Raw genomic sequence first — 57,671 nt, 5'->3', positions numbered from 1 at the left:
ATAATTTTCAGGTGAAGCAATAATAACTACTGGGATTCCTCTCTCTAAGCCATTTAACATTTCAATTTGTGTCCAACGTCCAGCAGGTTCAATTACTACCATCGAAGTACACATGCTCGCTAAATATGGAGAGTCTTGTCCCCAGTCTACATTTTCAACAATGAATTGAGTGCGAGAGCCATGACACTCTTCCGTTTTGACCGGATCGCTATCGTTGAGAAGGAAATGTTTAGTCCGGGAATGCATGGTGACTGCGTCGGTACTTCCTCCCTCCGGCATCACGGTGATGGGAGGGAAAAATCCACCGCCAGAATGGGTATCATGATCATGGATTAATCCATATAAATGTCCCATATAAGTCATGCCAACTTCTCTTGGTGTTTGCTTTTGCCCAGACCAACCTCCATTTACTGTAGTAAAGGCTAATTTTTTGTTTTCAAGCTCTTCGATAACACCGTCAATAGCTCGAGCGGCATAAGAGGCGCGTTGTTGATACATCAACTTGGTTTTTCTTTCTTCAGGTCCTTTTTGTGTTACTTCTTTTTCTTCCAAATGATCGGGGAAATTTCGTGCAAATCCTAATAAACCAACGCGCTGGATATGCATTTCATTCAGTGATTTTATAGTGGATCCAAGAGTAATATTTTTTTGTTTGACAAGAGTATTCTCCTTGTCACCATAAAATGCATAAACGCTCTCTAGATCGGGATTCAACACAACACAAGGGTCAGCAATTTTAAGTTGAGGCTCACCCTTGGGGTCATATGAAAAAAATATTCTCGTACAATCTGGTGGAGCAGAACAAAATTGATATGAGAAATTAGTTTCTCCCTTTAGGGAGTTGGGAGGAGTGACAGTAACATTCCACATTTCAAAACGAGATATGGACTTCAATTGGGCCATCTCTTTAACGAAAATGTTGAATTTCATTAAATCGAGGGCTTCTTTTGACTCTGGCGAATATCCTTTCTCTTCACATATCTTTTTATTTTTATCAAGCAGCTCCAAAACTTCATAAAAGGATGGCTTGTCAAATCCCTTTAAGCGTTGTTCTTTCCTTAAATTTTCTTTAAAAATTTCAGAAAAACCCATTATTTTGTCTCCGCGTACAACAATATTTGTTTTTGATTAGATCGTGATTTAAATAAGTAAAATTAATAAAAATCGACATGGGCAGTAATCAATATTGTTTGTTTTAATTAACTACTGTCTTTTTATTTTACATATCAATTATTAAGGCATTGTTAATTTCGATATAATTTTGAACAGATTTAAGATGATTTAGTTAAGGATCTGCAAGCAGTCCTATTTCTTCGCTATTTAATTGTCATGTTGTACGGTACGATAATTAATCAAAACTAAACCATATTGATGAGTTTTAGATCTGCATCGCTTTTCAATAGAATGCCAGTGTGTTATTATAAGAGTTTAAATTTTATTCAGTGAGGATAAAAATGAAGATTTATTGTCAAACAAATAACAAAATAGGATTTTTTTCAAAAGCTCAAGATCAATCTATTCGTGATCAAACTAAAGTGCATTCTCTTTTAACAGGGCGTAAAGACACAATGGATGAGGCTTATCTTGACCAAAGGGAAGTAAGTATGATGATTAAATATAGCCCTGGGGCAAGAGCACAAGAAATTGCACAGTTTATAGATCAAGAAGGAAGTGTGGTTATTCATCCTTTGAAAGAAGAATTTAAAGCGGAATTAAGAGCCAGAATATTTAATAATAACCAAAACCCAACACCACATAACACCCATGATAATCCCGATAATAATGTTTCCGCGCTCTCTTTATCCTAACAGCAACTTTACTCTGACAGGTACTCTTTTAAAAAGATATCTGTCAGAATAAATCTCGTCTCAAAAATTTCTATCCCAGATGTCTTCTTGAACAAAGGCTTTAAAAAATTGTTGCCTGGACGACAGCGGTTGAGTTTTTGGGTAGTTGCATTCTGTCTTTCAAAATCTGCCAATCAGTCTCGGCATATACAGTCATACGTATGCGATATAACATTACTTCAACTACTATACTAAGATTAAGCGTATAAAACATAAGTTGTAGCCAATTTTTTTCAACTTGAACCGTGACGGTTCATTGGGCATAAGTCTAAGCATTGCAAACTCGTTTTTACTTGCTATAAGAATCGTTATATTATTAGTTTGTTCCATTTATCAATGAGTTAGGAATGGAGGGGGCTTTAATTTGACCATCTACTTGAAGCTGTGGGCAAGCAGGCTACACGTAGGCGGAAGGTGAATTGTCAACACACTTAGGTTGGGGATTCTGGATTATTTCTAGGGATTTCTACTGGTAGCAATGCAAATGGTGACTTTATGAAAGAGATGATTCATTTTGCGCATGGAAATGGCTTTCCAGCTTTATGTTATAAACAAATGTTGGATAGCCTCGAGAATGAATTCGATTATTGTTACATCGACAGACTTGGCCATAATCCTTTATTTCCTGTGAGCGAAAACTGGCACAATCTTGTTTCCGAAGTCATTTTCAGTATTAAAAAGCAGGCTAATCAACCTGTAATTGCAGTAGGCCATTCTTTGGGAGGAATTTTAAGCTTATTGGCAGCAATTGAACAACCCGAATTATTTAAAGCGGTCATTATGTTGGACTCACCTTTAATCGGAACTTTCAAATCAAGTATGGTTCGTTTGGCAAAAGCACTTGGCATCATTGATCGGGTTACGCCGGCATTTAGAACTCGAGGTCGTCGTATGTATTGGAAAAATCATGATCAATTAATTGACTATTTAAAAACACGAGACTTATTTAAAACCTTTACGGATGCCTGCTTAGATGATTACATTACCTACGGTTTAGAGTATAAAGAGGATGGATATTATTTACGCTTTGATAGGCATATTGAATATCAGATTTATCGAACCATTCCACATGTCATTCCAAATTATGAAGGTAAATTATTAATTCCGTCGGCACTAATTTATGGTGACAAAACTACTGTGGTTGGTAAAATGGATGTGCGTTACATGGAAAAGTATTTTAATGTAACAAGTTATAAAACTAATGGGACCCATTTATTTCCCATGGAGCACCCTGAAGTTGTGGCAAAGCAAATTATAAAAATTGTGTCTGGTTTAAACTTAAATTGAGTCTGTTTACAATTCGCTAAGCTGAAGTAGAGTAGAATTGTTAACACACTTTAGTACTTGTGGCCAGAAGGCCCAAAATTAAGGAGAATAATGTGCTACACGCTATTTTAGTGCTCATAGTCATTGGGGCTGCAGGGATATTGCTAACAAGGCAGGCAGCAATTTCAGTGTGGGCTATTAGCTTTGGTTTATTTAGTGCTCTTGTTTTCTATTATGGCTCTCCTGGTTTAACAACAAAAATCATTCTTATTTTAGTTGAGCTCGCTTTAATTGCAGGCGCGATAAGACCTTTAAGACGAACCTTATTATCCAAATATTTTTTTAAAACCGTAAGTAAAGCCATGCCAGCTATGTCTGCGACTGAAAGAGAGGCACTAGAGGCGGGTACTGTAAGTTGGGAAGGTGATTTATTTAGCGGAGCCCCGGACTTTTCCATACTGAGAAACGCACCTACAGTCCGCTTGACGGAGGAAGAGCAAGCTTTCCTTGATGGCCCTGTAAACACCTTATGTGCAATGATTGATGATTGGAACATTACTCATAATCTTACCGATTTGCCTCCAGAAATTTGGCAATTTATCAAAGACAATCGGTTCTTGGGTATGATTATTCCTAAGCAATATGGTGGTCTGGAATTCTCTGCTACTGCGCAAATGTCAGTTTTAGTAAAAATTTATGGCCGTTCAATTACAGCGGCTACAACTATATCTGTACCCAATTCTTTAGGTCCAGGAGAGTTATTACTTAAATATGGAACTGAAGAACAAAAAAATTACTATTTGCCACGATTGGCTGATGGACGGGAAATCCCCTGCTTTGCTTTGACAGGACCTAATGCTGGCTCTGATGCCGCATCGATACCAGACAAAGGCGTAGTATGTCATCAAGAAATTAATGGTCAAAAAGTATTAGGTATTCGGTTAAATTGGGATAAGCGTTACATTACCTTATGCCCAGCAGCTACTGTAATCGGGTTAGCATTCAGATTATTTGATCCAGATAATTTGTTGGGTAAAGGTGAAGATGTAGGTATAAGTTGTGCGTTGATACCAGCAAATACCCCTGGTATTACAAAGGGCCGCCGTCATTTCCCTCTGAATACAGGCTTTTTAAACGGTCCGACTCAAGGTAAGGACGTATTTATTCCCATGGATTACTTGATCGGTGGTGTTTCCATGGCCGGCTGTGGTTGGCGTATGTTAATGGAGTGTTTGAGTGCTGGGAGAGCAATTTCCTTACCTTCGAGTGCTAATGGAGGTGCGCAAGCCGCTGCTTTAGCTTCTGGAGCTTATGCACGCATTCGCAAACAATTTAGCCAACCAATAGGAAAGTTTGAAGGAATTGAGGAACCTTTAGCTCGGATTGCAGCGAACACTTATATCATTGATGCAGCATTAACAATGGCTGCGGCTGCAATCGATAACGGAGCCAAACCTTCTGTTGTAGGTGCTATATTAAAATACCATACTACTGAACGTGCAAGACAAGTGTCGCTTGACGCGATGGATATTCATGGTGGAAAAGGGATTTGTCTCGGTCCTAATAATTACTTGGGTAGAGGATATCAGGGATCTCCCATCGCCATTACTGTCGAAGGTGCAAATATATTAACTCGAAGTTTAATTATTTTTGGCCAGGGAGCAATTCGATGTCATCCTTATGTGTTTAAGGAACTTGAAAGTATAAGAAATAATAATTTGGTTGAATTCGATAAGGCATTTTTTGCCCATGCTGGATTTGTGATTGCTAATTTTACTAAGTCAGTCATTTTTGCTTGGACTGATGCACACATGTCTAAAGCACCAGTGAGTAGTATGAAGCGTTACTATCAACTCGTGCATAAGTACAGTGCTAACTTGGCTTTTCTTGCAGATTTCTCGATGAGCGTTCTGGGTGGCAACTTAAAGCGTAAAGAAAAATTATCTTCTCGTCTTGGCGATATGTTGAGTGCATTGTATTTGACTTCAGCAGTCTTGAAACGGTTTCATGACGATGGTGAACCTAAAGCCGATTTACCTTTAGTTGAGTGGAGTTGTCAGCAATTATTGCATGAGTGTGAAATGGCAATGCATGGTGTTATTGTGAATTTTCCAGCACGTTGGGCACGAGTCGTTTTACGCTTGATTATCAAACCATTAGGTAATCGAAGAAACAAACCGAATGATCAACTAGGTCATAAATTAGCTAGAATATTAATAGAACCTGGTGAAACGCGTTCACGTATAACTCGTTTGGTTTACAGTAAAGCGGGTGAGAATTGTCCTTTGGGTCGCATGGAGGAGGCTTTCCATAAAATTTGCGCTGCTGATGAGTTAGAAAGAAAAGTAATGAGAGCAGTAAAAGATAATGTTTTAAAGTCACTTACCTTGCTTGAGCAGATCAATGAGGCTTTAGTATGTGGATTGCTAACTGATGCAGAAGCCAAGCAATTAAAAGAAGCGGAATTGGCTCGACAAGATGTGATTAAAGTAGATGATTTCGATGATGAGGAGTTACGACGCCCATCATCAGTAAAATCAGCTCGAAGCAAAAAAGTTGTTGTGAATAAAGATGATATAGAGTCAGAGATGATTTAACTTTGAATTTTGTATTATTCAATGTGGGTTCATTGCTAGTTCAAAAATAGTTTAGTCTGGGTGCGCAGGGAGACTCATATGATGCACTCAGGCTATTCTGGTCTATACTTAGACAAAGTCATTCAGTCAAAGCGATTATAGTCTAAAGAATATTTTTCCTTGATATTGGCAATGATTTAAAAATATGGAGGTTAGCATGAAAAAAAGTTCAGTTAAGAACACGATCATGATGACCCTATTGATGAGTTGTTTTGTATTGTTAGCATCCATATCGACTATGACCTTCGCAGATCCTCCCACTCAAGTTGCTCGTCTAAGCTATATTAACGGGACTGTGAGTTTTTTACCCGCAGGAGAATCACAGTGGGTAGGTGTTACTCTGAATCGACCTTTAATTTCAAATGATCAACTATGGTCAGATACAGGCTCTATTGCTGAAATGCAACTGTCTGGGGCCACTGTCCGTGTTGGAAGTCAAACAGCATTAAAAATTTTGAATTTAAATGATGAAATAGCGCAGTTTCAAATCGAACAGGGAACTCTTGTTTTAAGTATCAAAAAAATCAATTCCCAACAATCATATGAAGTGGATACGCCGAATTTAGCTTTTGTAATTACTGAGCCTGGATATTATCGTTTCGATGTCATAGCAGAAGACAATATGACTACCGTAAGTGTGAGAATGGGGCAGGGAACAGCTTACGGAGAAAGTACATCCAAGATGATTAGTGTGGGTAACTCATGCAGTGCCACAGGGACTAACTTAGATAATTTTCAATGTACTACACTGGGTGTAGCATACGATGATTTTGAGAGCTGGAGTTTAGAGCGTGATAAAATGGCAGGAACAGTCTCTACTCAATATATTTCACCAGATACTATAGGCTATGAAGATCTCGGTAATTATGGTTCATGGACTGAAGATCAACAATATGGTCCCGTGTGGTATCCTAATAATGTGGAGTCAGATTGGGCACCTTACCAAAATGGTCAATGGATATGGCTAGGCCTTTGGGGCTGGACTTGGGTGGATAATCAACCTTGGGGATTTGCACCATTCCACTATGGTCGTTGGGCTTTCGTTAGGAATCGATGGTGTTGGGTCCCTGGACCTATAGGTGCTCGTCCTATGTATGCACCTGCATTAACCGTATTCATTGGCGGCAATAACCCTCAATTAATGATAAATGGTGGATATGGTATTGGCTGGTTTCCTTTAGCTCCAGGAGAACCTTATATCCCTCCTTATCACGTTAGTCGAGAATATTTTACTGCGATCAATTTGAGTAATACCGTTATTGATGCTAGGTTCATTAATAATATTTATAAAAATCAAAACAAGGTAATTAATTATAGAAATGAACACCTTGCTAATGGAGTAACCGTTATATCATCTGATGATTTTATTAATTCAAGAATAGTAAATAATCTTCGCTCACGTATCCCTAATCATATTCTCTTTAATGCTGCGCAAACTCATGTCGCACCTATTGTGCCTCGACCTGCTAGTCTATTTGGAGGAAAGGGATTTACACAGGCGATACCTCCAGCACAAATAATATCAAGACCAATCATAACCAAAACTCAGCCTCCTTCAGCAACGCCTTCTTTCTCAGAAGTAAAAGCGTTTTTGTTAAAAAATGGCGGCAGACCTTTGAGTCCAGCAGAAGTTCAGAATATAAGTACTGGAAAATTAGGTATCATAAAGCAATCACCTCCAGTAACTGTTCATCCATTACCTGGTCAAGTTCCGGGTGGGCAATTAGTTCCGAATCCACCGAATCCCAAAACGACGCCTGGTCTAAATGTTCAACCAACCCAAAATATTCAACCTGGACTAAATGTTCCTCCTGGCATAAATGTTCAACCCGGCCCAAAAGTTCATCCTAGTCCAGCCGCTCAGCCTGGTCCAGCTGTTCAACACGGTCCAAAAGTCCATCATGGTCCAAAAGTCCATCATGGTCCAATGGTTCAGCCTGGTCCAATGGTTCAGCCTGGTCCAATGGTTCAGCCTGGTCCAATGGTTCAGCCTGGTCCAATGGTTCAGCCTGGTCCAATGGTTCAGCCTGGTCCAATGGTTCAGCCTGGTCCAACTGTTCAGCCTGGTCCAACTGTTCAGCCTGGTCCAACTGTTCAGCCTGGTCCAACTGTTCAGCCTGGTCCAACTGTTCAGCCTGGTCCAACTGTTCAACATGGTCCAAAAGTCCATCATGGTCCAATGGTTCAACCTGGTCCAGCTGTTCAACCCGGTCCAAAAGTCCATCATGGTCCAATGGTTCAACCTGGTCCAGCTGTTCAACCCGGTCCAGCTGTTCAACCCGGTCCAAAAGTCCATCATGGTCCAATGGTTCCACCTGGTCCAACTGTCCAACCGAGTCCATCTGTTCAGTCTAAACCGTATGTTCATCCTGGGCCAAACGCTCAACCTAAACCCTATGTTCAGCCAAAGCAGCAATAGACTTTAGTCATCAATTCTACTGCAGCTTTTTTCTGCGGAGTTCTAAAAGAGTGTAAAGTTAATCAAAGAGTATGCGTTAAGAAGTGTTTAATCATATAAAACGAAGTAAACCAATATGAGTCTACAACTAAGTTTTCGAAAAGAGATCAGTATCAACTTAGGAAAAACCTAAAAAAGTTCTATGTTTTAGGGAACAAAACTAATGATTTAGAATGGATTATTATTCCGGTAAACGTGACCCTGAATAATGTCTCTTATTCCATGTTTCAATAACATTTTCTGAAAGTCTTTAAGCGTTTTCCTTAACCTCATCTGGCATAGTGATGTTTAATTCAAGCACTGAGTTATCGCCCATGCGTTCAAGATTCACACTGACTTGATCTCGAGTGACATGGACATATTTCGCAATAACAGCGAGAATTTCTTCTTGAAGCTTTGGTAGGTAGTCAGGTGTATTGCGTTGTGAGCGTTCATGAGAAATGATTATCTGTAAACGTTCTTTAGCAACTGATGCTGTAGCAGTCCTTCTACGCAAGTAATTAAAAATACTCATACCGTCACTTCCTCCTTGTTTTTACTGAATAAGCGACGCAATAATCCCTTACGATCACTACTTATGAAGCGCATTGGTCTCTCTTCGCCGAGAAAACGGGCAATTGCATCTTGATATGCAATACCTGCGTCACTTGTTTCGTCAAGAACTACGGGTGTACCTGTATTTGACGCTTTAAGCACTGACTTTGATTCTGGAATAACGCCAATTAATGGAATGGCCAATATTTCTTTTACATCTGTTACTGAAAGCATGTCACCACGCTCGACACGTTCTGGGTCATAACGTGTTAATAATAAATGTTCTTGAATTGGTGATTTATTTTCAATAGCTCTTTTAGTCTTACTTGCAAGAATTCCTAGTATCCGATCGGAATCGCGTACAGAAGAAACTTCTGGATTCGTTACAACGATTGCATGGTCAGCAAAATACATAGCCATTAATGCACCTGTTTCAATTCCAGCAGGCGAATCACAAATAATAAAGTCAAAATCCTTTGAAAGATCATTAAGGATTCTTTCAACTCCTTCGAGTGTTAATGCATCTTTATCACGTGTTTGTGATGCAGGAAGGATACAAAGGTTTGGGATACGTTTGTCTTTAATTAAAGCTTGATTGAGGTTTGCTTCGCCATTTATGACATTAATAAAATCATAAACGACTCGTCGTTCGCAGCCCATGATAATATCAAGGTTTCTTAAGCCGATATCAAAGTCAATAACCACAGTTTTGTGCCCTAATAGAGCAAGTCCTGAAGAAATAGCCGCAGAAGAAGTAGTTTTTCCTACTCCACCTTTGCCAGATGTAATTACAATTATTTTAGCCAACGCTGAACCCTTCCTATTTTTTTTGATTCAACACAATATTTAACCAACAGTGTACACGTTAATCGATTAATAATTCAAGTAGTGCAAGAGTGATCTGTGGAAAAACATTTTCCAAAATTGAGTGAGATAAAAATAATTTTTAATCTATTTTTTACGTTTCATCGTGTGCTTTTAGCTTAACAATAATCGATTAAAAAAGGTTAAACTAGGACTCAAGCATAAAGGCACTGGATTTTTGATGGGAACAGCTAAAAAGTCTTATAATTATAAGGGATTATTATGTTTATTGTAAATTATCTGTTTAATTTATCCACAATTTATTGTAAACTATTCGGTTAATTTAACTCCTGATAGCGAGAATAAAATGGCGCTTTCTATTGTGCAGCAATCATTAACTTTTGACGATGTACTTCTTGTTCCTGCACACTCTTTAATACTTCCTAAAGATGTGTCTTTGAGAACAAAATTAACTCGTGCGATTAACCTGAATATTCCTCTTTTATCAGCAGCCATGGATACCGTGACTGAGGCGCGCTTAGCCATTGCCTTAGCTCAAGAAGGTGGTATTGGTATTATTCATAAGAATATGACCATTACGGCACAGGCTGAAGAAGTTCGAAAAGTGAAAAAGTTTGAAAGTGGTATGGTTAGGGATCCTATCACTGTGACGCCTAATATCACAGTTAAAGAATTACTGGATGTAATGTCTAAGTATAATATTTCAGGGGTTCCTGTAGTTGATGGAGAGGATTTAGTTGGCATCGTAACAAGTCGTGATATTCGTTTTGAAACGAATTTGTCTTTGAGTGTCGAACAAGTGATGACACCTAAGACGCAATTAGTAACGGTTAGAGAGGGGGCAAGTCGCGAAGAAGTACGTAGTTTATTACACAAGCATCGTATTGAAAAACTGCTTGTGGTAAACGATGCTTTTCAATTACGTGGGTTAATTACAGTTAAAGACATCCAGAAAGCTAAAGAAAATCCTTATGCGTGTAAAGACGATGCGGAGCAATTACGTGTTGGCGCAGCTGTTGGTGTGGGTGAGGGGACTGATGAACGTATTAGTGCATTGATTGAAGCTGGTGTTGATGTCCTTGTTGTTGATACGGCTCATGGACATTCGCAAGGCGTACTTGATCGTGTTAAGTGGATTAAGAAGCACCATCCGGAAATACAGGTAATTGGTGGAAATATAGCTACAGCTGCTGCAGCTCGCGATTTATATACTGTAGGCGCGGACGCCGTAAAAGTGGGTATAGGCCCGGGCTCTATTTGTACCACACGGATCGTAACCGGTGTTGGGGTTCCACAAATTACTGCCATCGCCAATGTGGCAAAGGAACTTAAAGGAAAAATTCCAGTAATAGCAGATGGTGGAATACGTTTTTCTGGTGATGTTTGTAAAGCACTTGCTGCAGGTGCTGATACTGTAATGCTTGGAAGCATGTTTGCGGGAACAGAAGAATCACCAGGTGAAATTGAATTATATCAAGGTAGAACTTATAAGAATTACCGAGGTATGGGATCAATAGGTGCCATGGCTTCATCACAAGGTTCCAGTGACCGTTATTTCCAGGATGCCTCATTAGGCTCAGAAAAATTAGTTCCAGAAGGAATTGAAGGTCGTGTTCCTTATAAAGGATCGGCGCAAACAATTATTCACCAATTGTTAGGTGGTTTGCGTTCTTGCATGGGCTATACAGGATGTGAAAATATCGAACAATTACATACTAAGGCTGAGTTTGTACAAGTGACTAATGCAGGAATGAGAGAATCACATGTCCATGATGTCAGCATTACTAAACAGGCACCAAACTATCAGGTGGATAATTAATAATGAACGATTTAAAGCAACATCCTTTACTCATCCTTGATTTTGGTTCTCAATACACACAATTGATTGCTCGCCGAGTACGTGAGCTAGGTGTGTATTGTGAGATTCATCCTTTCAACATAACACAAGAAGAATTTGCTTCTCTAAGTCCCTGCGGCATCATTTTATCTGGTGGCCCAGCAACTGTAACCCACGATGCAAATCCTCGAGCACCCCAATGGTTATTTAATGCTGGGATTCCTATTTTGGGGATTTGCTATGGGATGCAAACCATGGCAGTACAATTAGGGGGAGAAGTACAGTCATCTTCTATGAGAGAATTTGGTTATGCTGAATTGAAGTTGCATGGCCACAGCAAATTGTTTTCACAAATTGAAGATCGCCTTAACACAGATGGAAATGCTTTATTGGATGTTTGGATGAGCCATGGAGATAAGGTGACGAAATTACCTGTTGGCTTTAAGGTAATTTGTGAAACGCGTAATGCTCCAATTGCTGGAATGGCGGATGAAAATCGCCAGATGTATGGTGTGCAATTTCATCCAGAAGTAACCCATACTCTGCAAGGGATACGTATTTTACATCGTTTCGTTGTAGATATTTGTAAGGCTTCAACGAATTGGACCTCAGAACTAATTATTGATGAAGCAATCAGTAAAATCAGAACTAAGGTAGGAACAGATAAAGTTTTACTCGGTTTATCGGGTGGTGTAGATTCTTCGGTAGTTGCTGCTTTATTACATAAGGCGATTGGCTCACAATTGGTTTGTGTTTTTGTTGATACTGGCTTGTTGCGTTTTAATGAAGCAGATGAAGTCATGGAGATGTTTGGCAAGCACATGGGTATTGAAGTGATTGCCGTTAAAGCAGAAGAACGATTTTTTAATGCTCTGAAAGGGGTTACTTGCCCTGAGGAAAAAAGAAAAATTATTGGACGTACTTTTATCGAAGTATTTGATGAGGAAGCACTAAAAATTCCTGGAGTTTCCTGGTTGGCACAAGGAACGATTTATCCTGATGTTATTGAGTCGGCGGCAACGAGTACCAATGGTGCTTCAGTGGTCATTAAATCCCACCATAATGTAGGTGGATTGCCAGAAACCTTAAACTTAAAACTATTAGAGCCTATCCGTGAATTATTTAAAGATGAAGTTCGTAATATTGGACTTGAGTTAGGTTTGCCACATGACATGGTTTATCGCCATCCTTTTCCTGGTCCTGGATTAGGCGTTCGAATTCTAGCAGAAGTGAAAAAGGAATATGCGGATATTTTACGTCGAGCGGATGCTATTTTTATTGAGGAATTAAGAAAAGCGGATCTTTATCATAAAGTCAGTCAGGCTTTTGCTGTATTTTTACCGGTTAAAAGTGTGGGGGTGATGGGGGATGGACGAAAATACGATTACGTGATTTGTCTTCGGGCTGTTGAGACGGTCGATTTTATGACAGCACACTGGTCGCAATTACCTTGGGACTTTCTTGGCCATATTTCCAATCGCATTATTAATGAAGTAGATGGGGTATCTCGTGTAACGTATGATATTTCAGGTAAACCACCAGCTACAATTGAATGGGAATAATTTTAGGGTGGGTTATATGGCAAAAATCCCGGATTAAGCTTCGCTAATCCGGGCTACAAATCACCCAAGCTATAAATTGTAAAATTTTTTTCTATAACTAATAATGAACGATCACTATTGGATGCAAAAAGCATATGAGCAGGCAATTCTAGCCCAAAATGAAGGAGAAGTTCCTGTTGGTGCCGTACTGGTAAGCAAAGATAATCAGTTATTAGGCTTAGGACGAAACGTCACACAAAACAGCCATGATCCATCCGATCATGCAGAAGTCCGTGCAATCAGGCATGCATCGCAACAGCTAAACAATCACCGACTATTAGATACAACGCTCTATGTGACTCTTGAACCTTGCGCCATGTGCGCGGGACTTATTGTTCATGCCCGGATTAAAAGAGTGGTTTTTGCAACCCGAGATTTTAAAGCAGGAGCCGCAGGATCCGTCTATAACTTGTTGCAGGGGTATCCTTTAAATCATAAAGTTCAAATTGATGAGGGAATTATGCAAGCGGAATGTTCTTTATTGCTGACAGAATTTTTTCAAATATTGCGGTAAATTTTTTTTAAGTTTTTTCTATTGGGATTTATAGGTGCTTATGAATTACCGGAGATAACTGTAGATTACAGAAATATTCCCATGCTTGGATGATGACTACTTATTGTAGCTTAGGTTGGTCTTTTTCCTGCATCCCCTGTTGTTTATCCGCTATCATCGGTCCCTTAAAAAATCTTAATTTATCTTTTTCAACGGGTGCCATCTTCTTATCAAAGTCCAGAATTGCTTGATAAAATTCGGTAGTTTCTGGCTTTTGTAACTTTTTGGGGCTACGGATGGCTTTCTCGGCAGCTGCTAGGATTTTTATGTATTTATCTGCCGAACTTAAAGTAGGATCAGTTGCAATCTTATAAATACGTGCAACACGATGAGGGACTGTTTTCTCCTGTCCATCAATAACAATAGTCTTGCCTCCTCCTAATCCAAAGAAGCCCGTCTTCCATATTCCTTTTTTTATTTCATTCTTGAGCAGATCAATTATATAACTATTAAAAAATGCATGGTATTTTCTGTTGGTGCTATTTTGGGGTATATAACTCCTTACAATTTGTGGATTTGACTCCCAAGGGGCTTCTACTTTTTTTAATTGATTGTTTTCGTTTAAGAAGTAAAAATTGATTTGTCCTCGTTCATAATAAGGTTTGAATTGCTCCCAATAGCGGTAAAGAAAGCGAAGTTCAGCAAAGGTTATTTTGTCGAATTTTTTATCAAAACACAGCTTGTAATCTATTTTGTTCAAAACAAAATGTAGCTTATGTTCATTATTAAGCGTCCAAAAAACGCCCATCTTTGACATTTTTTTAATGAAGGGCATTTTGTCAGTTTGCTTTGTTAAGGGCGAAAGTTGTTCAATTTCATTGTTTAACAGACTGGCATATGATTTAAATGTTTGTGCGGAAGCATAAAAGGGATTGGTTGGTTTTGCAAAACTGGGATCGAGAAGGGGTTCAAGAAAGGGGTCAATAGTTGCATTAAATAGCTCATCTACTCTTGTAGCGAAAGCATCTTTTCCTTGCGCTTTCAAAAAATAAAATAAACTAATACGTGAACCGCTTATTCCATAAACTAGATCTCCCTCCTCAAATCCATCTAAAAGTGTATCTAAGTTTTCTTCAAGAATGTTCGGAATAAATTCTTTTAAATAAAATGGATAATGAGGCTCAGAGGGGCTGGAAAGTACCTCTAAAACATTATAATATTCATCTTCTATTTCTTCGGGAACTTCTTCTTCATCACCAAGATGTACCAAAGTATTATAACTTTTTTTTAACTCTTCAATTTCATCAATATTGGAGTTCCAATACCTTCGCAAAATTGAAGCTACCTGCCTTTTTTTCATACAATATCGGGTTGATTGTCTTTGCTTTAATATAGTCAAATTGATAGCAATGTGCAAATAAATTGGCACCTTGGTGTTTTGTTATTTCATTTCCTATGTGATGATATTCTATATCTCTTGAGATGTTACTTTGAACAGACTAGTAATTCCTGAGTTAGTTTTTGTTTTAGAACTTCCTTCTCATCATTATTTAATGACTGATTTTGTTGATTTGTAATATAAAATGTATCTTCTGCACGTTCTCCAGCAGTTACAATTTTTGCATTATGTAAGTGAATATTTAAGGTTGAAAATACCCTACCTATAGTTGCTAGTAGGCCAGGTCTATCTCCAGTGACCAGGAATAATCGAGTTTGAAGATTAGTCAGATCATCGTTGTAATGAATTTGAGTTTTGACATTAAAATGTGCCAAAGCTCTTGAGAGTCTTTTTCGAGCTATGGCAGGCAATTGTTCTGTTTTCGCTAAATGAGTACATAAAGCCTGTTGAATATCATGGGAGCGTTGTTTATTAAAAAATGCCTGATTTTGCTCATCTAAAATAATGTAAGTGTCCAAATCATATTGATTATCACAGGTAAGAATCATTGCTTCTTGAATGGTGACATTGTGGTTACTTAAAACAGTTGTCGCAATGGCAAACCGATCATCTCGATGGGGCATATAGATAAAAACTTCAGTTCCACCTTGGCTATGATGAGGCATAATCATGACTAAGGGAAATTTTGTGCAAGCAAGAATTGCCTTAGTATGACGGGCTATGATTTCAGGAGATTCATGTAAAAAATATTTATCTTTAAATTGTTCCCATAATTCTTCAACTATGTTTGCTGAAGTTCCTTCAGCAACCAATATCGATAAAGCATAGTGCTTACGTGCTTTAATAAGTTCTGTTTCATCCATTAATTCTTGTTCTTTATGTAACATATGTTTGGCAGCACGATATAACTCCTTAAGCAGAGAATCTTTCCAAGAATTCCATAACGTGGGGTTGGTTCCACAAATATCTGCAACCGTAAGCAAATACAGATAATCCAAATAGTGTGGGTGGGGTAAGAGTTGGCAAAAATTCTTTATTGTATTGGGATCATAAATATCTTGACGCTGAGCAGTTTGAGACATGATGAGGTGATTTCGTACAAGCCACACAAGCAAATCACTGTCTTCTTTTTCAAGATGGTGATTTTGTGCAAAATGCAATGCTTCAACCGCACCCAGCTCGGAATGATCGCCGCCTCTTCCTTTGGCTATATCATGAAATAAAGCACTAAGGTATAGCAGCTCAGGTTTGTTTAAAGTGGACATGATTTGTACACAGAGAGGAAATTGCTCTGCATAATTTTTTTCTTTGAAACGTGATAGATTGCGAATAACGAATAATGTGTGTTGGTCTACCGTATATACATGAAATAAATCATATTGCATTTGACCAGTGACCATAGCGAAACATTCAAGATAATGGGCCAGAACACCATATCGGCTCATTCGATGTAAGGCTTTATATGGTCCATCCTCTGTTTTAAGAATGCTCATAAATAATTCTGTTGTTTCTGAAGATGCTTTAAAACGTTTATTCATCAGATAGAGAGATTCTCTAATTAATCGAATAGTATTCGCTCTGACCCCTTCAATATCTCGGCGTTTCGCTATCCAGAGAAATAGTTTTAATAGAGCTTGTGGATGATGGATGAAAATACGAGTATTTCTTACTTCGATGTAATTATTAGACAGTTGAAACTCATTATCTAAATGAAATAATTTTTGCTTGGGGGAGTGCGCAATGGTTTCATCAAACCATTGTAATAGCATCTCATTGAGTTCTCTATTCCGTTTAATCACTTTAAAGTAGTCTTTCATAAATTGTTCTATGGCTAGTGAATGAGGTTTATCTTTATAGCCAAAAAACTGAGCTAATTTAATCTGATAATCAAAAGATAAGCGTTCTTCCGCTTTTTCAGCTAATACATGTAAGGCAAAACGTACGCGCCAGAGAAAATGCTGGCAGTATGTTAGTTTTTCATATTCTTTATCCGTAATGAATCCATAGCTTATGCCATCAGCTAATTTTTTAATATTAAAATGACGCTTGCCAATGCTGAGTAGAATGTGCAAATCTCGCAGACCGCCAGGGCCATATTTGACATTGGGTTCCAAGTTATAAGCTGTTTCACCATATTTAGCATCGCGTTTTTTTTGCTCTTGGAGTTTTGCCAAAAAATAATCATGACTTGTCCACATGTGCAGGGGATGGATTTGATAAGTCAATTCTTCCATTAATGCGCCCCGACCGCATAATAAAAACATGTCCATAAGACTTGAAATCACTGCAACATCTTGGCTTGCGAGCTCCGCACACGAGGAAACGCCAGTGATTTGATGACTGAGATCCAAGCCCACATCCCAGCAATCCTGGATAAAGTTTTGCGCGCGTTGTAATTGTGATTTCGAGACTTTATCCGTATGAAGCAACAATATATCGACATCAGAATAGAGCTGCAGTTCTCGACGTCCATAACTGCCAAGGGCGAGAAGGCAAAAAACCTCATGATCCAGTTGATTTTTAATGAATAGACTGATAACTAGTTCATCGATGAAAGCAACAAGTTTACGAATAATGGTGGTGATATTGGTTTTATAATCGAATTCTTCGCGTAATTTTTCTTTAAATTGTCTTAGAGAGTTTTTAAGCTGTTGCAACTCTGAGGTCATCCCTTTTTTTTCGGCATCGAGTGCTTGGGCAAAGGGATGAGCTTTTGTAGGTTTATTTTCGTTCTTCATCGCGCAGAGTCAAAATTTCTACACCATCATCGGTAACCAATAAGGTATGTTCCCATTGGGCTGAAAGACTGTGATCTTTAGTGACTACAGTCCAATGATCTGGTAATAAACGAGTGTGGTGCTTGCCTATATTGATCATGGGTTCAATTGTGAATGTCATCCCGGGTTCCAGTTTCATTCCTGTGTTAGGTACTCCATAATGCAGTACTTGGGGATCTTCATGGAAAATACGTCCTATGCCATGGCCACAATAATCACGGACAACAGAGCAACGATTTTTTTCTGCATGCTGTTGGATAGCATGTCCTATATCACCTAAATGAACTCCGGGTTTTACCATGTCAATTCCTATAAACAAACACTCATGAGCTACCTGAGTTACATGTTTTGCTTTGACTGAAGGCGTACCAATAATGAACATCTTACTTGTATCACCGTGATAATCGTTTTTGATGACGGTGACATCAATATTAATGATGTCACCATCTTTTAAAACTTTTTTTCCTGGGATCCCATGACATACTACATGATTAACTGAGGTACAAATGGATTTTGGAAACCCATTATAATTTAAAGGAGCAGGAATCGCTTTTTGTGTGTTGACGATGTAGTCATGACAAATAGTATTTAGCTCGTCTGTAGTGACGCCTTCTTGTACATAAGGTCCAATCATCTCAAGAACTTCTGCGGCTAGTTTGCCGGCAACACGCATTTTTTCGATTTCATCAGGGGTTTTTATAGTAACTGCCATAGGTGATCCAAAAGTGTTATTTGATTTTGTTCCAATATATTATAGTGTAGGCTGAATAAGTGCTGTATGTATTCATGGTTTTGGAACGAACGTCATCTTAGCATAACTGATTAAATATGTCACCGAATCGAATTTGTTACTGGGTTGTGTAGAATAATTTGTGGGGTGTTGTCGTCATCGAGAGCATCGCTAGGGATCCCCGGTGTATTGCTACTACAACATGGAGAACACTCGTTTAAAGAATTTAGGTTGCTTTAGGGCTATCGCCAACATGTCGTCGATCTTGTTTCTGGGCTTCCATTTTCGCTGTGATTTCTGATTGCTTATCGGTTGTTAAGAAAAGTTGCCTATGCCAAAAAGATCCATATTTAGTCTGTGCTGCCGGATTATATTTCTGAACGTTCTTTCCAATAACAATTTCAGGCTCTACATCAGTTGGATATTTACCATTATGGTTTGGAGTATAGGACAAAAAAGAATCTTCAGTGGCAGGTGGTTTTTTCAAATATATGGTAAATGCTTTTAAATTTATCTCGCTTTTTCTTTTCGTGTTCTGTAAGGCTTCCTTAATTAAGTCTTGCAATTCAATTATGGACCCATCTTCTAGATCAACGAAACAATCTTTGAATGTCTTAGCATTATTATGTTCGTCCATTTCAACAACAATTTTTTTAAATGCTTTTCCTGGAGGAATGGAAATATAAATCATAAAATTTCTTCATAAGAGCAAACAATTACTTGAGTGTAACATAAACATCCAAAATTCAAATTTATTTGTCATAAATTTTTGTTTCACTTACTTTGATTTCGAGTACTATACTTTATTAAGATCTGGCCGCTTACTCTAAGGAAAGAAAATGAAAGTATGTGCTCGCGGTTTTCTGTTTGCTTTATCCTTTCTTACAAGTGTTTCTCTTTTTGCTTTTGAGGGACATGTCGGTGGCGGCTACCATGGCGCACCTCCCCCAAATACTGGGTACAATAATGGGTATCATAACCATGACAATTATAATAATTACCATGGTAATTACTATCACAATGATGATTGGTATGGAGATGGGATTAATGTGAATACGGATGACATTTGGTATGATGATAATTTGAATGATAATACCGGTGTGGTTATTGGGGTGCCTGCAGAAGGTTATTATGATCCTTCATGCCAAACGATAGATGACTGTAGTTCAGGTACTTGTGAGTTGGTTAATACATGTGAATAAGGGTTATGGATAAAAAGACATATCAATGGGCAGTGGTAGGGGCTGGTCCTGCGGGGATCGCGGCAATCGGTAAGTTGTTAGATAACGGTATTTTAGCAGAAGATATTGTATGGTTTGCCCCCCATTTTAAGGTCGGCGATTTAGGTCTGCACTGGAATAATGTTTCGAGTAATACGAAGGTAAAATTTTTTAAAGATTTTTTATTGGCAGTTCATTCTTTTCATTACCAAGATGCACCTATTGATTTTCAATTAAATCATTTACCTGTTGATGAAACATGCACTTTAAGTTTCATTGTTGAACCTTTACAGTGGATTACGGAACATTTATTACAAAAGGTTCAATCGGTAAAAACAACAATTCGTAGTATGTTCTTATCTAAGCGTCTATGGTCTTTATGTTCAGATTCAAAAAGCTACCAAGCTAAAAATGTCATATTGGCTACAGGTGCACTCCCGTCTACATTAAATTATCCCGGTGTTAATGTAATTCCTTTTGATACTGCAATTGATAAAGAGAAACTGTCTGCTGTCATTCAGCGAGATGAGACTTTTGGTGTATTCGGTTCGTCACATTCTGCAATTATTATTTTAAAGCATCTTGTCGAATTGGAGGTTAAAAAAGTTATTAATTTTTACCGTTCTCCATGTCGTTATGCTATTGAAATGGATGATTGGATTCTTTTCGACAATACAGGACTTAAGGGACAAACTGCGGCTTGGGCTCGCGAACATATTGATGGTGTTTTACCTTCTAATCTGGTTCGTTATAATCTCAGTGAACCTCATATTGCACGTTTTTTACCTGAATGTGACCAAGTAGTTTATGCAGTAGGTTTTGAGAAACGGAAAAGTATTGTAATTGGTGATTACGAAAATGCGCGTCATAATCCCTATGTCGGCATCATTGGGCCGGGATTGTTTGGTTTAGGTATTGCTTATCCCGAGACAAAGACTGATATTTATGGCAATGTCGAGTCTCAGGTGGGATTATGGAAGTTTATGGTGTACTTGAATAAGGTAATGCCTGTTTGGTTGAAGTATCCCACTTAAGTTTAAATTCGTGATCCCTGAACATTAATGTTAGTGGATCACGAGAACTCTTTTTAAGGCCTTCCACGTTGTTATCTAAATCAGCCCTTTTTAGTATAAAGAGAAAGCTGAATAAGAATCACTATCAAATATAAAAAAAAATTTGTAAAATACGCCTCTATTTTGAGGAGAAAGTTATCAAAACAAGTCGTACAAGTTATTGGTCTAGTGAACTGATCACCTTAGTGTGTAGCCTTTTTTTTACTTTAGCGTGTAATAGCTCTTTCTGGACAGAATTACTTCAAGGTAAAGAATTAGCGAATCCATATACCTGGTTTATTATTTTTTGTACAGCAACTGCAATCACGGGTTTGCAGTGGTTCTTACTTCTTTTAGTCATTAATCGGTGGACTTTCAAATGGTTTACCATGGGACTGTTACTGGTTACCTCTGTTGCTGTGTATTTCATGAATACATTTCATGTGTACATTGATCCCACCATGATTACCAATGTTGTGAGTACCGACTATCAGGAGAGCAGTGAGTTTTTGCAGTGGCGTATTCTTCCATATTTTCTATTCCTGGGAGTACTTCCTTGCTGGATGATTTGGCATATTAAAATTTATAAAAGAAGCCTTCCTTCCTATTGGGCTGGACGATTAGGAACTATTTTTTTGTCATTGTGTATGATGTTTGGTGGGGCATGGGCAATATTTCACGAACTTGGTCCAATTCATCGGGAAAGAAAGCAAATCATCTATTTAATTACCCCCTTAAATATCATTTCATCTTCAACAAAAGCATACTGGAGAGCGCGACAGGCGCGTGTGGATAAAACAAAAATCAAAATTGGAACAGATGCTCATAAGCTTCCACGCCCTGAAAATAGCAAACCGCGAGTCATTATTCTTGTGGTTGGTGAGACAGTTCGTGCTGGAAACTGGGGTTTAAATGGATATCACAGGCAAACAACCCCAGAACTAGCTAAACGTCAAGTGATTAATTTCAGTGAAGTCACTAGTTGTGGTACGACAACAGCAGTTTCGTTGCCCTGTATGTTTTCTCCTTATGGTATGCATGAATACAACAGTGCGAAAATTGATCAAACTGAATCTTTGCTTCATTTATTAGAACGTACCAATGTTTCTGTTTTGTGGCGTGATAATCAATCAGGCTGTAAAGGGGTATGTGAAGATTCCATGTTTGAAAAATTAAAAAAGAATGCTCTATGTCAAAACAAACGTTGCTTTGATGAGGTTCTTTTGCATCAACTTCAGAAACGGATTATTAATATAAAAGGGGATCAGCTGATCATATTGCATATGCTTGGTAACCATGGTCCAGCATATTTTGAACGTTATCCAGAACAATTTAAACATTGGACTCCTATCTGTGAAACCACGGATTTATCCACTTGTTCGCAGAAAGCATTAGTAAATACATATGATAATGCGATTTTGTATACAGATTCGATATTAGCTCACGCAATTGATTTGTTACATAATATTAAATCCCATGATACAGGATTAATTTATGTATCGGATCATGGTGAGTCACTGGGTGAACATAATTTATTTCTTCATGGGTTACCTTATTTTATGGCTCCGGACGAACAAAAGAAGGTTCCTATGATTTTCTGGTTATCAGAAGGATTATCGAAACAATTAGTCATGAAAGAAAATTGTTTGCATAATAAGCAATCTGATCCTATATCGCATGATTATTTATTTTCAACGCTGTTGTCGCTTTTTGATGTAAAAGCAAAGGAATACAATCCAAAATTTGATTTGATTCACTCATGTCGCATGTAAAATAGCGTAGCGGTGCAGTCATTCCGAGCGCAGGGAAGCATATTCCATCGCCACCCTGTGCTATAGGGTGGCGATACCTCGCTGCTCACGGGATAAAAGAAGACTCGGGATGACGAGAGTAGGCTATTGTTGATGTGATCGATAACGCCAAAACTTAGGAAAGGCCAGACAACAAACAGTCACCCCGATAATGCATAATACACCACCTGATATCAAAGCGGTGGTAATGCTAAAACTGGATGCGATAAATCCGGCGCGTGCATCTCCTAATTTAGGCCCACTTAAATAACTGATCATTTCTATGCCTGCCAATCTTCCGCGATATTCTGTTGGAATGGTATTGTTCCATAAAGTGCCGCGAAATATTCCACTTATAGCATCAAAAGCACCAGCGAGCGCCAAGAAAAATAGGACAAGCCAAAGTGAACTGGATAAACCAAATCCAATAATTGCAGCTCCCCATAGCGCAGCTGCAATTGCAATTGCTTTACCATCACGATCTATTTTTGCGGTCCAACCACTGAAAAATGAAACAATCAAAGCACCTACTGCAGGTGCAGAATATAGTAAACCCAAAGTTTTTGCGCCACCGAATGATTGGGCTATAGCAGGAAGTAAGGAGTTAGGCCATGCAAAAACCATCGCAATAAAATCAACAAGATAGCTTCCCATTAATTCTTGTCGATTAAAAGCAAAGGAAACTCCTTGTTTTAACGAAGAAACAATAGATGGATGTTCGTGCTGTACGGGTTTGGGAATGTTATGCAGTCTAGTTAAAGTGACTAATGATATAAAAAAAGTAATTAAATCAATTAAATAAGTAATTACAATGCCGTATTGGGCAATGATAAGTCCAGCTATAGCTGGAGCAATAATCATACAAAAACTGAATTTAAATGTAGCAAGAACCCCCATATTTTTGTAATCCTTGGGCTCGACAATCTGTTGCGCAATACTATCAAAAGCAGGACGATGTAAGCCGTTAATTGCTGACATAGAAGCTGAAACGATAAAAATCAGGATCAGAGAGGGGGCAGCTTGATAGGAGTTAAGCACAAGCATGCAACAGCCCACAGCAAGAAGTAATTCACTGATGATTAATAATCCACGACGATTGTATCGATCTGCAAAAACCCCACCAATCAGGGCAGTAACTAATAGAGGTAATAATTGCACTAAGCTTAATAATCCGACCATAAGTGTTGATTGGGTCATTTGATAAATTTGATAGGGCAGGGCGACACTACTGATCATGGTGCCTGTAAATGAAATGAATTGCCCAAAATAGAGCAATCTGAAATCACGATTTTTTTTTAGAAGAGATAGGTCTAGAAGTTGACTCATTTTGAACATCCAAAAAGATAGGCAATAAGATCGGCGAATAAATTAGATTTTAAGCTTTTTAATTGATTCAGTATAGTGCTAGTCGAGTAAACCTGGGCTTATCTGATTTAGTGGGCATCAGAGTCATCATGATTTCCTTTATTTTTTATTGCTAAAGGTTCCACAAAACTTAATGGGGTAGAGTAGGTCATCGCAATTTTTTCATCATCAAGTGCTTTTTTAATGCTTGTGAGCACTTCATCGAGTGAACGGCGTTGGTCGCTGGGCTTGGGTTTGGTCCACCAATATATTTCAAAATCAATTCCATTCGAAGAAAATGAAACCACATAAATTTGAATGTATTTATCTTTAGAAACAGTCTCGCATCGTTCCAATGCTGAGGCAATCACTGAACGTGCTTTTTCCACGTCGGTACCAAAATCAACACTACAACCAATTTTTTTTCGTCTTAGCGGCGTATCAGTTAATACCACTACGGTATTGGTATACAATTTAGAATTCGGGATGTATACACGAGTTCCATCTGTTTTGCGTAAATGAGTGTTTTGCACTGAAATACGATAAACATAGCCTTGTTCTGAGTCAACGATGATGAAGTCACCAATACTAAAAGGCTCTCTGAGTAAGAGTAAAATGCCACTAAAAAAGTTTTCAAAAATGTTTCTAAATGCCAAACCGATTGCGACAGAGGTTAAGCCCAAAGTGGCTAAGACATTGGCAGTGGTTACTGATGGAACGATAATGGCGGATATGATTAATATACCAACAAACCAAACGATAATAATGGTTAGCTTATGAAAAATAGTGACTAAATTGGCACGAATTGTCATTCTGGGTAGAAGAGAACTTACGAGTCGACTCACTATTTTTGCAACAAAGTACGTCACAAAAGCAAAAATAATACCGATAATTATATTAGGAGTCAGTGTGATGAAACTTTGCGCAAATTTATCCAATGTTTTTGTTATAAGCTCTAAATAGCTCATATCGAATTTCCTTATCCTGGATTCCAACTTCTAATCGTCGATTTTAGTTTAGTAGCAAAAAAAATGAAAAGAAATAATATGGGCTTTTTTTACACTACTACTTTCTAGGCAACATACTGCGATTTTATGTGCCCTGATATTCACATACAGCATTTGGCCCAAGATAACTCTTTGTAACCAGAGTTTTATTGATTATTCCTGTAGCTTTTGGCGATAACATAATTTGCGAATGAAGTAACAAAATCAACTCTGCAAAGAGAAATCAGATATATTGAAGAATCCTCGCATTCTGATGAGATTTTATATAGGATGAAATAAGGTATCCTATTGTTAATATCATACGTGGCCTGTCTCAGTCTATCTCATTATCTTGGCAGTGATTAGCATTATTAGTGTTTATTTAGCTGCGGAACAAGCACAGAAGAATATTTCCTAATTTAAAGCATCACCTGGATTTTGTTTCCTATTCCAGTTTCTTAGAAAACCTTGAGAAATACTGTTGCTTGCTTTAATTTTTAATCCAATATTTGCCCTGTTCATCAGGGTATACTATTTGCTATCCTCGATAGATTAAGGTTAATTTAAACTAAATGAAAAAATTAAAATCACCATGATTTAAAATTAATTATAATTGTCATAGAATGACCATTCAATTTAAATTGAGTAAAGAGATGATATGACAACAAATTTGAATGGTACCCCTTATCTTAATAATGAAAATGAAACAAGCATTTCTGAATCTATTTCAGAACATGATCCGCAAATATTAAAGCCCAATCAAATAATTAAACTATTAAAATCTCAAAGTCGACAAAAAGATATAAGAAATGTTTTTTTATACACTTTTGCAGATGTAGATCAAAAAGCAGTATTGGATTTAATGAGAATGCTGCGAGAGTATCCTATAGATACTTCGGATGAAGTATGTGCGGCAACCATTCATCAATGGTACTTTGCATTGGGAATGCAAAATAAACATGGGTTTGTTATGACTGATAAGGAATATCAAATGTCCAAAGCCGCAAATATTGCGCGTATTATTACTTCAGGTCTATCCCCCCAAAGTAGAGTGAGGTTAAAGGGAAAAGCGCTCCTGGATGTAGGGGCTGGTGATTGCGCTATGACTTATTTAGTGAGCGAAGCACTTAAGATGGAAGGAAATGCAATTGATATTCAATCGAATATTGATTGGGGCGGGGAAAACAGTAGTGATAAGAAAAATAAAAATGAGTATATGGAACAAATTAACCACCATTATGTCTATGATGGGAGTGATTTATTAGGTGCGCTTGACGGAAAAAAGTTTGCAGTGGTTATGTATAATCATTCATTACATCATTTTCCTTCTTTCAAAGCGCAACTTGACAGTTTAAAACAGGCAAGTCAAGCTTTGGAACCGGGTGGAGTCCTCTTTTTATCCGAACATGCAAATTGTTTTGATGACGATGTTTTAGATCTTTCTCATATTTTATTAAACCTAAGATATAGTATGGATAAAAATCAAATTCCTACCCCTGAAGATGCCATGAAAGCTGTTTCAAAATTTAAATCTGAATATCAATCGCATTATTTTTCTAAAAATATTCTTGATGCGATTATGGGGCAATTAGGATTTACATTGGTTAAAGAGGACATTCGTTCGGTAGGGGACGTAGCCAAAGCAACGTTTTTCTGTTTTGTTAAAAAATCACCAAAAGAGGAATCAACTTATTCCCCATACTTCTTTGATATGGATAAAGCGAAGAGACTTCAGCATCATCCGGAAGACTTGGATCACAATGAATCAATTCAAAGAAGATATTCTGCTGAATCTATTAATTAGCACGCTCCTAACAAGGAAAATAGGGCTGTACTGCCATTAATAATTCTCGAGTATCGAAACAGGTATCTCCACCCAGGTGGAGAATTAACTTAAATATCAATTTTCTCAGGAATGGATTTCTTTATGTTCAGGAATGACAACGTTTTTACCTTGGATTTTGCCTGTATTAATTTTTGATACAGGCAATGTCTTATCTGTATTATTTAGCGGAATTGTAAGCAAGCGATGGAGCCCCATCAATTTTTAAAGATGAATCCTTATCAATAGCGTTTAAAAATTCAGCTATGTTTTCTCGATATTCCGGAAATGCACGTGAATAGAAAGCGAGATCCTCATGGGCTTGTTGAATGGTGTTTTGCCTGTATTCATTCACATATCCTTTGTCTTCAAACATCGACTCTTGACGAGATAAATTGGATAACATATTCAGTACATGTTGTTGATAGGATTTAATCAGATCGCCAACATTAGCTCGATTTGCAAATAGATTTTGCATATTAATATTGCGAATGATGGTATCTAATACCACAACATTTCTATTCCAGTACTCATTATAGCGTTCTTCAAATAAAGAATTTTCAAATTTCATAATAAACCCTTTTTATACAGGACTGATAAATATATAGACAAATTATTAAGAAAATATTAAGTACTATAATTCATAGAGAGAGGCATAGAAAGGTGAAGTGTTCCTAATGCAGGGTGTGGATAGGTGAATATTAATTGTTATTCATTTCTTAACGAATTTTTAGAGGACATCCCCTCCCATAATTCGCGTACAAAATCAGTATCTTGCAGTTCATGTATGGTTAGTTTTTCAGGTAATAAGGGATTTAAATCAGCGAAGTGATTTCTTACGGGTTCTCCTTGCATCAAATCTTCTAAGTCAGTTACATAAGCAATAATACGATCCTCAGATAAATTTTCAATTATTGCTTCATTCTCTTTTATAAAATTTGCAACCGCATTAGTAGCTTCTTCTGGATTTAAATCAGTAAAATAGTCAAGTAAAGGTTCATATAGAGAAGATAATTCGATAACTCTTCCAGGGACTCCCACAACTAATCCACTTGCTCCATTTTCGACTTTCTTACCTTGTAAAAATCCAGTGAACAAGTTTTCAAGAAGCACAGTTCCTCCATAGGCCACAAGCGGTTTGTTCACAGATATGTATTTAACTAATGCTTCAATAGTGATTCTGTCAAAATTACCCCTTGTTGGCAAACCGTTCTCCGGACAACCACCGTGAATTCTATAATAGGGTATATTATGCTCTATTGCCGACGCTAACTGGGTAATACTTTGAGGCCTTGTTTTGAAAAGACTTAGTAGGCTTTTCCCAAAACTCATACGAACACTCCTAAATACAACATACTTCAAAATGGAAAGTCAATTCATGCAAAGTATGAGCAATTAAAATGCATTATGTGATAAGTATAGACATTATTTGGGTTGTGGACAAAAGGAGCATTTGAATATGAGGCTGTTCTATAATCTAAATTTTGCCTCATAAGATATTTGTAATAATTATGAAAATCTTTTTGTCATGAGCTTTTTGCTTGGAGTTGATTTTGGGGTACATACATCTTTTCCAGAATATCAATAAACGGTTTGGTATCTGAACCAAGGCGACCATCCTTGAGGATCGACAACTCACGCTCAGTAATGGGATCTTTTATTTTACCCTCTAATTTATCGATTACTTTTTGTGCCGTACAAATCTTATCTTCGGCAGTATATTGTGATTTCAACCACATGACTACAGATTTAAATCTAACTAGACCAGCTATTTTATCTATATGAGTATTATTTTTATCATAGGAAACTCCATCTCCACTATTTGAAACAATCTTGGCCTCTTCAGCTCTTGTTTTGATGTAACATTGCAAAGCGTATTTGAGCCTAAGTTTAGGTGCATCAGACTGTCTAGGTTTGAGATATGTAGTATTAATTGCCTTGGAACAGATTTGGTTGAAAACATCCTCCTGACTCAGGTTTTCTTCAATATCCTCTGCTGGAGTAGATGGTGAATCAATTTCTTGTCTTATTTTTCGTCTGTAGAGTCTGTTTAGTTCTTCAATATCATTCTGATTAAGCTTTACTTTTGGATTATATGTGGCTAATTTTTCAAGTGTGTGAACCTCAGGCACATAATAAGAGTTCTTCCCGTGAGATTGAGTAAAAGCATGTAATTTTTCAGGCTCTTTCTTTAATTCAAAAACAAGATCTAAGGTTGGATCACATATGACCCTATCATCATCACTCCCCATACTGACCACAACATGACTCCTACCATTGACCCCAAGTACGGTAAGATTCATTTCTTCAAGTCGTTCAGGATACTTTTTTTGGATATAGAAAAAGGCCAGTGTGGCAAATTCGCCACAATTGCCAATTTTTCTCTCTAAAGAACAGAGTTCTACTGCGTACCTTCGAATTGACTGACCGCGTTCAGAGTATTTTTCGACTTTTTTATCCCTACAAAAAGCTTCCCATAACTCATCGGCTTCATCCCGCATGTCTTGAACAGCACCTTCAAGTTTTTTTCTATCGATATATTGTAACGAATGAATAATAGTTTTTTCTTTATCTCCACTTGCTTTCAATTTTTCATAAAGGACTGGATATTTTTTTTTCAGATACCCTCTTCGTGTTTCAGCAAAATCTTTACCCAATAAATCGGCATTCTTCTTATAAAACTTAATCCGAGGTGTAGTCTCGCCTTCTTTTATATGTTCTCTGGCATATGTGCATGCTTCTCGCGCTATTTCCAGCAGTTCAGAGTTTTTCATAGAAACACCTGCATTCAAATCAATCATTATGCGCCAATTATATGCTACTTTTGGGTATGATTTTTTGGGTATAATATTTATATCTCTAAATGAATTGTTCGCCAGATCATAACTAATATACGGTAGAAGGTTTGGTGTCCTTTCAGGCATTTTGATCGCAAGTTGAGAGAAGGTTTGAGAAATGGTGCGCCTGGGTTTTATCGTTATTTTTACATAAAGCCAGGTCTATCGAAGGTAAAGGAGTTTTACTTGTAAATAGGGAACAATATTTGCGGAGACCCTGCAAATTTATATAGTTAAAAAGTCATATTAATCAATAACAAGTGAGCGTAGATGCGCCTTAAGGCAAGCAAGCAAAATCCTCTATGAAAAGGCTGCTTGCCTTTAAAGATACTAAAGTGGGTTGTATGTCATTGAATGAAGTGTGCTGGTTTAACTCTTCTTATCTACGTGTAAACGAATTCCTTTTTCTTCAAGATGAATCATACCTCGTTTATAAAGTTGTCCAATTGCACTTTTAAAATTTTTTTTGCTTTCAGCAAATATTTGCTGGATCTCTGCAGGAGAGCTTTTATCATGTAACGCTAAAAAACCACCTGCTTGCTCAAGCTTAGATATAATACGTTGTGCTAATTCATTAATATTGTTATGTCCTATTTGTCTTAAAACAACATCAATTTTGCCATCTTCACGTACTCTCTTAATGTACCCTTTTATTTTTTTGCCATAAATTAATGTTTGAAAAATATCACCTGCATGGATTAATCCCCAGTGATTGTGATTGATAATCACTTTTTGCCCCAAAGGCGTTCTGTCAGCAACAAGTAGGTTAACTTCCTCCCCAGGCTTATAGTGAGCTGCTGTCTTATCCAAAAAATAATCGATTTTTGAGCTCGCAATAATGCGCCCCTGATTATCTTGCTTTAAATAGACAAGATAAGATTTCCCTTTTTCCATAGGACGATGTTGTTCTGGTTTGGGGACTAATAAATCTTTGTCTAATCCCCAATCAAGAAAAGCCCCTACAGCATTCACATCAATCACTTTTAAAAAAGCACAGCGACCTAATTGGGCATGAGGGCGTGCTGTTGTCGCAATAATTTTGTCGTCTGAATCAAAATAAACAAATACATCCAGCACATCACCAACTAGAGCTCCTTTAGGCACCGATTTATTGGGTAGTAAAATTTCACCCCATTCGCCTCCTTGAAGATACACCCCAAAAGGAGCTTCCCGTACCATTTTTAATCTATTAAACTGCCCAATTTTAATCATGACCAAACTCATTTTTCATCTATTAGCCAAGCTTAACACAGAAAAAATATTGCGTTTATTAATTATTAATATTGTTACAAAATGATGTCAGGTGGAGTTAATTTTTGACAAAAAATGTCAAAGCAGTTTTTCTAATAAGATAACTTCCGTACCTCGGACATGTGATATTTTTTTCGCTGTTGCTGATGTTTCCTGGAGTATTTTTTGTATATCAGAAAATAAATCAAAACCATGATGTTTTAATGGTCTTAATAAAAAATAAGCTTTACCTTTGTTTGCAAGCGAATTTTCTAGCGCTCGAATGTAATTCTGAAAAGAGCTATCTAAATAAAACCGACAACGGTTTTTAAATTGGGAAGGTGAAAGCATTCCGTGGCCAAGTTGGAAATAGGGTGGATTACTGATAATCAAATCAAATTTGCCTTCCCATTTTTTTTCATGTAATGCATCATAATTTAAAAGATGCCAGCGAAATTGCAATTCAGGTCGATTGATGTGTGCCAAGTTTTGATAAAAATATTCAGTATAAATATCCTGGATCTCAATAAAATCAATCTGGCGGATTGCTTGAAGATGCCATGACAATTCAAAGCCAATGACCCCACAACCTGCGCAAAGATCTAATACACGTAATGAACCAAGATTAGGGTGGGATTTGAATTGTGTGGCAACAAATTTCGCAAGCTGAATTGAATCAAGACTAAAATGATATTCTTCTGGTTGTTTGTAATGATAAGTAAAAGGCATTTGTTCGTTCTATAAAATTATTCGATGTACGAAATATGTGTCACCGTTAAAATAGATTCTTTATCACCAACCCTTAATGTCCTGCTTTCTCCAACTTTAGCTTTCAATAATGCTTTTGCTAAGGGGGATACCCAACTTATTTTTCCTACATTAATATCTGCTTCATCCAAACCTACAATTTTGACCGACTGTGATTCACCATGCTCATTGATGAATTGGACAGTGGCGCCAAAAAATACTTGAGTAAGGCCTACTTGAAGTTTTGGATTGACTATTTCAGCGCTCTCTAAACGTTTCGTCAAATAACGAATGCGTCTATCAATTTCACGTAAACGCTTTTTTCCATAAATATAATCCCCGTTTTCCGATCGATCGCCATTACTTGCTGCCCAACTTACCACTTTTACAATTTCCGGCCGTTCATTACTCATTAAATTTCGTAATTCATTTTGCAACATCGCAAAACCATTAGGCGTCATATAATTTTTAATACTTGGTAACGCTAAGTCTGGGCGTTCTGGTTCTGTATACTCATCATCTTCTTTAGTAAAAGCCTTACTCACCCCAAACTCCTATTATAATCGTTAGCACAGAGTATCTTAATTATATCATTCTTTATAATGATCCACGTCTGATATTATCTTTGACTTCACTAGGGCGTGTTGACAATTCATCCCCACCGCCTACGTGCCGCGACCTGTTCGCGGCAACCAGCCGATCTTAATCAGTGGCAAATTTCTTCATAAAGATCATGCCATTCTGTATTTAGGTTCTCAATCAAATTTAACTTCCACTGCCTGGGCCAATTTTTGAATCGCTTTTCACGTCGAGCAGCTTCTATATAGGTTTCATGAACCTCGTAATAAACCAATATATGTACATTGTACTTAGCTGTAAATCCCGGAATCAGGCTGTTTTTATGTTCCCAGACTCGTTTAATTAAATCTGATGTTGAACCAGCGTATAGTGTACCATTTCGCTTGCTTGCCATAATATAGACATAAATGACTTCATTTGGCTTCCTTGTTTTGATCAGAGTGTTGGACTCAATGCGATGATATCACCTAAATTTCACGGATTACATTGGTAGCCAAATATAGGAACAAGCCATTGCGAGCATTGACGCATCATTTCTCTTCAATTTATCATCTCTTGTGGCAACAGCTCGAAAATGTTTAAGTCGCGCAAATAGGTTTTCAACTAGATGACGATATTTGTATAGACCCCAATCAATATCAGCATTCCCAGTTTTAGAGTTCGTCTTCCGAGGAATCATTGGAGTAGATGATTTTTGCCTAATCTGATCTCGAATTTCCTCGCTATCATATCCTTTGTCTGCAATGGTGTAATCAGCCTTAGGGAGTGTTTCAATGAGACCTGAAGCTGCTTTAGCATCATGTACCTCTCCGCCAGTCAATTGAAATTCAATCGGAAGGCCGCAAGCATCAACTGCCATATGAATTTTTGTTGTAGCATTATCTCCTTTAGCTTAGACCATAGCTCATCACGGAGCATCAGTCTAGCCATTGCAAACTCGTTTTATACTTGATATTGAAATCGATAAATTATGAGTTTGCTCTTATTAATCATTAGATTAGAGCAATGAATTAAGTTCATCTTTAACTTGACCATTTCCTGGATGCCGCGAACAAGTCGCGGCACGTAGCCGGTGGGGATAAATTGGCAACACGCCCTATTCCCATCAAAGATTTTACTTAAGTCTATATCATTTGCGTTATTACGAACCCAAGTCAATCACTAAATTTTATATAATATTCTCATTTGATTTTGGGCTCACACGAGCTTATTACTGGGCATAACTCCAGATATGTTGAGTAACCTCCATAGGTAAATCATGTTGTTGGGCTGCTTGATACAGGAGTTTTTCTACAATACTTTGAGAGTAAAGATTGTAAATCTCGATAAAGTGCGATCTGGCTTCATTTGCTCTATTGCTTTCTATATGGGAGCCAAGTTTTTCTAGGCGGGCAAGCAAGATGATCTTATCATTTTCACTGAGGACTGCAGCATGTGTTATGAATAGTTTATGTGCCAAATTGAGATGGAGATGATCCAAATTTGCAATCAAATGGTGAATAACGAAGATCCGTTCATTTTGATTTAACACCGGCATTAAGTCGTCAAGTACCTCATAAGTTCCTCTAGAGTTGTAGTTGAGATTAATAAGAAAGTTCTTTAATTTTGCTTCGAGTAAGGAGGATTTCTGTTCAGCGGTTAACCAATCCCTTAAGAAAAAAAGAGTTTTAAAAAAATGATAATGAGTGATGTCGTGAGCGCTATCGTCTATGTTTTCCATTAAGTAATTGATAAACGATTCTTTCTTTTGGGGGGAAAGCCAATCCTTTAATGCAACGATTGTTTTGAAAAGTCCTTTCCAGATATGAGGATCTTTTGTTTTTTTGATTGTTTTAAGTAAAACGCCGGTCACTTGTTCTTTTTGTTCGGAGTTAGAGTTGGAAGCGCTAAATTGACGTAACGCTTTACAGGCAGCTCTTTGTAAGTTTTTATGTTTCGTTTTCTGGGCAATGATGTGGATTAGCACAGGAATAGCAGAGTCAGAAACAGGTGAAGACAGTCGTTTTTGTTCGAGTGCAATGAAATGAACAATGGCCTCTTTAATTATTCTGTTTTTCGTTGGATTCTGTAAAAAATTAATTAAAGACAGGGCAACATCCGTACGTTTATTTTTATCAAGCTGAGGGTGTATGTCTGACAATGTATGGACAATATCACATTGTAACAATGGATTATCTTTTGCATGAAAAAGGGCAAGTAACTTATCATTTAAGGTGGTATATGCTGTTTTACCCATGGTTGATGAGAGATGTTTCATCAGTCTTAACGTAAAAGCGGAATGGTTATTGGGGGGAGAGAACAAAGGGCTTTTGGGATGATCGATCAAAGCAAATAGACTATCAATGGTTGAGTTCTTGAATTCATCAGATAGATGCCAATTGAATGCAGTAAGTATTTCTTGAGCAGTTAACCGAGTAACATTAGCCTCCTCTTCATCTTTATAAATCGCCAAAAGCATATTAAAGAATTGAGTATGCATGTTCATTTTATCAGGTGATGTATCGATTAGGGTGGTTATAATCTGGAGTGCCCTTACTCTTTCTGTTTGAGATAATAAACAAAAAAATTTCCGATCTTCATATATAGCGGGATTGAATTCGGTTAGTAATAGAGAGAATGCGTATTCAACAAGCTGGAATCGTTTTTCCGAAGACATCATCGCAATGAGCTGAGAACGCCGCTTGGTCACAGGCTGAATATACTCATCGTAGGAGTATTCTAGATAATATTTAAAAAGATCATAGCAAATGTTTTCTTGGGCGCTCTTGTCCATACTGTCCTTGATGCGCATGAAAATTTCACAATAATATTCAAAATTAATGCCCAGATCAGGATTGTCCCTTCCATCAAAGCTTAATAAATGAGTTATTTTTCTAATCACTCCTTCTCGCATTGCTTCGGGCAGTTCAGGTAGGGCTGCGGGTATTTGAGCAAGTGAATGGCAAAAAAGGCCTTCAAGAAAACGATCAGATGTCTGTAGAAATTCCTGAATGAAATGCAGCATCAGTTTTCCTTGCATAGCAGAAGATGCAAACACACTGAGAAAATCGAGGTCAAAAAGAATATAATTTATAGATACTTTATCTAATCGGAACATCTGACTTCGCTCTTTTCTCTTGAGTAAGTGTTCAATTGCTTCATCAATTTGAATGGAGCAGGCTTTATCATCCATGAACTTTTTTAATGCCATTTTTGCAAGGAGCTTCATATCTGAATCACTATTGCTTATAAGAATAGTAAGGCGCTCTATAATTTTGCTTTGCATAGAAGGAGCAATCCAAGCTCGTAGATCAATAATACTTTTTATCAGGATTTTATGGCCTTCGAGGTCCAGTGTAGGGTCTTCTAATTTCCATAATATACGCTGAGTAAAATATTTCTGATAACCGGTCTGATACCCAGGTATCCATTTTTGTAGGGCAGATAGTTTTTCAAAAGCGCGTTTTTTTACATCATCGCTTTCATCATCTATCTCATTCAGAATGGGGGAAATCCATTGATCATAAACAGCAGTTCGCCAAAAATCGTGAACCCGTAATTTCTCGTTCAGTTTCTCAGATAGGTGGATGTAGTGTTTGTAGCAAGAAAAGAAGGCACATAGTATTTGTGTAGTACCTTGTTTGATGTCCAATTCATCATGATGTTGATTCCAGTATTTCAGTAAATTATAGATGACTTCATCACCTTCATGGTTAGAATCAGGATTAGGCTTTAACAGGGTAAGACAGTGCTTCGCAAGCCTAAGGTCTTTTCTTTGATTTGAGTGAAGCAACATTGAGCAGCGCTGTAAGGGGGAATTTATTTTTGCTACATATTGTTCGAATAAAGTAATTAAAACGTGACTGGCCTCCGTTCCAATGTGTTGCTGATGGATAGCCCGAATCGTTTCAATGGCTGTTTCATATTCTTTAAGTTCTTTATGAGTTTTCTTATCTTCAGCTTCGAGTTCTTTCTTTATTTTAGGTAGTTGAGAGTGTAATTTTTCATTCATTTTATTAAATTGTTTTACACTATCTGCCGCATCTGCTGAATCATTTTTTTGTATTTTATCTTGCATTGAATTTCCTAATGATGATCTGAATACCACTGATGATATGGTTGCCTACAAAGCTGAAGTGCGAACTTCATTGGTTGGTATTCCTGGATGGTTGGGTATGGTTTGGTTGCGTCAACTTAATACAATTTAATGAAGAATGAGAATATACTTTTTTGGAAAGAAAACATTTCCAATTAAGAAATAAACTGTAAGGCTCTTTTTAGGGAGTGAACGAACGCAAATCTATTCTCCTCAATAAGTATTTTGGCGAAAAGAGTCATAACAAAATGTGAGTTTTATAGGAGATTTTAGGCTGGGAAATTTAGGGCTGCTCCATCAAAGGATTTATTATTTTTTAGATTAAAATCTGTATTAATTTTTTTAATGCGTTCCTCCTTTATCTCAAAATCCACAAACCTCATTTTTTATTATCAATCAAAGAGGGAGTAATTTTTGCCGATATGGCTTTTTCACAAAAAAAATTTAACAGTAAATTAATTTTAGGCTCATTAGCTAAATACATTGGATAAATTGCATAAAGATTAATTTCTGGAGAAGCTTCTTGAGGTAATACTTGAATTAATGTGCCATTTTTTATTTCCTCACAGACTGAGAAATACGGAGCCCATAGTAGCCCCATTCCTGCAATGGCAGCCTGCTTTAAAACACTTGCGTTATTACTTTTAAAGTTTCCTGAGACATGAACAAGTTTTTTATTGAATATCCATTTATTTTGAAGTCCATAAAGAGTATTAATCAAGCAATTATGCTTTTGTAATTGCTCAATTGTTTCGGGAAATCCATATTGATTGATATAGGCAGGTGATGCAAATACCTCTCGTTGAACGGCAAATAATTTTTTGCAAATGAGTTTTGAAGAATTGACATCATCAAATGAAATGGCCACATCAAATGCAGTAGATAAAAGTTCTTTTGAATCTGATCCTACAATAATCTCAATTTCCATTTTGGGGTATTTTTGCATGAACTCAATACTTAATGCAGTTAAATAAGGTATTGCAGGCGTCACCGTAAGATACAGTGTAATCAGACCTTGTAATTCCAATGGCTTTGGAATCGCAATCTCCTTAACCGCACCTAATTGTTCAAAAAGCCTCAATGCCTCTCGATAAAGCCTCTCTCCTGACTCAGTCACAATTAATCCCTTTGTTGAACGTAGAAATAATTTGGTTTTTAACTCATCCTCTAGCCACGTAATTTGTTTGCTTAATTTCGATGGCGAAACATATAAATTTTGCGCGGCCTTTGAAAAGCTTTTATTATCAACAGTTGCAATAAAACCTTTCAAACACAATAAAATATTCATAGTAATAAGTCTTCGTTAAAATGTATGAAATCATACCATAATAACCAGTATTCAGTTTCAATGGTGGTTTCCATTAATTTCTGAATCAATGGTTTTAATATATTTTAGCTTTTTATTGGGTTTGTTTAAATTTCTTATACAAAACAACAGTCGGCTACGGAGGAATGACAGAACAACGAATTTCTTGCTCTAGCTTCGTGAGATACCCATATCCCGAAGTGTATTATTCTCGAACTCACCAGAACATGCTTGTTGTAATCACCATTAAGCAGTGAGCGTAAATTTGAGTGAGACGGCGTCATGTGCGCCTTCATTGATGCCAGTTATACTATTCTGAGGCGTTTGAATATCAATAGGTTCCTTTTTAAAAAAAGCATGGCCATAACCGAAATCAACAGTGAGATGCTTCATCAATTGATACCCCATGGAAAAACCAGTAATCAAACTGTCTCCAGGGCCTATTTGAAATTTCCCATTTGAGGGTGACTGATTGTATGTTCCTGCTACTCGGATTACCCACTTTGGTGAAACTTGATAAATTGTCCCTAGGGTTAGAAGCCAACTATTATGAAAATAATAATTAATGCGTGCCTTGGGGATAATAAAGGCGTGGGAGGCACCTTGTGTTGCAAAATTATATACAGAAACTTCTTTAAAGATATCCCATTGCAGGTATTGAACAGTTCCTAAAAAGCCTAATTTTTCATTGATAAAATGGCTTAATGTCATGACACTTCTTGCTGGTGTCCAGTATTTAAAATGGTAATCATTGGAGGAAATCCCTGGCGAACCGGTTATTGTACTACTGCCTTGTAAATTATAAGTCACTGCACTCCGGTAATTAAACCCCAAAGCTGTTTTTTTACCGGGTTTAATGAGTATCCCGAAGTCACCGCCCACACTGTTTGCTTGAGTGTCATTCAAGCTACGGCTTTCAGGAATATTCAAACGGGGTATGCCTGCAGTAATAGGCTCCTGGATGAGATGAGCATAAGTAAAATTAATGTTTCCTCCTATGGAAAGAAATTGATTAATTTTAATGCCTAACGCGGGAATAAAATCAATATTATTCGTTTGATTGCGTGCAAGGGTATAGCGAAGAATTGGGTTGTTATCGAGTTCGCGATTAAAATCATTGGCAACGACAGCAAAACCCGCCACCAATCGTTCATTCATAGGGATGCTAAGATACATGGAAGGCAAGAAAAAATTGGATTTTGAGGTGGTTGATCCTGACTCGGTAATCCCAAAAGGTATTTTTTGCGCACTCCCGCTAAACTCAAATTGCGCTCTTGCTAGGGTACTTAGAAGGATAAGTTGTTGGTGCGGCGAAATAGTTAACGCGGCCGGATTAAAATAAACGGCTGTAGCATCCTTGACAACAGCGGTTCCCATTGTTTGCTCAATAAAAGAGGCTTGTAATGGCGAGTTCAATAACAAAAACCCTATGATCACGTACTGCCTTAAACCAATTAAGCTTGCCATGAATCTTGAGCGAAGAATGTGAATATCCTTCAAGTTGTATGAGTATTTTCTACGATAGTCAAGGTTAATTTAATGATGATAGGTTCTAACTCATTGCGTTAGAGTTTGGTCTATTTGCAAACTCTGGGACTGGCCTGCTGACAATCCCCTTGCCTGAGTCCAATTTAGAGCCTCGAAACGCCTACTACAAGGTCGTCCCCAGTACAAAGGGCTCTCCATCCGTTAGAGCACGGTGGAGATCCCTGGCTGCGCTAGGGATGACGTGAGTGTCGGCTATAAGCCCGCAACCCAGAAAAGTCTTTATAATCGTGCAATTGCTCTCGGATACTCCTCTTCTGTAGCATGCTCCACCTTGGCAGATAGAGGTTGTTCTGGTTGATAATTGGGCCCTAGCAAACCGTTGCGCGTGGTGTATGTGGGTTTTCTCGTTGGCATAATTCGCAGCCCGTATAAATCCATGTCGACCAAAAACTGACACAACATTTGCTTTGCAAATGGATTAGCAGGACAACGTCGTGGCCCTGCACCGAAAGAATATAGGTCAGGATCACCCTCAATCCACTTTTCTGGTGAAAACACACGATTGGGTCCCTGCATAGGTCTAAAAAGAAACATCAACATATCGTTCTTCTGAAACGATACTGTTTCCCCGTTAATGTTCACTTGAAAAGGTTTAAGTACCGCTCTGGGAAAATTAGGAATAGGCGTTGCTTGCCAAAGCGCTTCCTCAACGACTGCACGCACGTAGGGTAAATCCGCTAATCGTTTATAGGTAAATGGCTCTTTCCCCAAAACACGAGCGATTTCTTCGTGCATCTTATTTAGCACATCAGGTCTTTGGCTCAGCACATCGAGCAGATAGAACATCGTTGCTCCTACATTAGAGGATGCGAAAATTGTTAGAGGTCCGTGCTCTCGTATAAATCGATCATTTTCGATTAAATCACGTACAATCTTTGCCTTCGGATTGTGTTCCTCAAAGTGAGTACAGTCATCAAAATTCATCTCAGGATGTAATTGTTCGGCACGAAATATTCCCAAATCCCAGATGTAATTATTACCTTTGCAAATGTTGTCAATGTTTGAGTTAAGAAGTTTCTTTGCAATATCGGCCATAGCTTTGCTGGTTTCCCGAAAGTCAGATCGAAGGCCTGGATGGATAAGACGGCTTAGGGGATCCATGCTGGCTTTAGTAATGAGACGTGTCGCTTGCATGAAGATTTGGTGTGTATCTGATGGTAGAACGGAGAGATCATCAGTGCCTACAAAGCATGCGGCAATACAGCCTATAGTATGCCAAGCGACATAGGCATAGAGATCATCAACGCCTCCATTGGATGCGAGTTGCATCGAGGCGAAGGTGCGTTCATTGACTTGAGCGATTCTTTCAAAATTTATCGGACCACGGGCTATGGTGTTTAAAAAAACTTTGCGGGGTTCAGAAGCTGCTGCTCCATCTTCAGCGAAAAAAACTCTTCCAACCATATGTGTAAACGGTTCAAGTATGTCTCCACGACCAAGATCAGGGGATTTTGTCAGCAGTTCTTTGGCTATATTGCCATCAGTTACTATATAAATTGGCTTTGTGCCAATGTAGATTTTGAAAAATTTTTGTTTTGTCCGTGCAGCCATTTCATAAAAAAAAGGAGAAGCACCCTGGTCGAATAAACGCCCTAAGTTACGCCAGCCTTGTTGATGCTGTGGTATTGCTGTAGAGGCTGTTTCAGGTTCAGGTATGGTAGGCAACGCTTCATGTGGTGAACTTGCAGACTTTTGTGTTGAAAAGAGGGCGTATGGACATGTTTTTGTGTTTGGTTTTTGCTGTTTAAATAATTTCGATTTCATTTTCTGGATTCCCTCTCAATAATTCAATTAAATGTTTTATTTGGCTCTGTCTTCTAAAAAACAGTGGCTTATCTTGTACACGATTAGATTCAACTGGATAGTAGGTTGCAGCTGCAGTACATCAAAATTCTGGAGCCGAAAATCAATACAAACTTAGGTAGAAGGTACAGTTGCAAGCAAATTAGCTTATGCTTAGTACCTCCTTTTGCTGTTCATCGGTTTAAGTGTGATTAATCAGCGCATCAAGGGCGATAATTAAGCGCCAATTTTAAGACGCTCTAAGCCATGTTTTTCAAATTCCTGTGCATATTGTTCTTTGATTTCCTCGACTTTTTTTAGTCGTTCAATAGGATTCATCTTACTATATTGTTCCATTCCTATTTTTTGAATCATATCTCGCTCACCCAATCTTTGAGTTAATTCATCCCAAAACAGCATGTTTTCAAAAGGTTGGATAAAATTGTCATTCAAAGATTGCTCATACTCTAATTTCTCAAAATATTCATTCAATTCTAAGGAAAACTCTATTTTGTCATTCGCACCCATCTCTTTAAAATAGGACAAAAATTTTTGTTTTAAAGTGTCATATTCATTCTGCTTAGGTGCCTTAGTCGTATATAAATTCAAAACCCAATCTGCAATACACAACATATCCAGTAATGTTCCATATTCTTTCTTTGTAATACTTATGTTCATCATTAATCTCTACTAATTTTATGCTTAATGGTCTATTATTAACCTATATGCAAAAGTTCAAAACGTCCCATCATGGTTAAAAGAATGGGATTCTAGTGCCGATGAGCGGCTTTTTAAAGTTGTTTTATTATTATTTTTGGAGCCATTTGTATTATCTTGTAGTATGTGTCAGTGGTTAGCTTTGTAAGCATCAGTTGGAATAATCATAAAAAAAAGGTGAATAGAGACGATTTTTGCTGCAAATTCAGATAAAATACTGTATAATACCTGACAAATTTTTATCCATTTAATTTTAACTAAAGAGTGCTATGACTGATTTAAACCTTTACAGAAATATTGGTATCTTCGCCCACGTAGATGCCGGAAAAACAACCACTACTGAGCGTATTCTTAAGCTCACCGGTAGAATCCACAAAATAGGTGAAGTTCACGATGGTGAATCAACCACCGATTTCATGGTGCAGGAAGCGGAGCGTGGTATTACCATCCAGTCAGCGGCAGTTAGTTGCTTCTGGAAAGATCATCGATTCAATATTATTGATACCCCAGGACACGTTGACTTCACTGTAGAGGTTTATCGCTCACTGAAGGTTCTTGATGGTGGTATCGGGGTATTCTGTGGATCTGGCGGCGTCGAGCCTCAGTCAGAAACCAACTGGCGCTATGCGAACAATTCAAAAGTATCTCGTTTGATTTTCGTAAACAAACTGGATCGTATTGGCGCGAACTTCTTGAAAGTAACTGAGCAAATTAAAAAAGTATTGGGTGCTCATCCTTTAATTATGACCTTGCCTATTGGTTATGAGGACACCTTCGTAGGTGTTGTTGATTTATTAACCCGTAAAGCATATGTTTGGGATGAATCTGGTCAGCCAGAAAATTACAAAGTGACTGATGTCCCAGCCGATATGCATGATGACGTTGAAATGTATCGTGCACAATTAATCGAAACGGCACTTGAAATGGATGATGAGCTGCTGATGGCTTACTTAGAAGGTGAAGAGCCTTCTATGGAAGAAATTAAGCGTTGTATCCGTAAAGGTACGCTTGAGTTGGCTTTTTTCCCAACTTATTGTGGTTCTGCCTTCAAAAACAAAGGAATGCAGCTATTATTAGATGCAGTGGTTGATTATCTGCCTGCTCCTCATGAAGTGAACCCACAACCTTTGACTAATGCAGAAGGTGAGCCAAACGGTCAATTCGCTATCGTTTCTCCTGATGAGCCATTCCGTGCCTTGGCATTCAAGATTATGGATGACCGTTTTGGTGCGCTAACGTTCGTACGTATCTACTCAGGAAAATTGAATAAAGGGGATACTATTCTTAACTCCTTTACCGGTAAGACTGAGCGTGTTGGTCGTATGGTAGAGATGCAGGCAAATGAGCGTATTGAATTACAAAGCGCTGAAGCAGGCGACATTATTGCCATTGTAGGCATGAAAAACGTTCGAACCGGCCATACTCTTTGCGATCCTAATCATGAGTGTACACTGGAAGCGATGGTTTTCCCTGAGCCAGTTATTTCTATAGCCGTCACGCCAAAAGATAAAGGCGCTACTGAAAAAATGGCTATTGCTATTGGCAAGATGGTTGCCGAAGATCCAACCTTTAGAGTGGAAACTGATCAGGATTCAGGTGAAACCATTCTTCGTGGTATGGGTGAATTACATCTTGATATTAAAGTGGATATTCTAAAGCGTACATACGATGTTGAGTTAATCGTGGGTCAGCCTCAGGTTGCGTACCGTGAAACCATAACCAAAACAGTTCAAGACAGCTATACTCATAAAAAACAATCAGGTGGTGCTGGTCAATACGGTAAGATTGATTACACGATTCAACCAGGCGAGCCAAATAGTGGATTCACTTTCATCACCTCAGTTGTCGGTGGAAACGTTCCTAAAGAATTCTTCCCTGCGATTGAGAAAGGGTTCCGCTCAATGATGGACACGGGTACTTTAGCAGGTTTCCCTGTATTGGATGTTGTCATTGATCTGACCGATGGTGCTTACCATGCTGTAGACTCTTCTGCAATTGCGTTTGAGATTGCTGCAAAAGGAGCTTTCCGTCAATCGATACCCAAAGCTGGTCCACAATTGCTTGAACCAATCATGAAGGTTGACGTTTATAGCACAGAAGAGGATGTCGGTAATGTGATCGGTGACTTGAACCGTCGTCGTGGTATGATTTCAGGCCAAGAGCCCAGTGCTGCTGGTGTTCGCATTAAAGCCGATGTTCCTCTTTCAGAAATGTTTGGTTACATCAGCACATTGCGCACCCTGACTTCTGGTCGTGGTCAATTCTCAATGGAATTCTCGCATTATGCACCTTGCCCAAGCAATGTAGCCGAAGCAGTAATTGCCAAAGAGAAAGAAAAGAAAGCCGCAGCTATGGCGTAGGCTAGTTAGTAATTTTTGAAAAGCACCGTCAGTTTATTCTGATGGTGCTTTCAAAAATCCAATAAATCAGCTCATTCACGAAAATTTAGATTCCCCGTTGCATCAAACTTTTAGTGAAACAACCCACAGTCCTCATCCAATAAAAGGCTTAATAAGCGACTCTTGCGCTTGATATGACAAATAGGATACTACTCTGCTTTTTTTATTTTTCTTTTTTATTTTCCAACTGATGAGCATCTAAAAATCGTTCTTGACGTTCATTTTCTTGCTTCTCTATTTGTTTGTCTTTTTTGGTTCTTCCGAATTTAATGCGATTTTCTGTAGCTTTCTTTTCCTTTTCCAAACGAATTTTAGCCTTTCTTTTTTTATTTAGATTAATAATGTCTACCATAGTATTCTCTATTAAATATGTTGCTTTATACTATAGCTCATAAAACCACGCGAAATCATCTAAATACACAAATTCATCCAATCATAAATCTATTTCTATTCATTTTGGGAAGTGATGAGGATAGGGGTATATGCCATCCTACATTGGGTCTTGTTTTTAATTAGACATGGAGCCAAAAAAAGTACATGATTTTAGTCAATCTCGATCCGTCAATAAAAAATGGGCCATAAGGCCCATTTCAAGAGTTAAATTTTTAGTTTGGCGACACTACCACTAAATCCTTCCCCAAAAGAAATAAGCAATATAGAACCATTTACTTTTTGCTGATTGATAAGTCTTTCCAGCATAAATCCTATGGAACAGGAAGATAGGTTGCCATAATTTTTAAGCACAAAATATGAAATGGATATTTTGTCCATTTGATCATCCAACATTAGATTTTTTTGCACTGCACTAATAATTTTTTTACTTCCAGCATGGATTAAATAAAAATGAATATCTTCTTTTGTTAGATGGTCATCATGTTGACTTATGGCTTGGCGTAATAACAACTCACTATATCGAACCACCTTACCCAATGTATATTGGGGAAAGTTTTCATAACATGGAATCTTGACTCCGCCTTCATTCATGCAGAGTATCTCACTGTCTCTCGCATCAATATTGGTCAAGTGATAGGATTCAAAACTATCCTCTTGAGTTCCGTGGCCTAAGAGTATTGAAACAGCTCCATCGCCGAATAAATAGCTATTAATCAAATTATTCAATGCCATCTGTGCTTCTTTTTGTTCGGTATGATCCTGAATTGCCTTTATTTCACTAAAAGAAACTATAGACTTATTGGCAAGCACAGATGAAACCATGGCGGTATGGGTTTCAGCAACAGAAATAACTACATGTTTGTGAGGGTGTGACTGTAAAAAGTATGAGGCAATCTCAAAGGCCTTTATTAAAGCGCTACATCCTTGGTTTTGCATATTAATTATATTAATATCATGCGGCATCATATCATTATCCATCATAGAAATAATCTCATATGCCATACAGGGTAAAGGCTTTTCGGCAGTATTGGTGACCGCTATTAGTAAACCAACATCTAAATCGTGAGGAAATTGCGCTAAACATTTTCGTATTGAATTTGCCCCCAATTCATTCACACCAGACATTAGCTTACGCTGTTCTTCACCGGCAAGATATTGGGGATAATTTTCAACAACTGAATATCGTTTATCTATATCCATGGATTGAAGCATATCAATTACTTGAGTACTAAGATGTCCTGATACTTTATTCAGAAGGTCTTTGCTTGCTACACACTGTTGAGGTAAATCAGATGCAACACTTAAAATCTCTAAAGAACCCATACCATTTTCTCCCAATTAATGATAACCAGGTTAGAAATAAGGTCTATGCAGTGATTTTATTTTTAATGATGTTGTTTTTAAGAATCAAAACTCGACACAGCCATGAACAACAATGAAATTGCCAACTAACCAGTTATATACATCAAACTGTTTTAACTAAATAATTATTGATGGAAAACCAACAAGTGGTATTTTTGAATGTAGCACATATTTGAGCAAATTGTGCAACTGCTAACAAAAAATTACAAAAAAATTATTTTAGCCAGCTCATGATGGGTTTTACCTTTAAAATTCATTTACAATCATCTCTGATGGAAAAACGGGTTTATTGAACCCAAGACCCCAAAAATTGATTTGCAGTGCAGCATTTTTTTAAGATTCAGCTCAACATTTGTTTCGTGCTATCCATAAAAAAGGGCCTTTTGATATTTACTTAAAACAGCGGTGTACTGTATGTAAAGACAAAACAAACATTGATTGTAATTTACATTGTGATCTTGATAGTTACAATCGTCGGCATTGATCTTTTGTTCTTCAAGGAGCGGTACTGGGAACGTCTGATGGCAAACATAGTTATCGTTCAACTTTTACTGTCTTTTATTCAAGATTCATCAAATAAAGGGTGCTAATGTACTGGTATAAACATTTTGTCTACCCTTAACGAGCATGTTTTAAAGTTTTTTGCAATATGATTTGATGCTTTTTAGTGTGCATTGAGACTTTAACCTGGCGACATAGCAACTGGCTGCTTCAGCACGTCATTTGGAGCTAGGGAAACCTTCCCGATGGGCCGGATCAACCCTCCTCAAGTTTTCACACAGCTGCGTGAGTTCTTCAGTTCTAACTTTATCAAGTTGCCCTAAGGCTGCTAAATCATAGATCGCAGAGGCTGTTGCCCAACCAACGACACCGCCTACAGGCTGCATGGCTCCACGAATCACAAAATCAATGACTCGATTACCAGAATCCGAAATGACCGAGGGAAACCAAGAGTCCTCTTTTCGCGTTCTATAATTGTAGAAGCTTAACTCCCGTGGCAAGGTCTTTTCCTTAAATGTAGGCAGCGGGTCAAATGCACGGTCCTTCCGGCAATATTCATTAGCTACATGGACAGGTACATCGCGCTGCAAGATACCTACTTGCCTCCAGGCAGCCTCCATAGCCACCCAATTCCGTGTACTCAACCAGAGGTCGTAACCCTTAATATAATTTTCTAGAGCTGTTTTGAGGGGGGTAAAATTAAAATGCTTGGAACCCTTAATCTCGACACCATTTTGTATGTACGTCAAGCCATTCTTCTCGATATCTTCACAGCGTTTGAGCATAGCTGCTTTGGTTTCTGCATCCATGTATTTTTCCAGCATTCGGCACATGTGGGTGTCCTTTGCCCAGTAGGCGTATTCATATGCTGTGATGTTCTTAAAGGTTCTCCCCGAATAGTCAGTTAATGTGCCACACTTTAATAGCAATTCAGGGTGCATATCGACTATCTTTTCTGCTTTATCCTGTTGTCCAGTTGCTGTGTTTAACAATAATAAAGAGAGTAAATCGCTTAGTCGATTTGGTTGGAACAGAGTATGTGGTCTTTTATGTGTTTTTATAAGTGCGCTGATATCTTTATCTGCTTTGGGGTCTTTCTTTCTGAGATAGTCGCCAATTCTTGTAAGAGTCTCGTTAGAAATGGATTCGAAGTAAGGAAATTGATGCATCACATCGTTTATTTCTTGAGGCAAGTTGGCAAGATCTGATAAATTATTTATCAATTCAAGTTGCTGATTTGGAAGCAAATGATGAAAATTCAAAAATTGATTTTTAATTTTACTGGGTATGCCTGTGAATGCAGTATTTTTTTCTTTAATTTGTTTGACAACCGTTGCATACAACGATTCAAAATGAGTGCCTAGTTCTGGCTTTTCAATTTTGTATTCTGCCATGTCAAAACACGCTCAAGTGATTTAGTTGGTGCAGATCTTATCATAAAATGCTCTCTATGTGTAATAAATGATTAAAAAGGCTGATATTTTCTCTCTAATGTGTATAGAACTTATCTTTAAAAAAAGTGTAGCAATCTTAGTAGGATTGGATCTCAATGTTGAGCATGCGACAAGCATTTAAGATTTCCTCAACGCACAACTGATTATCATTAGAATAATAGAAAAAATCTCTGTGGATGTTACTACTGATAGAGTTTAACGAGCAGCCATAAATTGAAGAAATGGCGGTCTGTCTGCCGTCAGAAAGACTCACTCTGCTGTAGTCACTGGATAAAAAACAGGTCATTTCTGGGTTATTGGAAAAAATCGAAGTTAAAAAAAATGAATTGAAGCACTGACAAGCGAATACATTGTTATCAAAAAATAAAATAATTGTAACCACCATCATTATAAAAGTATTTTTAAAAGTGAGTCTCATCATCAGCACCTCAGCAAATCCATTTTCTAAATTATAGAATACTGAGCTGCAAATATACCTTGAGGTGCTTCATATGAGGCATATACATCTTGGTGAAGATCGATGTACTCATTAATCTGCTCTTCATTAATGGTCTGATCATTTTTGATAAGAAGTTTTCTAATATAGGGCGTGTTGACAATTTATCCCCACCGGCTACGTGCCGCGACTTGTTCGCGGCATCCAGGAAATGGTCAAGTTAAGATGAACTTAATTCATTGCTCTAATCTAATGATTAATAAGAGCAAACTCATAATATATCGATTTCAATATCAAGTATAAAACGAGTTTGCAATGGCTAGACTGATGCTCAGTGATGAGCTATGGTCTAAGCTAAAGGAGATAATGCTACAACAAAAATTCATAGGGCAGTTGATGCTTGCGGCCTTCCAATTGAATTTCAATTGACTGGTGGAGAGGTACATGATGCTAAAGCAGCTTCAGGTCTCATTGAAACACTCCCTAAAGCTGATTACACCATTGCAGACAAAGGATATGATAGCGAGGAAATTCGAGATCAGATTAGGCAAAAATCATCTACTCCAATGATTCCTCGGAAGACGAACTCTAAAACTGGGAATGCTGATATTGATTGGGGTCTATACAAATATCGTCATCTAGTTGAAAACGTATTTGCGCGACTTAAACATTTTCGAGCTGTTGCCACAAGAGATGATCAATTGAAGAGAAATGATGCGTCAATGCTCGCAATGGCTTGTTCCTATATTTGGCTACCAATGTAATCCGTGAAATTTAGGTGATATCATCGCATTGAGTCCAACACTCTGAGCAAAACAAGGAAGCCAAATGAAGTCATTTTATGTCTATATTATGGCAAGCAAGCGAAGTGGTACACTATACGCTGGTTCAACATCAGATTTAATTAACGAGTATGGGAACATAAAAACAACCTGATTCCAGGATTTACAGCTAAGTACAATGTACATATTGGTTTATTATGAGGTTCATCAAACCTATATAGAAGCTGCTCGACGTGAAAAGCGATTCAAAAATTGGCCCAGGCAGTGGAAGTTACATTTGATTGAGAACCTAAATACAGAATGGCATGATCTTTATGAAGAAATTTGCCACTGATTAAGATCGGCTGGTTGCCGCGAACACGTCGCTGCACGTAGGCGGTGGGGATGAATTGTCAACACGCCCTAGTGCTCTCGTGCAGGTATCTCTCTATGTGGGGTATTAGGTGATTTAGTTTTTTTTTGTAAAAAGTGTTTTTTGAAAAAATTTAAAATAGATTGCAAAGAGAACATTAACCTCAGTGTCCTTTTTTATGGAAGTAAAATGGTGATGTATAAGCATTAATGTGTCAAATAAATCAAAAGGTTAACAGTGAGAACTAAAAGTTTACTTGTTGATTTTGAATTTTCTTACACCGCGCTAGGGGACGGGATGGATAAAATCCAAGATTATTCCAATGGATAAAGCAGAAACTAAGGCGAGTGCAATCATTTTGTTCGAGATATTAGTACACAAGAAAAATATTCAAAAATGAGCAAAGAGAGCTTGCTTCATAATTCTATTAAGGAACTAAAGTAAAAATTGATTTAAAACCAGAACAAGAGGAATTCGAAGACTATTCATGCAGAAATATGATGTTGGTATGAATTCCATAAATTAGATACTTTAGAACTGGCATTTTTATTGATTGCTCATAAAATAATTTATCTGGTATATTTGTGTTTCTAGTGTTCAGGCACGAGCCTTTCATTCAATTGATGTATTAATACACTGAGCTCTTAAGACTTGTATTTTAGAACTTAACTGCGAATTAAAATCCAAAAAAATAAGCGAGAATTATACATGAAGCTGATGTTTGTTATTGGTATAAACCTTGAAATAACAAAATGGATAGTAACTGAATCTAAATCTCCATTCGATGAGCAGGATAATCTGTGTGTTTATGAATGTTCTAAGCCAGAAGATGCTGAACAGATGCTGAAAACGATACAATCAGCATTCGAAATGAATGACTCTATGGATTTGGATGGGGGAGAGCATGAACTCTCATTATGGGATTATTATTTAGATACGCATGGAAATTATGTCGTTGCATCAATGAAATTTTTGGAAAAGTATTTTGATGGTAAAGTTGAAGAAGTTGATCAGGACCATAATTTTGATAATGAATTTTTCATAATCGACAAGCTAATGAATGACGAGAATGATTATGTGCGTCCCCGTTTGATTGTAGTGCATACCAGTGCAAACTCAATAATAATCAAACGTATGATACCGGAGCAAATTGAGGAGCCCGATTTAATTGATTTTGCGGAAGAATATCTAGGTGCTACTCCATATAGTAAGAGGTATAAGGAGAGTACTGCGCAGATAAAAGCAGCATACAGCTTTAATGGGTTATTTTTGCCTGGTGATAATTTTAATGTACTTTGGTTGCCTGCTAAACCTTATCAGGGACATGCTATGTTTACAGCCTATGGCTGTTTGAGTCATAGGATTGCTAAAATTTTGGAAACAAAAATTAGAGGTGATGAAAAAGCAAAAGAATCTTCGCCGCTAAAAAATAGTGAACACATAACTATGGCGTGTGAGGGACCTATTTTACTGGTTTCAGGCGAGTATTTAGAACAAATTTATGGTAAACCAGTTCATGTTTCTCTGGTCAATGATTTGGTAAAGCAAGGACTTGCAGATAAGCAAGCGAAACAACGGGCAACAGTTGTGGATAAATTTTATTCTGAATGGGATAAAAAATCTCAATTAAAAAGTCAAGCTCATCTTTTAAAGTTACAAAACAAGACAACACCAACGTTCTTTGCACCCCAAGTGGTTCCATTCAAAAACGATAGAAATCCTCTTGGTGTCTCTTCCTTGAGTCATGGTAAAATGACTGTTGTTACAACACCAGATGTGCTTCTGTCTCCTGGAATTTCTACCGAAAGAAAAACCGTTGTTCCAAGGCCTGATCCTCTACCCTATCCTTTTTCTGTGACTCAAAATTCTACTCAGAATACAACAAAATTGGTTGCTCCGGGAACTCAATCAATGTTCCATGTTTCTCATGAAGACGAACCTATAAAAGAGCTTACTGAAGAGGAGTTTTTGGGATTTTTTCAGTAATAGGAATATGATAGTTAAACTCCCCATGTTTTGCTCCATTAGAAAGAGCTCAATGCATCCAGCTGATTGAGTTCTTTTTTAATATTAATTCTATAGATACAAAATATGTTCATTTCGAGGCTCTGATTTTTCCAATAAATGTCTGCAACTGTTAAATAAATAGGGACTAAATTTCAGATTTCTCTAAGTTTGCTATTGACCTATCCCCCAAAAATAATGCCATGACATAGATGAGATTTCCGATAAACTAAACCAAAAGGAGATCTCAAAGTGAAAAAGCGTTACACAGAAGAACAAATTATAAAAGCAATCAAATCGCATGAAGCAGGTATAAAGGTCGAAGAGATATGTCGAGACTATGGAATTTCGTCAGGCACATTTTACAATTGGCGAAGTAAGTATGCTGGCCTTGAAGTGAATGAGGCCAAGCGTCTTCGTGAGCTTGAATCAGAGAATGTTAATCTTAAAAAACTGTTGGCAGATAAGCTCCTGGAGCTAGAGGCAATGAAGGATGTATTATCAAAAAAGTGGTGAAGCCAGCAGCAAGAAAGTCGATCATCGAGCACCTAATATGTTTCTTTAAGTTGAGTGAGCGAGTAGCTTGCAAGCTGGCAGGATTAAGCCGCACAGCATTTCGTTATCAATGTAAACCACGTACGGATGAGAAGGCCAGAACACGACTCAAGGTTTTAGCCGCACAATATCCGGCCTATGGTTATTTAATTCTTCATGGACTACTTAAAGCTGAAGGCTTGGTTCAGAATAAGAAGCATACTTATCGATTATACACTGAGGAGGGACTTCAAGTTCGAACAAAGAAAAGGAAAAAACTGACTCGTCCTCGCCAACCAATGGAAGTTCCTTCTGCACCAAACCAGCGTTGGTCGATGGATTTTGTATCGGATCAACTTAGCAATGGGAGACGATTTCGAATATTGAATGTAGTGGATGATTATTCTCGTGAAATGGTTGGCCAGCTAATATCTACCTCAATCAGTGGCAAACAAGTGGCTCGCTTTTTAGACCAACTTATTGAGCAAAGAAATAAGCCTGTTAAAGTGATTTGTGATAATGGTACAGAATTTACTAGTAAAGCGATGTTTTTCTGGAGCAAAGAAACGAATGTCACTTTAGGGTTTATTCAACCAGGAAAACCAACTCAAAATGCGTTTGTTGAGAGCTTAAACGGGAAATTCAGAAATGAATGCCTTAATCAGCACTGGTTTCGAACAATGGAGGAAGCACGATTTGAGATTGAACAATGGCGTAAACACTACAATAATGTTCGACCTCATAGCTCTCTAAATTATATGCCTCCTGTTGAATACGCAAGAAAGGTGGCATAGGATAATGAATCTCATCAAAGAAGTGGTACTAATTTAGGGGATAGGTCACTATACCAACCATAAAATAAATACATCTTTTGATATGGATGAGTCTGCTTTTTTTCATTTTATAAATGTCTAAGTAATTATAAGTTGCTTGAAGATGATTGGTTGTATAAAAAGCACACCAATTGATTTGTAGTTAATCTAATTTGAGTAAATTATTACCCTTGTGATAAAATGGTCAAAATTAAATCACAATGATTCGATTGCATGAAAAATCTATTTAAAAATTTTTTTATGCACGCTGTAAAATCCTTATGAGCATGACGACTCAAAATATATCAGGGAGTATCTTGTAGTATGAAATTAAGTGGCAATGGCAAGATCTTACTTAAAGTGACTGAGGACGATATCAACGAAGAGGGTTCTTTTGATATTCCGGCAGGGGTTACCACTATTGGATCAGAGGCATTTAGAGACTGCAGTCAACTAGAGTACCTTATCATTCCAAAAGGGGTCGTTTCTATTAAAATGTCGGCATTTATGAACTGTATTAAGTTGCAGAGTATTGTCATCCCACCTGGAGTTAACTCTATTGAGGGTTATGCATTTTTTGGTTGCATTAGATTACGTAGCCTCGTCCTCCCTGAAGGAGTTACCCACATACATATGAGGACATTTCATGAGTGCAGTGGATTAGAGGGCATAATTATTCCGCAAGGGATTACCGCCATTGAATTCGGTGCATTTTTTGGTTGTACTGGATTACAAAGTGTCATCATCCCAGAAGGGGTTACCTCTATTGGGCCTAGTGCATTTATTGGTTGCAGTCAATTACAGAGGATCACCATCCCTAAAGGGGTTAGCAGCATTGGAAGCCAATCTTTTATGAACTGCAGAAGATTGGAGGCAATAACCCTTCCAGAACTGATCTATCCCCACGAATTATGAGTTGAAATAAAGAGCGTCTCATGATCAAATGAGCGTCATTAAGACTCATGGAAATTAAAATGTTAGCTGTAGAAACCTATCTTTATAATTCGCTTACAGAATCATGTCCTGAAATTCATATATCACGATTGAATGCAGTAATGGATGTAGCATCAGGCTTAAGACATAGCCAAAACCTTTCATTAAGTGAATTAGGGAGGAACTTGCCTGGAGATGCAAAATTAAAAAATAAGATAAAGAAAGTTGATAGGCTGGAAGGCAATAAGGCACTGCATAATGAACTTTTTTCCATTTATCAAGGGTTATCAAGCTTTGTTTTTACTTACATCTCGCAAGATACAACCTTACCTTTGATTGTAGATATTTGCTGCTTAAAAGACGACCGAGAAATTCAAATGCTCAGTGCAGAAATAGCGTTAAAAGGTAGAAGTCTTCCTCTTTATCGAGAAGTGTATAGAGATACCGAAACAAAAGGACGAGCTAAGGACTTTTTAAAAGAGTTGAGTCTTTGTTTGCCCAAAAATCGTCGAGTAATCGTAATCATGGATGCCGGTTTTTATGAAGAATGGTTTAAAGAAATAGAAGCGCTGGGCTGGTATTGGCTAAGTCGTGTAAGAGGAGTTAAATCGGTACAATTATCCGAAGAACTGGGATGGAAACTCATTAAAGAACTAATCCCTGATATTAAATCTAAAACGACACATTATGAGCATGCTCTATTAACCAAAGAGCATACAAGACCTTGTAGGGTGGTTACAACCTATCGTAAGCCTAAGGGAAGAAAGGTAAAGACATCACGAGGAAAAACCACCTCGACACTGTCTAATGGAAGTTATAGTCAAGCTAATAAAGAGCCATGGATTTTGGCTACTAATTTACCATTGGATGTAGGGCCTACTGATATTATCAATCTCTATTTTAAAAGAATGCAAATAGAAGAATCGTTTAGAGATGTTAAAAGTCATCAATTCGGACTAGCAGGACGTTATGTGCGTACTCATTCAGTAGATAGATGGGGAGTAAAAATGCTTCTTGCTGCTATTGTGCAAATTACTTATTGGGTTATTGGAGTAATTGCACATAGTCAAAATAAACAACAATACTTCCAAGCCAATACGGTCAAAGATAAGAAAATATTCTCTTATTTTACCCTGGGTAAGCTTATGATTGAGCATAATCAGCTCTGTTCCTTAGCCCCTGACCCTAGAACCTTACAAGAGATTATAGAACAGGAGCTTAACCGTGTTTGGTAATTTCGTGGGGATCTTTCAGTTCCAGAAGGAGTTAATCGTATTGATAAAACGGCATTTCATGAGTGCCCCAGCTTAGAACGCATCGTGGTTGCCAGCCCAAAAGAAGCGGAGCGTATTAGGCCCTTATTACCTGCTTTTTTACAACCCAAGGTCATTTTCAAGGACCTGGTGGAAGAGGTTTTTAAATTCCGCAACGCCGAACTCTCTCGGCTGCTGCAAATCCCAGAAACCAATGCCTTATTTCGTTTTTTTCATCTGAAGTCACGCCATAGTTCGCAGGTTCGAGGGGAAAATGGAGTGAACCAAGAATGCAGCAAACTACCAGATGACCTGTTGCAGACGATAAATAATTTTAATCCCGATAATCGCTATTATCAAAAAGCCCAAAGACGCATACGGAATTTACCTTTACCTGCCAATGCAGCGGCAGTGCAAGATTATAAAAATAAGGTAACCGTAATCGTCAATGAATGCATCAGCAAGGCAAAGGAGTTTACACAACCTATTGATGAGCTCAAGGATAAGAGGGCCCAGGAGAGCAGCGCGCGGGTGGCTTTACCCAGGTAAAGATGAACTGTTCAATACATTATGGATGTTATTTATTTTGATTTGGATGTATTGCTGGGGTTGATAATTTATTTATTCACGAGGTAATAAAATACCAATGGGCACTTCGCCCAAAATGGGTTCAGGAGCATGAATATATATGAAATTAAGTGATGATGGCAAGACGCTAATTCAAGTGACTAATAGCGATCTAAAAAAGGATGGTTCTTTTGATATTCCAGAGGGGGTTACTTCAATTGGAGAGAAGGCATTCTTAGGCTGCAGTGAGTTAGAAAGGCTCTCCCTCCCAGAGGGAGTTACATCGATTGGAGAAGCGGCATTTCAATCCTGCACGGGGTTAAAAACGCTCATCATTCCTCAAAGTGTTACTTTAATTAGAAGTGGTGCATTTGATGACTGTAGTGGATTGCAAAGCATTAATATTCCGGTGGGGGTTACTTCTATTGAAAGGGGTGTATTTAGGGAATGTAGTGGATTACAAAGTATTACCCTTCCAGCAGGTGTTACCTCTATTGATGACTATGCATTTTTGAGGTGTAGTGGATTACAGAGCATTGTTATCCCTGAAGGAGTTACCACTATTGCACGCTCTACATTTGCTGGTTGCTCCAGATTACAGAGCATAACCATCCCGCAAGGAGTGACCTTTATTAGAAATTGGGCTTTTAGTAATTGTAGTGGATTACAAAGCATTATCATCCCAGAAGGGGTTACCTCAATTGGAAACTTTGCATTTTCTGGTTGCAGCAGATTGGAGGCAATAACCATTCCAGAAGGAGTTGAATCTATTGATCAATTTGCGTTTAATGAGTGCCCCAGCTTAGAACGTATCGTGGTTGCCAGCCAAAAAGAAGAGGTTAGAGATTTTATTAGGTCCTCATTACCTGCTTTTTTAAAACCCAAGGTCATTTTCGAGGACCTTGTGGAGGATGTTTTTAAATTCCGCAACGCCGAACTCTCTCGGCTGCTGCAAATCCCAGAAACCAATGGCTTATTTCGTTTTTTTCATCTGAAGTCACGCCATAGTTCGCGGGTTCGAGGGGAAAATGGAGTGAACCAAGAATGCAGCAAACTACCTGATGACCTGTTGCAGACAATAAATAATTTTAATCCCGATAATCGCTATTATCAAAAAGCCCAAAGACGCATACGGAATTTACCTTTACCTGCCAATGCACAGGCAGTGCAAGATTATAAAAATAAGGTAACCGTAATCGTCAATGAATGCATCAGCAAGGCAAAGGAGTTTACACAACCTATTGATGAGTTCAAGGATAAGAGGGCCGAGGAGAGCGGATGGCGAGTGGTTTTAAGAAGGTAAGAAAGGCGTTTTGGGTTATTCCTACATGAGTTTCCATTTATTTGTATAAGCACTTTGTTTGATACTGAAGTTTTGATGGCATTAATAATTCAGAAACACCATTAATGTTTACGGTGAACTATACCGCTGATCTATGAAAATGCTTGCTTTTTGCTCTAAGAAGATCATTCTGAGCCTTATGAAAAGAATACACTTATCCCAAGTAGAAAAAGAAGGCCTCGAAGGAAAGCATCGTTGTTGTTCAAATGGTAAGGAGCGTGATCGCATAAAAGCAGTTTTATTGCGTTCTGAGAGCTGGACAGTGCTAATGATTGCACAAGCACTGAGACTGCACGAATCGACTGTAATAAGACATTTAGATGATTACAGAGCGGGTAAATTAACCATTGCTAGTGGTGGTTCAGAAAGTCATTTAACAGAAGAACAAACACAAAAATTAATAGTCCACTTAGATGAGCACACCTACCATTATGTACATGATATTATTGCCTATGTAGAAAAGAACTGGTCGATTAGCTATAGTGTTCCAGGGATGAATAAGTGGTTACACCGGAACAGTTTTAGCTACAAAAAACCTAAAGGTCATCGGCATAAAGCGAATAGGGAACAGCAGGATCAGTTTATAATGGCGTATCAAGAACTCAAGAAGATTTTAGAGCCTGATGATGCTATTTACTTTGCTGATTCAGTTCATCCTAGCCAGGCCACACAACTCGCTTATGGTTGGATAAGAAAAGGGCAAACTAAAAAAGTAGCAACCACTGCAAGCAGGACACGAGTGAATATCATTGGATCGTTCAAGCTTGATGCGATACAACATACCGCGGCAGCCCAATATGAAACCATCAATACAGAATCCATCGTCAATCACTTACACTTGATAAGAGCGAATCATGGTTCAAAAGGCATCATTTATTTAATACTTGACCAAGCCCCCTATCATCGAGCAGATAGAGTCAAGGAAGAAGCAAAAAAATTAGATATTCGCTTAAATTATCTTCCTCCCTATAGTCCAAATTTAAATCCTATTGAACGCTTATGGAAAGTGATGAATGAGAAGGTCAGAAACAATCGATTTTTCAAAAATGCTAGGGCGTGTTGGCAATTCATCCCCACCGCCTACGTGCCGCGACGTGTTCGCGGCAACC

General features: G+C 37.8%; 43 protein-coding genes and 3 pseudogenes (1 of these 46 running past the window's edge). 21 read left to right on the top strand and 25 right to left on the bottom strand.

All coding sequences use genetic code 11. The features are described from left to right. Positions 1 to 1,092, bottom strand: the 5' portion of a protein-coding gene (locus tag OQJ26_RS02260) for a hypothetical protein (RefSeq protein WP_265702277.1). 558 nt of this gene lie to the left of the window's left edge; the window shows 1,092 of its 1,650 coding nt (coding positions 1-1,092); the start codon lies at positions 1,090 to 1,092; the stop codon falls past the left edge of the window. Positions 1,093 to 1,454: 362 nt separating this feature from the next. Here OQJ26_RS02260 and OQJ26_RS02255 point away from each other — a divergent pair, with 362 nt between their 5' ends. The 4 genes from OQJ26_RS02255 to OQJ26_RS02240 all read left to right on the top strand — a co-directional run bounded on the left by OQJ26_RS02255 (position 1,455) and on the right by OQJ26_RS02240 (position 8,168). Then, positions 1,455 to 1,808 carry a hypothetical protein gene (locus OQJ26_RS02255; RefSeq protein ID WP_265702276.1) on the top strand — a complete coding sequence of 118 codons (354 nt, stop codon included), beginning with the start codon at positions 1,455 to 1,457 and terminating at the stop codon, positions 1,806 to 1,808. A gap of 534 nt (positions 1,809 to 2,342) precedes the next feature. After that, positions 2,343 to 3,134 carry an alpha/beta fold hydrolase gene (locus tag OQJ26_RS02250; RefSeq protein WP_265702275.1) on the top strand — a complete coding sequence of 264 codons (792 nt, stop codon included), beginning with the start codon at positions 2,343 to 2,345 and terminating at the stop codon, positions 3,132 to 3,134. Between the two features lie 92 nt (positions 3,135 to 3,226). Then, a complete protein-coding gene (locus OQJ26_RS02245) occupies positions 3,227 to 5,710 on the top strand; it encodes an acyl-CoA dehydrogenase (RefSeq protein ID WP_265702274.1) in 2,484 nt (827 codons plus the stop codon). Between the two features lie 196 nt (positions 5,711 to 5,906). Then, positions 5,907 to 8,168, top strand: coding sequence for a DUF6600 domain-containing protein (locus tag OQJ26_RS02240; protein ID WP_265702272.1), 2,262 nt, complete (start codon positions 5,907 to 5,909; stop codon positions 8,166 to 8,168). 289 nt (positions 8,169 to 8,457) lie between these two features. Here OQJ26_RS02240 and minE read toward each other — a convergent pair whose 3' ends face one another. Together minE and minD are read right to left on the bottom strand one after the other, a co-directional pair. Further along, positions 8,458 to 8,721 carry a cell division topological specificity factor MinE gene (gene minE, locus OQJ26_RS02235; protein WP_028381812.1) on the bottom strand — a complete coding sequence of 88 codons (264 nt, stop codon included), beginning with the start codon at positions 8,719 to 8,721 and terminating at the stop codon, positions 8,458 to 8,460. Beyond that, complete coding sequence (gene minD, locus OQJ26_RS02230) at positions 8,718 to 9,548, bottom strand: septum site-determining protein MinD (RefSeq protein ID WP_265702270.1); 831 nt, start codon at positions 9,546 to 9,548, stop codon at positions 8,718 to 8,720. Before minD ends, minE begins: the two co-directional genes overlap by 4 nt. A gap of 364 nt (positions 9,549 to 9,912) precedes the next feature. Between minD and guaB the strand changes: the two genes are divergently transcribed. From guaB to tadA, 3 genes are all read left to right on the top strand, one after another. Then, the gene (gene guaB / locus OQJ26_RS02225; protein ID WP_265702269.1) at positions 9,913 to 11,385 is read left to right on the top strand and encodes an IMP dehydrogenase; all 1,473 of its coding nucleotides are present in this window, start codon (positions 9,913 to 9,915) and stop codon (positions 11,383 to 11,385) included. Between the two features lie 2 nt (positions 11,386 to 11,387). Beyond that, positions 11,388 to 12,965, top strand: a complete 1,578-nt coding sequence (gene guaA, locus OQJ26_RS02220; protein WP_265702268.1) for a glutamine-hydrolyzing GMP synthase — start codon at positions 11,388 to 11,390, stop codon at positions 12,963 to 12,965. A gap of 103 nt (positions 12,966 to 13,068) precedes the next feature. Continuing rightward, positions 13,069 to 13,518: a tRNA adenosine(34) deaminase TadA gene (gene tadA, locus OQJ26_RS02215; RefSeq protein ID WP_265702267.1), complete on the top strand. Its 450-nt coding sequence runs from the start codon at positions 13,069 to 13,071 to the stop codon at positions 13,516 to 13,518. A gap of 100 nt (positions 13,519 to 13,618) precedes the next feature. On the opposite strand, the gene OQJ26_RS02210 is transcribed toward tadA, so the two are convergent. From OQJ26_RS02210 to OQJ26_RS02195, 4 genes are all read right to left on the bottom strand, one after another. Continuing rightward, positions 13,619 to 14,857, bottom strand: coding sequence for a hypothetical protein (locus OQJ26_RS02210; protein WP_265702265.1), 1,239 nt, complete (start codon positions 14,855 to 14,857; stop codon positions 13,619 to 13,621). A gap of 125 nt (positions 14,858 to 14,982) precedes the next feature. After that, the gene (gene glnD, locus OQJ26_RS02205) at positions 14,983 to 17,565 is read right to left on the bottom strand and encodes a [protein-PII] uridylyltransferase (protein ID WP_265702624.1); all 2,583 of its coding nucleotides are present in this window, start codon (positions 17,563 to 17,565) and stop codon (positions 14,983 to 14,985) included. A gap of 52 nt (positions 17,566 to 17,617) precedes the next feature. Then, positions 17,618 to 18,385, bottom strand: a complete 768-nt coding sequence (gene map, locus OQJ26_RS02200; protein WP_265702264.1) for a type I methionyl aminopeptidase — start codon at positions 18,383 to 18,385, stop codon at positions 17,618 to 17,620. 244 nt (positions 18,386 to 18,629) lie between these two features. Continuing rightward, positions 18,630 to 19,094: a permease gene (locus OQJ26_RS02195; protein WP_265702262.1), complete on the bottom strand. Its 465-nt coding sequence runs from the start codon at positions 19,092 to 19,094 to the stop codon at positions 18,630 to 18,632. A gap of 148 nt (positions 19,095 to 19,242) precedes the next feature. Between OQJ26_RS02195 and OQJ26_RS02190 the strand changes: the two genes are divergently transcribed. The 3 genes from OQJ26_RS02190 (at position 19,243) to OQJ26_RS02180 (ending at position 22,447) form a co-directional block, all read left to right on the top strand. Continuing rightward, positions 19,243 to 19,605: a hypothetical protein gene (locus OQJ26_RS02190; protein WP_265702260.1), complete on the top strand. Its 363-nt coding sequence runs from the start codon at positions 19,243 to 19,245 to the stop codon at positions 19,603 to 19,605. A gap of 5 nt (positions 19,606 to 19,610) precedes the next feature. Then, positions 19,611 to 20,657 carry an FAD-dependent oxidoreductase gene (locus OQJ26_RS02185; protein ID WP_265702259.1) on the top strand — a complete coding sequence of 349 codons (1,047 nt, stop codon included), beginning with the start codon at positions 19,611 to 19,613 and terminating at the stop codon, positions 20,655 to 20,657. Between the two features lie 140 nt (positions 20,658 to 20,797). Further along, positions 20,798 to 22,447: a phosphoethanolamine transferase gene (locus OQJ26_RS02180; protein ID WP_322783954.1), complete on the top strand. Its 1,650-nt coding sequence runs from the start codon at positions 20,798 to 20,800 to the stop codon at positions 22,445 to 22,447. Between the two features lie 123 nt (positions 22,448 to 22,570). Here the strand turns inward: OQJ26_RS02180 and OQJ26_RS02175 are convergent, their stop codons facing one another. Then, entirely contained in the window at positions 22,571 to 23,791 is a 1,221-nt protein-coding gene (locus OQJ26_RS02175; RefSeq protein ID WP_265702258.1) for an MFS transporter, read from the bottom strand. Between the two features lie 107 nt (positions 23,792 to 23,898). Next, positions 23,899 to 24,777, bottom strand: coding sequence for a mechanosensitive ion channel family protein (locus tag OQJ26_RS02170; protein ID WP_265702257.1), 879 nt, complete (start codon positions 24,775 to 24,777; stop codon positions 23,899 to 23,901). 676 nt (positions 24,778 to 25,453) lie between these two features. Between OQJ26_RS02170 and OQJ26_RS02165 the strand changes: the two genes are divergently transcribed. Continuing rightward, positions 25,454 to 26,599: a class I SAM-dependent methyltransferase gene (locus OQJ26_RS02165; RefSeq protein WP_265702256.1), complete on the top strand. Its 1,146-nt coding sequence runs from the start codon at positions 25,454 to 25,456 to the stop codon at positions 26,597 to 26,599. Between the two features lie 199 nt (positions 26,600 to 26,798). On the opposite strand, the gene OQJ26_RS02160 is transcribed toward OQJ26_RS02165, so the two are convergent. The 13 genes and pseudogenes from OQJ26_RS02160 to OQJ26_RS02100 all read right to left on the bottom strand — a co-directional run bounded on the left by OQJ26_RS02160 (position 26,799) and on the right by OQJ26_RS02100 (position 41,402). Continuing rightward, complete coding sequence (locus OQJ26_RS02160; protein WP_265702255.1) at positions 26,799 to 27,188, bottom strand: hypothetical protein; 390 nt, start codon at positions 27,186 to 27,188, stop codon at positions 26,799 to 26,801. A gap of 137 nt (positions 27,189 to 27,325) precedes the next feature. Further along, complete coding sequence (locus tag OQJ26_RS02155; protein WP_265702254.1) at positions 27,326 to 27,949, bottom strand: hypothetical protein; 624 nt, start codon at positions 27,947 to 27,949, stop codon at positions 27,326 to 27,328. A gap of 194 nt (positions 27,950 to 28,143) precedes the next feature. Next, the gene (locus OQJ26_RS02150) at positions 28,144 to 29,391 is read right to left on the bottom strand and encodes a hypothetical protein (protein WP_265702253.1); all 1,248 of its coding nucleotides are present in this window, start codon (positions 29,389 to 29,391) and stop codon (positions 28,144 to 28,146) included. Between the two features lie 432 nt (positions 29,392 to 29,823). Continuing rightward, positions 29,824 to 30,666, bottom strand: a complete 843-nt coding sequence (locus OQJ26_RS02145) for a CvfB family protein (RefSeq protein ID WP_265702252.1) — start codon at positions 30,664 to 30,666, stop codon at positions 29,824 to 29,826. A gap of 117 nt (positions 30,667 to 30,783) precedes the next feature. Beyond that, entirely contained in the window at positions 30,784 to 31,413 is a 630-nt protein-coding gene (locus OQJ26_RS02140; RefSeq protein ID WP_265702249.1) for a methyltransferase, read from the bottom strand. A gap of 17 nt (positions 31,414 to 31,430) precedes the next feature. Then, positions 31,431 to 31,976 carry a transcription elongation factor GreB gene (gene greB / locus OQJ26_RS02135; RefSeq protein ID WP_265702248.1) on the bottom strand — a complete coding sequence of 182 codons (546 nt, stop codon included), beginning with the start codon at positions 31,974 to 31,976 and terminating at the stop codon, positions 31,431 to 31,433. 161 nt (positions 31,977 to 32,137) lie between these two features. After that, on the bottom strand, positions 32,138 to 32,404 hold the full coding sequence (locus OQJ26_RS02130; RefSeq protein ID WP_265702247.1) for a GIY-YIG nuclease family protein: 267 nt from the start codon (positions 32,402 to 32,404) through the stop codon (positions 32,138 to 32,140). Between the two features lie 87 nt (positions 32,405 to 32,491). Beyond that, positions 32,492 to 32,899: pseudogene (locus tag OQJ26_RS02125) on the bottom strand (IS5 family transposase); the annotation flags it as partial. A gap of 321 nt (positions 32,900 to 33,220) precedes the next feature. After that, entirely contained in the window at positions 33,221 to 36,067 is a 2,847-nt protein-coding gene (locus OQJ26_RS02120) for a hypothetical protein (RefSeq protein WP_265702245.1), read from the bottom strand. Between the two features lie 397 nt (positions 36,068 to 36,464). Then, on the bottom strand, positions 36,465 to 37,373 hold the full coding sequence (locus OQJ26_RS02115) for a LysR family transcriptional regulator (RefSeq protein WP_265702243.1): 909 nt from the start codon (positions 37,371 to 37,373) through the stop codon (positions 36,465 to 36,467). A 264-nt stretch (positions 37,374 to 37,637) separates the two neighbouring features. Further along, positions 37,638 to 38,807 (bottom strand): OmpP1/FadL family transporter, encoded by a 1,170-nt coding sequence (locus OQJ26_RS02110; protein ID WP_265702241.1) that lies wholly within the window; start codon positions 38,805 to 38,807, stop codon positions 37,638 to 37,640. Positions 38,808 to 39,158: 351 nt separating this feature from the next. Then, the gene (locus OQJ26_RS02105; protein ID WP_265702240.1) at positions 39,159 to 40,703 is read right to left on the bottom strand and encodes a cytochrome P450; all 1,545 of its coding nucleotides are present in this window, start codon (positions 40,701 to 40,703) and stop codon (positions 39,159 to 39,161) included. A gap of 255 nt (positions 40,704 to 40,958) precedes the next feature. After that, positions 40,959 to 41,402 (bottom strand): hypothetical protein, encoded by a 444-nt coding sequence (locus OQJ26_RS02100; protein ID WP_265702238.1) that lies wholly within the window; start codon positions 41,400 to 41,402, stop codon positions 40,959 to 40,961. A 305-nt stretch (positions 41,403 to 41,707) separates the two neighbouring features. Here OQJ26_RS02100 and fusA point away from each other — a divergent pair, with 305 nt between their 5' ends. Next, positions 41,708 to 43,798, top strand: coding sequence for an elongation factor G (gene fusA / locus OQJ26_RS02095; RefSeq protein WP_265702237.1), 2,091 nt, complete (start codon positions 41,708 to 41,710; stop codon positions 43,796 to 43,798). A 202-nt stretch (positions 43,799 to 44,000) separates the two neighbouring features. Here fusA and OQJ26_RS02090 read toward each other — a convergent pair whose 3' ends face one another. The 3 genes from OQJ26_RS02090 to OQJ26_RS02080 form a co-directional block, all read right to left on the bottom strand. Beyond that, the gene (locus tag OQJ26_RS02090; RefSeq protein ID WP_265702236.1) at positions 44,001 to 44,189 is read right to left on the bottom strand and encodes a DUF4169 family protein; all 189 of its coding nucleotides are present in this window, start codon (positions 44,187 to 44,189) and stop codon (positions 44,001 to 44,003) included. 245 nt (positions 44,190 to 44,434) lie between these two features. Continuing rightward, on the bottom strand, positions 44,435 to 45,553 hold the full coding sequence (locus OQJ26_RS02085) for a 3-oxoacyl-[acyl-carrier-protein] synthase III C-terminal domain-containing protein (RefSeq protein WP_265702234.1): 1,119 nt from the start codon (positions 45,551 to 45,553) through the stop codon (positions 44,435 to 44,437). A 758-nt stretch (positions 45,554 to 46,311) separates the two neighbouring features. Next, positions 46,312 to 47,487, bottom strand: coding sequence for a hypothetical protein (locus tag OQJ26_RS02080; RefSeq protein ID WP_265702233.1), 1,176 nt, complete (start codon positions 47,485 to 47,487; stop codon positions 46,312 to 46,314). 849 nt (positions 47,488 to 48,336) lie between these two features. On the opposite strand from OQJ26_RS02080, the pseudogene OQJ26_RS02075 reads away from it, so the two are divergent. From OQJ26_RS02075 to OQJ26_RS02035, 9 genes and pseudogenes are all read left to right on the top strand, one after another. After that, a pseudogene (locus tag OQJ26_RS02075) lies at positions 48,337 to 48,747 on the top strand (IS5 family transposase); the annotation flags it as partial. A gap of 64 nt (positions 48,748 to 48,811) precedes the next feature. Further along, a pseudogene (locus OQJ26_RS02070) lies at positions 48,812 to 49,099 on the top strand (GIY-YIG nuclease family protein). A gap of 726 nt (positions 49,100 to 49,825) precedes the next feature. Continuing rightward, on the top strand, positions 49,826 to 51,103 hold the full coding sequence (locus tag OQJ26_RS02065; RefSeq protein WP_265702232.1) for a hypothetical protein: 1,278 nt from the start codon (positions 49,826 to 49,828) through the stop codon (positions 51,101 to 51,103). A gap of 270 nt (positions 51,104 to 51,373) precedes the next feature. After that, a protein-coding gene (locus OQJ26_RS02060) for an IS3 family transposase (protein WP_265674795.1) occupies positions 51,374 to 52,449 on the top strand; the annotation gives its coding sequence in 2 pieces (ribosomal slippage) (positions 51,374 to 51,623 and positions 51,623 to 52,449; 1,077 coding nt in all). Between the two features lie 342 nt (positions 52,450 to 52,791). Further along, the gene (locus OQJ26_RS02055) at positions 52,792 to 53,382 is read left to right on the top strand and encodes a leucine-rich repeat domain-containing protein (protein ID WP_265702231.1); all 591 of its coding nucleotides are present in this window, start codon (positions 52,792 to 52,794) and stop codon (positions 53,380 to 53,382) included. Between the two features lie 47 nt (positions 53,383 to 53,429). After that, the gene (locus tag OQJ26_RS02050) at positions 53,430 to 54,635 is read left to right on the top strand and encodes an IS4 family transposase (protein WP_265702028.1); all 1,206 of its coding nucleotides are present in this window, start codon (positions 53,430 to 53,432) and stop codon (positions 54,633 to 54,635) included. Positions 54,636 to 54,719: 84 nt separating this feature from the next. After that, positions 54,720 to 55,202, top strand: a complete 483-nt coding sequence (locus OQJ26_RS02045) for a hypothetical protein (protein WP_265702230.1) — start codon at positions 54,720 to 54,722, stop codon at positions 55,200 to 55,202. A 139-nt stretch (positions 55,203 to 55,341) separates the two neighbouring features. Beyond that, positions 55,342 to 56,523 carry a leucine-rich repeat domain-containing protein gene (locus OQJ26_RS02040; RefSeq protein ID WP_265702229.1) on the top strand — a complete coding sequence of 394 codons (1,182 nt, stop codon included), beginning with the start codon at positions 55,342 to 55,344 and terminating at the stop codon, positions 56,521 to 56,523. Between the two features lie 178 nt (positions 56,524 to 56,701). Then, positions 56,702 to 57,671 (top strand): IS630 family transposase (locus tag OQJ26_RS02035; RefSeq protein WP_265702228.1); only part of this gene is annotated, 970 nt, incomplete at its 3' end.

Source organism: Legionella sheltonii, assembly GCF_026191355.1.
GTDB lineage: Bacteria > Pseudomonadota > Gammaproteobacteria > Legionellales > Legionellaceae > Legionella > Legionella sheltonii.
This window is presented reverse-complemented; position numbering and strand designations above follow the sequence as displayed.

Excerpts from the sequence above, each read along its gene's own strand:
- OQJ26_RS02190 (WP_265702260.1), top strand. The coding sequence starts at position 19,243 with ATGAAAGTATGTGCTCGCGGTTTTCTGTTTGCTTTATCCTTTCTTACA.
- tadA (WP_265702267.1), top strand. The coding sequence starts at position 13,069 with ATGAACGATCACTATTGGATGCAAAAAGCATATGAGCAGGCAATTCTA.
- OQJ26_RS02115 (WP_265702243.1), bottom strand. The coding sequence starts at position 37,373 with ATGAATATTTTATTGTGTTTGAAAGGTTTTATTGCAACTGTTGATAAT.
- OQJ26_RS02130 (WP_265702247.1), bottom strand. The coding sequence starts at position 32,404 with ATGGCAAGCAAGCGAAATGGTACACTATACGCTGGTTCAACATCAGAT.
- OQJ26_RS02140 (WP_265702249.1), bottom strand. The coding sequence starts at position 31,413 with ATGCCTTTTACTTATCATTACAAACAACCAGAAGAATATCATTTTAGT.
- OQJ26_RS02240 (WP_265702272.1), top strand. The coding sequence starts at position 5,907 with ATGAAAAAAAGTTCAGTTAAGAACACGATCATGATGACCCTATTGATG.
- guaA (WP_265702268.1), top strand. The coding sequence starts at position 11,388 with ATGAACGATTTAAAGCAACATCCTTTACTCATCCTTGATTTTGGTTCT.
- OQJ26_RS02165 (WP_265702256.1), top strand. The coding sequence starts at position 25,454 with ATGACAACAAATTTGAATGGTACCCCTTATCTTAATAATGAAAATGAA.
- OQJ26_RS02195 (WP_265702262.1), bottom strand. The coding sequence starts at position 19,094 with ATGATTTATATTTCCATTCCTCCAGGAAAAGCATTTAAAAAAATTGTT.
- OQJ26_RS02120 (WP_265702245.1), bottom strand. The coding sequence starts at position 36,067 with ATGCAAGATAAAATACAAAAAAATGATTCAGCAGATGCGGCAGATAGT.
- OQJ26_RS02055 (WP_265702231.1), top strand. The coding sequence starts at position 52,792 with ATGAAATTAAGTGGCAATGGCAAGATCTTACTTAAAGTGACTGAGGAC.
- OQJ26_RS02105 (WP_265702240.1), bottom strand. The coding sequence starts at position 40,703 with ATGAAATCGAAATTATTTAAACAGCAAAAACCAAACACAAAAACATGT.
- OQJ26_RS02210 (WP_265702265.1), bottom strand. The coding sequence starts at position 14,857 with ATGAAAAAAAGGCAGGTAGCTTCAATTTTGCGAAGGTATTGGAACTCC.
- OQJ26_RS02040 (WP_265702229.1), top strand. The coding sequence starts at position 55,342 with ATGAAATTAAGTGATGATGGCAAGACGCTAATTCAAGTGACTAATAGC.
- OQJ26_RS02160 (WP_265702255.1), bottom strand. The coding sequence starts at position 27,188 with ATGAAATTTGAAAATTCTTTATTTGAAGAACGCTATAATGAGTACTGG.
- OQJ26_RS02175 (WP_265702258.1), bottom strand. The coding sequence starts at position 23,791 with ATGAGTCAACTTCTAGACCTATCTCTTCTAAAAAAAAATCGTGATTTC.
- OQJ26_RS02050 (WP_265702028.1), top strand. The coding sequence starts at position 53,430 with ATGGAAATTAAAATGTTAGCTGTAGAAACCTATCTTTATAATTCGCTT.
- OQJ26_RS02170 (WP_265702257.1), bottom strand. The coding sequence starts at position 24,777 with ATGAGCTATTTAGAGCTTATAACAAAAACATTGGATAAATTTGCGCAA.
- guaB (WP_265702269.1), top strand. The coding sequence starts at position 9,913 with ATGGCGCTTTCTATTGTGCAGCAATCATTAACTTTTGACGATGTACTT.
- glnD (WP_265702624.1), bottom strand. The coding sequence starts at position 17,565 with ATGACCTCAGAGTTGCAACAGCTTAAAAACTCTCTAAGACAATTTAAA.
- map (WP_265702264.1), bottom strand. The coding sequence starts at position 18,385 with ATGGCAGTTACTATAAAAACCCCTGATGAAATCGAAAAAATGCGTGTT.
- OQJ26_RS02090 (WP_265702236.1), bottom strand. The coding sequence starts at position 44,189 with ATGGTAGACATTATTAATCTAAATAAAAAAAGAAAGGCTAAAATTCGT.
- OQJ26_RS02145 (WP_265702252.1), bottom strand. The coding sequence starts at position 30,666 with ATGATTAAAATTGGGCAGTTTAATAGATTAAAAATGGTACGGGAAGCT.
- OQJ26_RS02065 (WP_265702232.1), top strand. The coding sequence starts at position 49,826 with ATGAAGCTGATGTTTGTTATTGGTATAAACCTTGAAATAACAAAATGG.
- OQJ26_RS02150 (WP_265702253.1), bottom strand. The coding sequence starts at position 29,391 with ATGAAAAACTCTGAACTGCTGGAAATAGCGCGAGAAGCATGCACATAT.
- fusA (WP_265702237.1), top strand. The coding sequence starts at position 41,708 with ATGACTGATTTAAACCTTTACAGAAATATTGGTATCTTCGCCCACGTA.
- OQJ26_RS02185 (WP_265702259.1), top strand. The coding sequence starts at position 19,611 with ATGGATAAAAAGACATATCAATGGGCAGTGGTAGGGGCTGGTCCTGCG.
- OQJ26_RS02250 (WP_265702275.1), top strand. The coding sequence starts at position 2,343 with ATGAAAGAGATGATTCATTTTGCGCATGGAAATGGCTTTCCAGCTTTA.
- OQJ26_RS02085 (WP_265702234.1), bottom strand. The coding sequence starts at position 45,553 with ATGGGTTCTTTAGAGATTTTAAGTGTTGCATCTGATTTACCTCAACAG.
- OQJ26_RS02100 (WP_265702238.1), bottom strand. The coding sequence starts at position 41,402 with ATGATGAACATAAGTATTACAAAGAAAGAATATGGAACATTACTGGAT.
- OQJ26_RS02255 (WP_265702276.1), top strand. The coding sequence starts at position 1,455 with ATGAAGATTTATTGTCAAACAAATAACAAAATAGGATTTTTTTCAAAA.
- minE (WP_028381812.1), bottom strand. The coding sequence starts at position 8,721 with ATGAGTATTTTTAATTACTTGCGTAGAAGGACTGCTACAGCATCAGTT.
- OQJ26_RS02080 (WP_265702233.1), bottom strand. The coding sequence starts at position 47,487 with ATGGCAGAATACAAAATTGAAAAGCCAGAACTAGGCACTCATTTTGAA.
- OQJ26_RS02155 (WP_265702254.1), bottom strand. The coding sequence starts at position 27,949 with ATGAGTTTTGGGAAAAGCCTACTAAGTCTTTTCAAAACAAGGCCTCAA.